This is a genomic window from Trinickia symbiotica (assembly GCF_003028655.1).
Taxonomy (GTDB): Bacteria; Pseudomonadota; Gammaproteobacteria; order Burkholderiales; family Burkholderiaceae; genus Trinickia; species Trinickia symbiotica_A.
This window is the reverse complement of sequence record NZ_PYUC01000010.1, coordinates 1-57,671: the sequence shown is the minus strand read 5'-3', so window position 1 is coordinate 57,671 and position 57,671 is coordinate 1. Positions and strand designations below refer to the sequence as shown.

General features: G+C 59.8%; 46 protein-coding genes and 5 pseudogenes (1 of these 51 running past the window's edge). 22 read left to right on the top strand and 29 right to left on the bottom strand.

Annotated elements, in window-relative coordinates:
* Both C9I57_RS20095 and C9I57_RS20090 read left to right on the top strand, forming a co-directional pair.
* Positions 1-745, top strand: partial view of an AAA family ATPase gene (locus tag C9I57_RS20095; RefSeq protein ID WP_107152395.1) — the 3' portion only. 461 nt of this gene lie to the left of the window's left edge; the window shows 745 of its 1,206 coding nt (coding positions 462-1,206); its start codon lies beyond the left edge, outside the window; the stop codon is at positions 743-745.
* Positions 738-2,492 (top strand): cobaltochelatase CobT-related protein, encoded by a 1,755-nt coding sequence (locus C9I57_RS20090; protein WP_258187738.1) that lies wholly within the window; start codon positions 738-740, stop codon positions 2,490-2,492. The genes C9I57_RS20095 and C9I57_RS20090 overlap by 8 nt, the downstream gene beginning before the upstream one ends.
* Positions 2,493-2,587: 95 nt before the next feature.
* On the opposite strand, the gene otnK is transcribed toward C9I57_RS20090, so the two are convergent.
* The 6 genes from otnK to C9I57_RS20060 all read right to left on the bottom strand — a co-directional run bounded on the left by otnK (position 2,588) and on the right by C9I57_RS20060 (position 9,935).
* The gene (otnK, locus tag C9I57_RS20085; RefSeq protein ID WP_107152393.1) at positions 2,588-3,868 is read right to left on the bottom strand and encodes a 3-oxo-tetronate kinase; all 1,281 of its coding nucleotides are present in this window, start codon (positions 3,866-3,868) and stop codon (positions 2,588-2,590) included.
* A 13-nt stretch (positions 3,869-3,881) separates the two neighbouring features.
* The gene (locus C9I57_RS20080; protein ID WP_181321892.1) at positions 3,882-4,871 is read right to left on the bottom strand and encodes an amidohydrolase family protein; all 990 of its coding nucleotides are present in this window, start codon (positions 4,869-4,871) and stop codon (positions 3,882-3,884) included.
* 76 nt (positions 4,872-4,947) lie between these two features.
* Entirely contained in the window at positions 4,948-6,018 is a 1,071-nt protein-coding gene (locus C9I57_RS20075; RefSeq protein ID WP_107152391.1) for an isocitrate/isopropylmalate dehydrogenase family protein, read from the bottom strand.
* Positions 6,019-6,221: 203 nt separating this feature from the next.
* Positions 6,222-7,487: an MFS transporter gene (locus C9I57_RS20070; protein WP_258187758.1), complete on the bottom strand. Its 1,266-nt coding sequence runs from the start codon at positions 7,485-7,487 to the stop codon at positions 6,222-6,224.
* A gap of 116 nt (positions 7,488-7,603) precedes the next feature.
* Positions 7,604-8,704: a porin gene (locus tag C9I57_RS20065; RefSeq protein ID WP_107152389.1), complete on the bottom strand. Its 1,101-nt coding sequence runs from the start codon at positions 8,702-8,704 to the stop codon at positions 7,604-7,606.
* Between the two features lie 295 nt (positions 8,705-8,999).
* Positions 9,000-9,935, bottom strand: coding sequence for a GntR family transcriptional regulator (locus tag C9I57_RS20060; RefSeq protein WP_107152592.1), 936 nt, complete (start codon positions 9,933-9,935; stop codon positions 9,000-9,002).
* Positions 9,936-10,120: 185 nt separating this feature from the next.
* On the opposite strand from C9I57_RS20060, the gene C9I57_RS20055 reads away from it, so the two are divergent.
* A complete protein-coding gene (locus C9I57_RS20055; RefSeq protein WP_107152388.1) occupies positions 10,121-10,783 on the top strand; it encodes an aspartate/glutamate racemase family protein in 663 nt (220 codons plus the stop codon).
* Positions 10,784-10,858: 75 nt separating this feature from the next.
* Positions 10,859-12,199, top strand: coding sequence for a C4-dicarboxylate transporter DctA (dctA, locus tag C9I57_RS20050; protein WP_107152387.1), 1,341 nt, complete (start codon positions 10,859-10,861; stop codon positions 12,197-12,199).
* Positions 12,200-12,368: 169 nt separating this feature from the next.
* Here dctA and C9I57_RS20045 read toward each other — a convergent pair whose 3' ends face one another.
* Positions 12,369-13,103: a transporter substrate-binding domain-containing protein gene (locus tag C9I57_RS20045; protein ID WP_107152386.1), complete on the bottom strand. Its 735-nt coding sequence runs from the start codon at positions 13,101-13,103 to the stop codon at positions 12,369-12,371.
* Between the two features lie 15 nt (positions 13,104-13,118).
* Entirely contained in the window at positions 13,119-15,749 is a 2,631-nt protein-coding gene (gene acnA / locus C9I57_RS20040; protein WP_107152385.1) for an aconitate hydratase AcnA, read from the bottom strand.
* Positions 15,750-15,873: 124 nt separating this feature from the next.
* Here acnA and C9I57_RS20035 point away from each other — a divergent pair, with 124 nt between their 5' ends.
* Positions 15,874-16,932 (top strand): lactonase family protein, encoded by a 1,059-nt coding sequence (locus C9I57_RS20035; protein WP_107152591.1) that lies wholly within the window; start codon positions 15,874-15,876, stop codon positions 16,930-16,932.
* A 211-nt stretch (positions 16,933-17,143) separates the two neighbouring features.
* On the opposite strand, the gene C9I57_RS20030 is transcribed toward C9I57_RS20035, so the two are convergent.
* Positions 17,144-17,803, bottom strand: a complete 660-nt coding sequence (locus C9I57_RS20030) for a GntR family transcriptional regulator (RefSeq protein ID WP_102607037.1) — start codon at positions 17,801-17,803, stop codon at positions 17,144-17,146.
* A gap of 653 nt (positions 17,804-18,456) precedes the next feature.
* Here C9I57_RS20030 and tsx point away from each other — a divergent pair.
* From tsx to C9I57_RS20005, 6 genes are all read left to right on the top strand, one after another.
* A complete protein-coding gene (gene tsx / locus C9I57_RS20025) occupies positions 18,457-19,398 on the top strand; it encodes a nucleoside-specific channel-forming protein Tsx (protein ID WP_107152384.1) in 942 nt (313 codons plus the stop codon).
* Between the two features lie 26 nt (positions 19,399-19,424).
* Entirely contained in the window at positions 19,425-20,705 is a 1,281-nt protein-coding gene (locus C9I57_RS20020) for a NupC/NupG family nucleoside CNT transporter (RefSeq protein ID WP_107152383.1), read from the top strand.
* Positions 20,706-20,843: 138 nt separating this feature from the next.
* Positions 20,844-21,641 (top strand): deoxyribose-phosphate aldolase, encoded by a 798-nt coding sequence (deoC, locus tag C9I57_RS20015; RefSeq protein ID WP_107152382.1) that lies wholly within the window; start codon positions 20,844-20,846, stop codon positions 21,639-21,641.
* Positions 21,642-21,656: 15 nt separating this feature from the next.
* Entirely contained in the window at positions 21,657-22,979 is a 1,323-nt protein-coding gene (gene deoA / locus C9I57_RS32810) for a thymidine phosphorylase (protein ID WP_181321891.1), read from the top strand.
* A gap of 21 nt (positions 22,980-23,000) precedes the next feature.
* Positions 23,001-24,230 carry a phosphopentomutase gene (locus tag C9I57_RS32805; RefSeq protein WP_181321890.1) on the top strand — a complete coding sequence of 410 codons (1,230 nt, stop codon included), beginning with the start codon at positions 23,001-23,003 and terminating at the stop codon, positions 24,228-24,230.
* A 126-nt stretch (positions 24,231-24,356) separates the two neighbouring features.
* Positions 24,357-25,124, top strand: a complete 768-nt coding sequence (locus C9I57_RS20005; protein WP_102607043.1) for a nucleoside phosphorylase — start codon at positions 24,357-24,359, stop codon at positions 25,122-25,124.
* A 209-nt stretch (positions 25,125-25,333) separates the two neighbouring features.
* On the opposite strand, the gene C9I57_RS20000 is transcribed toward C9I57_RS20005, so the two are convergent.
* From C9I57_RS20000 to C9I57_RS19940, 12 genes are all read right to left on the bottom strand, one after another.
* Positions 25,334-27,196, bottom strand: coding sequence for a methyl-accepting chemotaxis protein (locus C9I57_RS20000; protein ID WP_107152381.1), 1,863 nt, complete (start codon positions 27,194-27,196; stop codon positions 25,334-25,336).
* 124 nt (positions 27,197-27,320) lie between these two features.
* On the bottom strand, positions 27,321-28,742 hold the full coding sequence (locus C9I57_RS19995; RefSeq protein ID WP_107152380.1) for an NAD(P)(+) transhydrogenase (Re/Si-specific) subunit beta: 1,422 nt from the start codon (positions 28,740-28,742) through the stop codon (positions 27,321-27,323).
* Between the two features lie 3 nt (positions 28,743-28,745).
* A complete protein-coding gene (locus C9I57_RS19990) occupies positions 28,746-29,066 on the bottom strand; it encodes an NAD(P) transhydrogenase subunit alpha (protein ID WP_219909897.1) in 321 nt (106 codons plus the stop codon).
* Position 29,067: 1 nt separating this feature from the next.
* Entirely contained in the window at positions 29,068-30,201 is a 1,134-nt protein-coding gene (locus C9I57_RS19985) for a Re/Si-specific NAD(P)(+) transhydrogenase subunit alpha (RefSeq protein WP_107152378.1), read from the bottom strand.
* A 195-nt stretch (positions 30,202-30,396) separates the two neighbouring features.
* Entirely contained in the window at positions 30,397-31,647 is a 1,251-nt protein-coding gene (locus tag C9I57_RS19980; protein WP_107152377.1) for a M20 family metallo-hydrolase, read from the bottom strand.
* The gene (locus C9I57_RS19975; RefSeq protein WP_107152376.1) at positions 31,644-32,525 is read right to left on the bottom strand and encodes an alpha/beta fold hydrolase; all 882 of its coding nucleotides are present in this window, start codon (positions 32,523-32,525) and stop codon (positions 31,644-31,646) included. Before C9I57_RS19975 ends, C9I57_RS19980 begins: the two co-directional genes overlap by 4 nt.
* A 12-nt stretch (positions 32,526-32,537) precedes the next feature.
* Entirely contained in the window at positions 32,538-33,671 is a 1,134-nt protein-coding gene (locus tag C9I57_RS19970) for a pyridoxal phosphate-dependent aminotransferase (RefSeq protein ID WP_107152375.1), read from the bottom strand.
* A gap of 143 nt (positions 33,672-33,814) precedes the next feature.
* Positions 33,815-34,597 (bottom strand): SDR family oxidoreductase, encoded by a 783-nt coding sequence (locus C9I57_RS19965; RefSeq protein ID WP_102607051.1) that lies wholly within the window; start codon positions 34,595-34,597, stop codon positions 33,815-33,817.
* A gap of 67 nt (positions 34,598-34,664) precedes the next feature.
* Positions 34,665-35,549, bottom strand: a complete 885-nt coding sequence (locus tag C9I57_RS19960) for an NAD(P)-dependent oxidoreductase (protein WP_107152374.1) — start codon at positions 35,547-35,549, stop codon at positions 34,665-34,667.
* Between the two features lie 52 nt (positions 35,550-35,601).
* Positions 35,602-37,113, bottom strand: a complete 1,512-nt coding sequence (locus C9I57_RS19955; protein ID WP_107152373.1) for an aldehyde dehydrogenase family protein — start codon at positions 37,111-37,113, stop codon at positions 35,602-35,604.
* A gap of 1,047 nt (positions 37,114-38,160) precedes the next feature.
* A complete protein-coding gene (locus C9I57_RS19945; RefSeq protein WP_107152372.1) occupies positions 38,161-39,477 on the bottom strand; it encodes an MFS transporter in 1,317 nt (438 codons plus the stop codon).
* A gap of 957 nt (positions 39,478-40,434) precedes the next feature.
* Positions 40,435-41,922: an NCS1 family nucleobase:cation symporter-1 gene (locus C9I57_RS19940; RefSeq protein WP_107152589.1), complete on the bottom strand. Its 1,488-nt coding sequence runs from the start codon at positions 41,920-41,922 to the stop codon at positions 40,435-40,437.
* A gap of 449 nt (positions 41,923-42,371) precedes the next feature.
* On the opposite strand from C9I57_RS19940, the pseudogene C9I57_RS33680 reads away from it, so the two are divergent.
* Positions 42,372-42,428, top strand: a pseudogene (locus C9I57_RS33680) (hypothetical protein); the annotation flags it as partial.
* A pseudogene (locus C9I57_RS19930) lies at positions 42,428-42,766 on the top strand (ATP-binding cassette domain-containing protein). The pseudogenes C9I57_RS33680 and C9I57_RS19930, both read left to right, overlap by 1 nt.
* An 83-nt stretch (positions 42,767-42,849) precedes the next feature.
* Here the strand turns inward: C9I57_RS19930 and C9I57_RS19925 are convergent.
* The 3 genes from C9I57_RS19925 to C9I57_RS19915 form a co-directional block, all read right to left on the bottom strand.
* A complete protein-coding gene (locus C9I57_RS19925) occupies positions 42,850-44,382 on the bottom strand; it encodes a GMC family oxidoreductase (protein WP_219909896.1) in 1,533 nt (510 codons plus the stop codon).
* A 149-nt stretch (positions 44,383-44,531) separates the two neighbouring features.
* Positions 44,532-44,972 carry a Cu(I)-responsive transcriptional regulator gene (cueR, locus tag C9I57_RS19920; RefSeq protein WP_107152371.1) on the bottom strand — a complete coding sequence of 147 codons (441 nt, stop codon included), beginning with the start codon at positions 44,970-44,972 and terminating at the stop codon, positions 44,532-44,534.
* 2 nt (positions 44,973-44,974) lie between these two features.
* Positions 44,975-47,422, bottom strand: a complete 2,448-nt coding sequence (locus C9I57_RS19915; RefSeq protein ID WP_107152370.1) for a heavy metal translocating P-type ATPase — start codon at positions 47,420-47,422, stop codon at positions 44,975-44,977.
* A gap of 164 nt (positions 47,423-47,586) precedes the next feature.
* Here C9I57_RS19915 and C9I57_RS19910 point away from each other — a divergent pair, with 164 nt between their 5' ends.
* From C9I57_RS19910 to C9I57_RS19880, 7 genes are all read left to right on the top strand, one after another.
* The gene (locus C9I57_RS19910) at positions 47,587-47,838 is read left to right on the top strand and encodes a copper resistance protein B (protein WP_258187737.1); all 252 of its coding nucleotides are present in this window, start codon (positions 47,587-47,589) and stop codon (positions 47,836-47,838) included.
* Positions 47,839-48,018: 180 nt separating this feature from the next.
* Positions 48,019-48,276, top strand: a complete 258-nt coding sequence (locus tag C9I57_RS19905) for a heavy-metal-associated domain-containing protein (protein ID WP_107152369.1) — start codon at positions 48,019-48,021, stop codon at positions 48,274-48,276.
* A 76-nt stretch (positions 48,277-48,352) separates the two neighbouring features.
* Positions 48,353-49,309 carry a dicarboxylate transporter/tellurite-resistance protein TehA gene (gene tehA, locus C9I57_RS19900; protein ID WP_258187736.1) on the top strand — a complete coding sequence of 319 codons (957 nt, stop codon included), beginning with the start codon at positions 48,353-48,355 and terminating at the stop codon, positions 49,307-49,309.
* Positions 49,310-49,471: 162 nt separating this feature from the next.
* Positions 49,472-49,858, top strand: coding sequence for a DUF305 domain-containing protein (locus tag C9I57_RS19895; protein ID WP_440130231.1), 387 nt, complete (start codon positions 49,472-49,474; stop codon positions 49,856-49,858).
* Between the two features lie 8 nt (positions 49,859-49,866).
* Entirely contained in the window at positions 49,867-51,321 is a 1,455-nt protein-coding gene (locus C9I57_RS19890; RefSeq protein WP_107152367.1) for a YncE family protein, read from the top strand.
* Positions 51,322-51,335: 14 nt separating this feature from the next.
* Positions 51,336-51,869, top strand: coding sequence for a sigma-70 family RNA polymerase sigma factor (locus C9I57_RS19885; protein ID WP_107152585.1), 534 nt, complete (start codon positions 51,336-51,338; stop codon positions 51,867-51,869).
* A 30-nt stretch (positions 51,870-51,899) separates the two neighbouring features.
* Positions 51,900-52,646 (top strand): anti-sigma factor family protein, encoded by a 747-nt coding sequence (locus C9I57_RS19880; RefSeq protein WP_258187735.1) that lies wholly within the window; start codon positions 51,900-51,902, stop codon positions 52,644-52,646.
* 192 nt (positions 52,647-52,838) lie between these two features.
* On the opposite strand, the gene C9I57_RS19875 is transcribed toward C9I57_RS19880, so the two are convergent.
* The 3 genes and pseudogenes from C9I57_RS19875 to C9I57_RS19865 form a co-directional block, all read right to left on the bottom strand.
* Positions 52,839-53,264: a nuclear transport factor 2 family protein gene (locus C9I57_RS19875; protein ID WP_107152584.1), complete on the bottom strand. Its 426-nt coding sequence runs from the start codon at positions 53,262-53,264 to the stop codon at positions 52,839-52,841.
* A gap of 206 nt (positions 53,265-53,470) precedes the next feature.
* Positions 53,471-53,755: pseudogene (locus C9I57_RS33845) on the bottom strand (MFS transporter); the annotation flags it as partial.
* 38 nt (positions 53,756-53,793) lie between these two features.
* The gene (locus C9I57_RS19865; protein WP_107152365.1) at positions 53,794-54,840 is read right to left on the bottom strand and encodes an alcohol dehydrogenase; all 1,047 of its coding nucleotides are present in this window, start codon (positions 54,838-54,840) and stop codon (positions 53,794-53,796) included.
* 262 nt (positions 54,841-55,102) lie between these two features.
* Between C9I57_RS19865 and C9I57_RS19860 the strand changes: the two are divergent.
* A pseudogene (locus C9I57_RS19860) lies at positions 55,103-55,207 on the top strand (LysR family transcriptional regulator); the annotation flags it as partial.
* Positions 55,208-55,418: 211 nt separating this feature from the next.
* Positions 55,419-55,740, top strand: a pseudogene (locus C9I57_RS19855) (transposase domain-containing protein); the annotation flags it as partial.
* Positions 55,741-55,809: 69 nt separating this feature from the next.
* On the opposite strand, the gene tnpC reads toward C9I57_RS19855, so the two are convergent.
* Complete coding sequence (gene tnpC / locus C9I57_RS19850; RefSeq protein WP_107152364.1) at positions 55,810-57,366, bottom strand: IS66 family transposase; 1,557 nt, start codon at positions 57,364-57,366, stop codon at positions 55,810-55,812.
* A 33-nt stretch (positions 57,367-57,399) separates the two neighbouring features.
* Positions 57,400-57,555 carry an IS66 family insertion sequence element accessory protein TnpB gene (tnpB, locus tag C9I57_RS19845; protein WP_107152363.1) on the bottom strand — a complete coding sequence of 52 codons (156 nt, stop codon included), beginning with the start codon at positions 57,553-57,555 and terminating at the stop codon, positions 57,400-57,402.
* Positions 57,556-57,671 lie beyond the last annotated feature (116 nt).

Sequence of the window (57,671 nt, the reverse complement as noted above, 5' to 3'; positions counted from 1 at the left end):
CCGTATTCTGCTGATCGGTCACACCGGCAGCGGCAAGACCAGTCTCATCGAGCAGGTCGCCGCGCACACCAATCAGGGCGTTCTGCGCTCGAACATGAACGGGCAGACAACGGTCGGCGATTTCGTCGGGTTCTGGACCGTGAAAGGAGGCGAGACCCTCTGGGTCGACGGCGTATTGCCGACGGCCATGCGCGAAGGTCTTTGGCTGATCGTAGACGAAGTCGACTTTGCGGAGCCTGCGATCCTCGCGGTTCTGACTGCCGTGCTCGAGCCGGGCGGCCGCCTGCTGCTCAAGGAAAAAGGCAACGAAATCGTTGCGCCGCATCCGTCGTTCCGGCTCTTTGCAACAGCCAATGCCGTCGGGTCCATGGGGCAATATCGCCACCTCTATCAGGGCGCCAATGTCATGAACGAGGCGTTTTTGGACCGATGGCGCGTCTATCGCATCGACTATCTCTCGCGGGAAGAAGAGGCACAGGTGCTGTTGCGCACTTTTGGTCGGCGCGTGTCCGCGCAAATGGCGCAAACACTGGCCGCGATCGCGGCGGACTGCCGCGAGGCCTTCATGCGAGAAGACTTGGCCAGCGCGTTCTCGACCCGAAGGTTGCTCGATTGGACCGAGCTCATGCTGCGCACCGGAGATCCGGAGGTCGCCGCCGGTCCGACCATCTACTCGAAAGTCGGCGCGGAAGATGTCGCGCTGATCCGTAGCATCATCCAGCACCATATCGATCTGCATGGGTGAGCGAATGGACCACGGGCTGACGGAATCTGTCGACGATACGCTCGCCCATCTGTCTCGCCTTGCGCGGACGTTGACAGGACAGGACCGCCTGACGGTCGTGATCGCGGACGACGGCCCGTGTCTGCGCGACGAACAATTGGTGCTTCCGCCGGCCGTTGCTGGCATGGATGTCTCGCAGGAATTGATGACCGGCTATGTCGATCTGCTGGCCGCCCGCGCGCGTTTTGCAACTCAGGATGCGGTCGAGCGCGTTGGCTCGCCCGTTGCGCGCCGACTCGCGCAGGCAATCGACGACCGGCGCGCGTGCTGCGAGCTGGCGCACGCCTATCCCGGCGTGGCGCCTTTCCTCACCAGGCTGCGTGCCGAAACGGCACGCGTAGCGGCCGCACAATGGACAACGCTGAGTTGGGCTGAAAAGCTCGCCTGGCATGTCGAACGCTATGTGTGGAACGAGCAGTCCACAGCGATCGAGTCCAGTCCCTCGCTGAATGCGGCAGTCCATGCGAGTATCGATCTACTCGAGGAAGCGAGCCGGTCGGCCTCGACGGCCGACAGCATGCGTATCGCGCTGCGACTCATCGAACGGATTCGCGAGCTCTCAGCGGGCGACGTGAACAACATGATGTTCACCGCCGACGCACAGGACACGCTCGATTCCCCTGCCACCAGAAACGAGTTCGAGTCGGACGGCTCGGACACAGGGGATGCTCCACCTTCTTCGCAAACATCGGCGTTGACCACGGGTGGCGGCCTCACCCGATCCGCGTCCGATGCAGCTCAACAGCCATCGGGCGACGCCGGCAAGCAGCCACATCGTCCTGCGATGAGTCGGGCTGCGCTATCCGTCCCGATCACGACGCAATTCGACCGCGAGGCCGACTTCACAGGCAAAGGCGACGCTATCCGATGGAGAAAGCTGAGAAGTACCGCGCGCGCGCAAACGGAATCGCTCAAGGCAAGGCTCGAACGCGCGCTTAAGGCCGACGAGCAGACCCATTGGAGGCGCGAACAGGAGCGCGGTGAACTGGACCGCCCTTCCCTTGTCAGGCTCGCCGTCGCACCGGGCTACCGAACGCCGTTTCGCACGCGGCTCGTGAAACCGGGCCGCGACGCGGCCGTCACGCTCCTGATCGACCGCAGCGGCTCGATGGCCGGGCAGAAGATCGAACTCGCCACCCTGTGCGCCGCGGCGTTGAGCGACGCATTGAGCCAATTGAGCTTTCCGTTGGAGGTACTCGGCTACAGTTCGATCGAAGACGTTGAGATGCGCGAATACTACGAACGCTGGCTCGCGGCCGGCCACGCCTCATCCGGTTTCAACCGCTTCGTCGAACGGCTGGATTTACAGATCTACAAACGTTTCGATTCCGACAATCTGGTCGGTCTGACCTGCGTCGAATGCGGGCACGAGAACCCCGACGGCGAAGCGCTGAGTTGGGCCGCATCCAGGCTGCTCGCTCGCCGCGCACATCGTCACATTTTGATGGTGCTTTCCGATGGATATCCCGCAACCGGCGACGGCAATCCCGACGTCCTGCGTGCCGACCTGCAGGCACGAATAACCGAACTGCGCGAGCGAGGCGTCGAACTGGTCGGCGTGGGCATTCTCACTGACGCAGTCGAAACGTTCTATCCCACAAGCGCGGTCGTCGAACGATTGCAGGACTTGCCGAAGGCGGCATTCGACGTGCTCGGCCGGACGCTACTCAAGCACAGGGAGTGGATGCTGGAACGATCCGATGCGTGAGCACGGACGAGAACTGGCGAGTGGACACGCGCGAACTGCTCAGCGCGTCGCGAAAAATACCGAAGCGGAATAGCGCCGCTTCGGCGGGCGTTGCATCAAGGTGCTGTCGATAGCGCCTTCTCGAAGAAATCGACAGTGCCGAAATTGCCGGACTTCAGCGCGAGCGCTAGCGGCTCACTGCCGCTGCTTGTCGTCCAGGGCACGCCCGGGTCAATGGGTGCGCCGATGCGCAAGGCGCGGACGCCGAGCGCCTTGACGACGGAACCTGACGTCTCTCCACCGGCAACAACCAGCTTGCGCACGCCATGGTGTAGAACCAGCTCGCTCGCGAGCGTGGCCAATGCGCGTTCCATCAGCGCGCCGGCACGATCCGCACCGAGCTTCTGCTGTGCGGCTCTTACTACGTTGGGCGCCGCGCTTCCGTAGATGAGCACGGGCCCGCCGGAAAGCCGCTCGGCACACCAGGCGACAGCGTCTTCGATTTGCCTGTCCCCCTCGGCAAGCTGCAGCGCGTCGAGCCGAAATGCCGGGCGCGAACGCTTCCAGTGTTCCACCTGGGCATTTGTCGCCACTGAGCAGCTTCCCGAGAGAATCAGGCCCGCCCCGACGACGTTCGGAAGATCCGCCGCCGCCGACACGGCCGCCTTCAATTTGCCGGCTCGCCGGAAATTCTCCGGCAGGCCCATGGCGATGCCCGATCCTCCCGTCACGAGTCGATGGCCCGACAACGCGGCGCCGATACTAATCAGATCGCGGTCGGCTACCGCATCGACGATGGCATATCGCGCGCCTTCGCTGCGCAGCGAATCGAACGCCGCGGCGATCGCATCAGGGCCACGAGAAACGGCATCGAGCTTGACCGCCCCCACTTTGCGCCTGGTTTGCGATTGCAATACACGCACCAGATTGGAATCCGTCATTGGGGTCAGCGGGTGGTCCCGCATGCCGGATTCGCTGAGCAACACATCGCCGACGAAGAGGTGGCTCCTGTAAATCGTCCTGCCATTCTCGGGAAACGCCGGACAGGCAGCTGCGAGGTCGACGCCGAGCGCATCGGCCAGCGCATCGGCGACCGGGCCGATATTGCCCTTCGGCGTCGAGTCGAAGGTAGAGCAATACTTGAAGAAGAACTGCTTGCAGCCGGCTTTTCTGAGCCACTCCAGCGCCGCCAGCGACTCACGTACGGCCTGCTCCGGCTCGACTGTTCGCGTTTTCAATGCGATGACGATCGCGTCCGCATCGTGCAACTCGGCCTGCGCGGGGACACCGATCGTTTGGACCGTGCGCATGCCGCCGCGCACCAGCGTGCTGGCCAGATCCGTGCCGCCCGTGAAATCATCGGCAATACAGCCGAGGAGAGGTCTGCTCAATGCCATGCTCCCAATGCAATTACACCGCGCTGTCGACAAAGCCGAACAGGCGGCTGGCGTTGTCAGCGAGCAACTTGCGCCGCTCGATCGGCGCCGGTGCCCACGTCTTCACCAACGAGAAGTTACGCCCCTCGTCCTCATCACGGAAAGGCTCTATGTCAGTAGGCTTCGCGTCGGCCTTGCGCTCGCTGCCACCCGTGTGCGGCCAATCGCTTCCCCAGATGACCTGATCCGGTGCCGCCTCGACAAGCGCGCTGCCGATCTGCGCGGTATCGGCGTAGAGCGGCTTTTGCAACGAGATCTGGTACGGCCCGGATAGTTTCACGAAGACCTTCTTCGACTGCATCATGCCGATTAGCGCGGACATCCCGGGCTGTTCCGGTCCATCGGCGGCTTTTGCCAAGCCGAAATGATCGATCACAACCGGATGAGGCTGCGCCTGGATACGTGGCGCGAGGTCGGCGAGCACCGGCAAGGCCGCATAGATTTGAACGATGAACGGCTTGCCGCGCAGCGTCTCCACCGTTTGCTCCAGGCGCTCGACGGCAAGATTCGAATCGTGGTTCTTGCCAACTTCGAGATTGATACGCACGCCCACCACGCCCGCGCCTGCCAAATCGTCTAGCTGCTGGCTCGAAAAGCTCGGGTCGATCACGGCAATGCCGCGGGCGTCTCGGCCGAGTTGTCCCAGCGCGTCGATCAGACATGCGTTGTCCGTTCCATAGACGCTCGGCTGTACGAGCACAGTGCGGCGCACATGAATGGCGGAGTGAAATCGCCGTAGATCCTGCACCGTGGCAGGAGGCGGCGTGTACTTGCGCTTCGCCGAATAGGGGAACTTCTCGGGATTGAAGATATGACAATGCGAATCCACCACGCCCGTCGGCACAGAAAAGCCGATCGGAGACATGTGCCCCAACTCCTTGCCCATTACCTTTCCGAAACCAATGAGAGATGCACCTCCCAGCGCGGCGCCGGTTGCGACCAGCATCTGCCTGCGATTGACCATGTTGCTGTCTCCTTCGTTTTTATAAGCGCATCCGTGGGCGACGCGCGGGTGCGTCATGTGCCCGCGCGTCGATCCGTCAACCAGCCAGCACGCGCGCGACTTCGCTACCGAAGGCCTTGCAGCCGAACGTGCCGCCGAGATCCGGCGTACGCGTGGCCGGGTTCTCGAGCACCTTGTCGACAGCCACTTCCATCGCCTTGCCCGCCTCGATGTAGCTCGGATTGCCATGGTGTTCCCCCATCCATTGGATCAGCATGGCCACCGACAGGATCATCGAAACGGGATTGGCCTTGTCCTGACCGGCGATATCGGGTGCCGAACCATGCTGGGCCTGCGCACAGCAGTGGGTATCGCTTGCCATCATCGAGCCGGCGAGCCCGAGGCTGCCCGATAGCTCGCTCGCTAGATCGCTGATGATGTCGCCATAGAAGTTGGTCGCCACCAGCACGTCGAAACGCTCCGGCGAGCGAACGAGATGTGCCGTCGAAGCGTCGACGAGCAGATCGTCGAGCTGCACCTCCGGGAAGTCCTTCGCCACGTCGCGCACGCATTCGAGAAACAGTCCGTCCGTCATATGGAAGCTGTTCGCCTTGTGAATCGCGGTGACCTTCTTCTTGCGCGTCATTGCCAGCTCGAATGCACGACGGGCAATGCGCTCGCTGCAATGCCGTGTGATCTTGCGCAGCGAGATGGCCATATCCGGGCTCGGCATCAGCTCCGCCCACCCTTTCGTCATGTTGCGATCCGGATAGAAGCCTTCCGTCGCCTCACGCATGATCACGAGGTCCATCGTCTTGCCCTCGCGCATGTTGGACGTCAGGAACGGGCGCGTGCGCGCAGGCCGGACATTGGCATACAGGTCGAGCCCGATGCGAAACCCGGCCGACACGTTGCGTCCGCCCTTTTCCGGCGCGGGATAATCCGCATGCGATTGGGTCCCAAGAATGATCCCGTCGTAGGTCTTGGCCTTCTCCAGCACTTCATCGCGCAGCGTCGTGCCATGCTTCTCGAGGCTCACGAACCCGACGTCGTCGTAATCGAACGAGAGCTTCAGGCCGAACTTCTTGTCTGCCGCCTGCAGCACCGCCATCGAAGCAGCCGTGATTTCGGGGCCAATGCCGTCACACGGCAACACCAAGATACGCATCGCAAATCTCCATAAGGTGGCGCGCTGTGCGCCAAAAAGTCGCCAGTAATTGTACTTCATTAAACGTTAGTACAATGCTGGTTTGTTTGTTCCAGGAAGCACCACGATTCGACTGAGCCAAAGCGGCGCACCGCTGCGTCCCGCGGCCTAATGAGCGCACCCGTACCACGCTCGGCGCGCCCGCTCGGCCTGACCTATCAGCCTTACCCCTTGTCGACAGCGGGTTGTCGCGACGCCGAATTCTCGCGACTGTCCGGCCTCATTTCCGATCGGCCGACGATCAACACCATGATGCCGCTCAGGGCGAGGAACCCACCCAGCATGACGAGCGCCCACACGTATGAATGGGTCGCCTGCCGAATCCAGCCCGTCAGATACGGGCCCACGAAGCCGCCAAGATTGCCGAAGGCGTTGATAAATGCGATGCCTGCCGCAGCAGTCGTACCGGCGAGCATGCTCGCAGGCAGCGTCCAGAAAATGGTGTTGGACACCCAGAGGCCGGTAGCGGCCACGCATAGCGCAATCATCGCGCTCCAGGGGTTAGCCGCGAGGCTTGCCACGACGAAGCCGACTGCGCCCAAGAACGCCGGCAGCGCGATATGCCACTTCCTTTCCCCTGTCTTGTCCGAGTGACGGCCGATGAGCACGCTTGCAATAGCGGAGAACACGTAGGGAATCGCGGAGACTACGCCGACCTCGAAGGTGGTGAGATTACCGAGGCTTTTCACGATTTGCGGCAACCACAATGTGATGCCGAAAAACGCCAGCAGCACGCAGAACTTGCAAAAAGCAAAAGCAAGGGTCTTCCCATGCACGAAAACGTCGCGTACACGCGCGGGGCTATGGCCGCGGCTTTCTTTCGCGCGGGCCTCCTCTTGGGTCCTGGCGATCAGCCACTCACGTTCGTCGGGCTCTAGCCATTTGGCGTCTTCCGGCCTCTCCGTCAGCCAGACCAGGGTGATCGCGCCAATAATGATCGCCGGAACGCCCTCGATGATGAAGAGCCACTGCCAACCGGCCAATCCACCGAAATGGTGAGCAAAATGGAGGATGGCCGTCGACAGCGGACCACCGATGATCACGGAAATGGGATTGCCCAACATGAACACGGTAATCGCCTTCGCTCGCTCCTCGGCCGGGAACCAGCGCATCATGTAGAAGACCAGGCCTGGGAAGAAGCCCGCCTCCGCTACCCCAATGAGCGCGCGCAGCGTGAACAGCGAAGCCTCATTGAATACAAACGCCATGAGCGTAGCCAAGATGCCCCAGGTGATCATGATGCGGGCAAGCCAGATGCGTGCACCGACTCGTTGCAGTATCAGGTTGCTCGGCACTTCGAACGCGACGTATCCCACGAAGAGAATCCCGGCCGCGAATCCATATGTGCTCGGAGACAGGCCGAGATCCTTGTTCATCTCGAGCGCGGCAAATCCGATGTTGACCCGATCGAGAAAGTTGATCAGGAACATCACGATCATGAAGGGAATCAAGCGTCTCGAAACTTTCGCCATCGTTCGGGCGTGAATTACGGATTTCATAAGCCTAGCCTCCAGTGTTTTGTTTTATGCCCTGTCCCGGCCGCGGATTAAAAGAAGTGCTGCAAGCCGACGCCCACCATCGTTTGATGGTTGGTTTTGGCATCCGTAGGAGAAAGGGTGTAGATCTGTGCCGAATAGCCGTGCTTCGCGCGCTGGTAGTCGACCGTCGCGTAGACGTTCGTCGCCTTCGAGAGCGCATAGAGCGTCGTGAAGCCAACCTGATTGCGCGTGCCCTGCATGATCACGTTCTTCTTTTCGTTGTTCGGCTTCGAATAGAAGTACCCGGCTGCAACCGAAAACGCGGGCGTGATCAGGTATTGAGCGCCGAACTCGATCGTATCGACTCGATCGCCGGTCGCAGTCCATCGGGCGTTCGTGTACATGGTCGACACGCGAACCGGCCCGAACTGGTAGCGCGCGCCCGCGCCATACGTCCGATAGCTGCTGAGAGAGTTGGCTTCCTTGAGATTCGTCCAAACGGCGTTCGCGAGCAGTCCGCCGTTCTCGTACTTCAATCCGAAGCTTTCCGTGCTCCCGTTGGAAAACGCACCGGCCTGACCTCCGAAACCGTACAACGCGCCCAGTGTGAAGCCGGCAAGCGGCGCACTGGTGAGTTTTGCCGAATTGTCGACGCGGGCCCCGCCGATGCGATCGAAGTCCGTCGTGCTGCCATTGTTGCCGAGCAGTGCGTTCGCGGTGCCGGGACGGTGCATGAACGATCCCACGTAGTTGGAGACCGCGATGGAGGCAAAGTCGTACATGAAATCGTACTGACGCCCCATGCTCAGCGTCGCCCACGGCGATTTGACGCCGACCCACGCCATGCGGCCGAAGATGCGCGTGACGGCGGCAGTCGTCCCCGACGCATTCGTTCCTTGCCCGAACGTACCGTTGTTCCCGTTGAAACCGTTCTCGAGCTGAAACACGGCTTGCCAACCGCCGCCCAGGTCCTCATTGCCACGAAGACCAAAGCGATTGCCGTTGAACATGCCACTCGTTTCCTGCGTCTGAGCGTGTCCCCCGGCGTTACTGGCGCGCTGAATCCCGATATCGATGATGCCGTACAGCGTGACGCTGCTTTGTGCGTATGCGCCATTCGCAAACAGACATCCCGCGGTTGCGCCCAAACCGATCAGCAAGTGCCGCATCTCCAAATCTCCTGTGTCCTCTATTTTGTTCTACGTAGCAACTACGTACAATTCATGGCGTGCAAACGCCCGAACGATGCAGGCCCTCGCGACGCCTTCTGCGCGGCAAGCGTTTAGGGGTCACGTATCCGTCATATGTACTATATCGCATCGGGATACAATGTAATGCAAATGACATCTGCCTTTGCACCCACGTAAACCCCACCTGTGGGCGGACTCGAACGGTATCGGCATTCGCGCCGGACGGCGCGCGTGGAACATCGACCTTTGCCCCGATGCACAGGGGCAAGTCAAATCAGAGGTGCGCCTCGGGTACGATGCGCGCCGCCTGCTGTTCTTCTTTTTCTTCGGCCTGCGCCTTGATCTTGCTGACCACATCGAGATGCTTGCGCATGAACGCAGCCGCGTGTTCGCGGCCGCCGCTCTCGATCAGGTCGAGCATCTCGAGATGTTCCTTGCATTGACGGATGAGTCGGGTCCGGTCCGTCGCGGCCTTGTACTCCATGAACCGACGAAGCTGGTTTTGACGTTCGAGAGCCTCGATGAAAAAGCGGTTGCCGGAGCAGCGCACGAGCATTTCGTGAAACTCCGAGCCGTTCTTGAACAGCATCGAACGAGGCAGCTTGAAGATGTCGCCTTCGAGCATTTCGGTCTGAATCTTCCGGGCTTTCGCGAATGCAGCTTTGTCGATACGAAAGGTCGGCTCCAGCAAGGCGGCGGGCTCGATCGCCATGCGGAACCGGTAGCTCTGGATATGCGCCTCGCGATCGTGCAGAAAAGGATTGATGCGCCACCCCTGGCCGGGCTTGCGGGAAATCATGCCCTCGTTGGCGAGGCGGGTGAGCACCTTGAGCAGCTGACCGCGCGGCACATCGAAGCGCCGAAGCAGTTCGGCCTCGTAAAACTCCTCCGCGATTTCTCCGCTGAGGCAGTCATCGGCGATCCGAAGATAGAGATCCTCGAGCGGGTCGACACCGAACGGCAACTTGGCGATGTCGATGCCATGCGCATCGACGGCCAGAAAGATCCCGCGGTTGGGTTCCTTCACCACGAGGCCGTGCTCGGCAAGCAACGCCAATCCGCGCCGGATCGGCGATCGGGATAGGCCGAGCTCGGCAGCCAACGCTTCCTCGCGCAGATGTTCCCCTGCCGGCAGTGAACGCGTCCGTGCAATGTCGATGATCTTGGCCGCGACCTGGTCGGCCAGCGCCCCGGTTGTCTCAGTTTTCATAGTCAACGATCTGGTGATGCCTGTTGATACCACAAATTGTTGCGTGATGAAAGATAGGACACTGGGTGCATTCGGCGCCGGCACTTCGTTCGCCAACTGCATGGAGTCCGGTACGGGTCTTCCCGAACAGGCCTCTTCGTCAAACTGTACTATATTGCGCTTAAATACAATTTGAGCCGCAACCCATGACTCGCGCCCCTCGAATCAGCCTCGTCCATGCGACACCACTTGCCATTCAGCCGATCACTGAAAGCTTTACGCGTTGGTGGCCCGATGCGACGGTGTACAACCTCCTGGACGATTCGCTGGCGGCGGACCTGAAGCGCGCAGATGGCAACGTCGACGCAATGACCTCGCGTTTCTCGGCGCTCGTCGGTTATTCGCTGCGTACCGGCGCCGACGGGGTTTTGTTCACGTGCTCGGCCTTCGGCCCGGCCATCGAATCAGCCCGACGTGGGATCGACGTGCCTATCCTCAAGCCCAATGAAGCGATGATCGAAGAAGCCCTCGGATTGGGGCGCAAGATCGCGCTTGTTGCGACGTTCCAGCCCGCGCTCGCCCCAATTGCTCGGCAGTTCCACGACTTCGCCGCGGGAAACAAAACGGACCTTCAGGTCACGTCCTGTTTCGTCGAGGGCGCGTGGCCAGCCCTGCAATCCGGCGATAAGTCCACCCATGACCGGCTGATAGCGGAGGTGTGTGCCCGTCTGTCTGACCATGACGTGGTCTGCTTCGCCCAATTCTCGATGACGAGCGCGCATGCGGCAGCCGAGGCGGCGTCTCGACGTCCAACACTGACCACGACAGACAGCGCGGTGAAGAAGCTGAAAGCGCTCCTTTCCCGTTAGTCATTCCAACGATTGGCGACAAAAAGATCGCCATACCTTCGTTTGCGGGCACGCCGCATCATCAGGAGACACATTGTGCGATTTTCGATCGGCAAGGTTATCAAGCCGCTCTACGTCCAGGTTCTGATCGGCGTGGCACTGGGCATTGCATTCGGAGCGGCCGAGCCTGCGCTCGGCACGGACATGAAAACGCTTGGCGATGCCTTCATCAAACTCGTCAAGATGCTGGTGGCGCCTATCGTGTTCGCCACCGTGGTGACCGGAATTGCCAAGATGGGTGACATCAAGGCAGTCGGGCGCGTCGGCCTCAAGGCGCTCATCTACTTCGAGGTTGTCACCACGGGCGCGCTCGCCATCGGTCTCACCGTCGCGCATTTGCTGGCGCCTGGCAAAGGGATGAACGTCGATCCGGCTACACTCAATCTGGCGTCGGTCGCCGGCTACGCGAAGGTCGCGCAGGAATTGTCGCTCAAGGATTTCTTCATGCACATCATCCCCGAAAGCTTCGTGGGTGCATTCGTGCATGGTGACATCCTTCCGGTCGTCTTCATCGCCGTCCTATTTGGCCTTGCCCTCGCCCACGCCGGGCCACGCGCCGCCACGCTGATCAAAATCGTGGACGAGTTTCTCTATACGATGTTCGGCGTCGTGACGTTCGTCATGAAATTCGCGCCGATCGGTGCGTTTGGCGCAATTGCCTTCACTGTCGGCAAGTACGGCGTGTCGAGCCTGCTCGCGCTGGGTCAGCTGATGATGGCGTTCTATGCAACGTGCCTATTGTTCGTGCTGCTCGTGCTCGGCTTCATCCTCAAGCTTTGCGGCGTCAACCTGTTTCGATTCATTGCCTACCTCAAGACCGAAATTCTCATCACCCTAGGCACGGCGAGCGCGGAGCCCGCGCTGCCGCGACTTCTCGAAAAGCTCGAGCGGATGGGCTGCGAAAAGTCCGTTGTCGGTCTCGTCGTACCGACAGGCTATGCATTCAATCTCGACGGCGTCTGCATCTACCTGACCATGGCCGTGATCTTCATCGCCCAGGCGACGAATACCCATCTGACGCTAGGTCAGGAGTTGGTGATACTCGCGATGGGGCTCGTTACATCGAAGGGTATGAGTGGCGTACCTGGAGGGGGATTCGTCGCGCTCGCCGCAACGCTTTCCGCAGTCCATGTGCTTCCTCTGAGCGCGATAGCGCTTCTGGTCGGTATCGATCGATTCATGGGCGAGGCACGTGCGATCACGTCGATTATCGGTAACGCTGTCGCGGCCGTCGTAGTCGCGAAATGGGAAAAGGCGTTCGATCCACAGAAGATGCGCGACGCACTGTTTCACCGGGCCCAAGGTGCGGTCGACTCCGATGCAGAAAGCTCGACATCCGGCCTCGCCACTGCCCGCGAGAGCCGTCCCCCAGCGTGAGGTCGTGACCACATGCGCGTCCGCGAAACATGGGGAGTGGGGCGCGTGTTTCACGGGCCTCAGTGCGCGACCCACTTCGAACTCTGCGGCTTTGCCCGGCAAGATCTAGATGTGAGCCATCTCGATGACCATCACGCTCTCCTCTTCGCTCTCCAGTTGTGAGACTTGGTCAGGCAGGCGGCGCAACGGAGGCGCCAGCAACGCCATGGCGGGTCATAGCTTCGCCTATAAAACCGCTCGCCTTCATTTCTTCGATGAAGTCTCCAAGGAAGCGTGCTGCGACCGAACCCCGGTCCTTGGGGATGCCCATCGCCTGTTGAATCACCATAAACGGCTCATCCAGCAAGCGCAGACCGGTAACATTCCGGGTCTCCATCTCGAGCACCTGCTTCACGCCGGCCGCGACCTCGAGTCCGTTATCGAGAAAGGTCTTGACCACAACTTGTGACGACGCCGCGCGTACCAGCTTTGCAGCTTGAATTTCGCGGGTCAGGAACAGATCATAGGCAGTCCCCTGCCCCACTGCGATGCGATTCGACGCAACGTCAACCTGATCATTGCGCGTGATTGGCGATTCCTGACGAACGAGGTAGCGGCCCTCGATCAGGATATAGGGCGCCGTGAACGCGATCCCGGCGCCGCGAACCGGGTCGATCGCAAAAAAACCAATGTCGGCCCGCCCCTCGGTCACTGCCTCTACGGACTTTCTCGCCGTTTCGAATATCGCGAATTCGAGCTCGAGTTGCAGCCGTCGGGCAAGTTCGTGTGCAAGATCGACAGATATGCCGGTCGGCGGGGCGTCGGCCGATTGCCGGCTTGCAAGAACCGGGTTGCCGAGATTGATGGACGCACGCAATCTTCCGGTCGGAGCAAACGCACGAATGATAGATGGGTCGATATTCATAGAAGAGTCGTCGCGTCACCGGTGCGCCAGCGTGCCGGCGATCGCCTTTTGGAGAATAAGTGGAATTACGCCGCCTGCGCGCAACAAATCGACTTCGAGCGACGTCTCGACGGCGGCTATCGCCGTTATCGTGTCACCGCGACCATTCGCGCGAGCGATCTTCACGCCGACCGAGCATCTAGGAAACAGTGCGTCCGGCTCTACATCGACCTCGATCATGTCGCCAGGAGCGATGTGCAGTGTTGAAGGACTGACGCCAGCGGGCAGGCGTAACGGCAGGATGCCCATGCCGATCAGGTTGGATCGGTGAATGCGTTCGAAGCTGACAGCGAGCACGGCCCGTACCCCGAGCAGGCGCTGCCCCTTAGCCGCCCAGTCCCTCGATGAGCCCATTCCGTACCGCTCGCCCGCGACGAGCACGACCGAGTGCCCAGCCTCTCGGTAGCGTTGCGCCGCTTCGAAAATCGGCATCACGGCCCCGCTCGGAATGTGAAGCGTATGGGCTACAGGTGCGTCGGGCTTCAGGAGATTCACGAGCGTCTTGTTGTAGAACGCTCCGCGCACCATCACCTCCCAATTGCCGCGTCGGGAAGCGAATACGTTCAAGTCATCGCGATCGTCGCCTCGTTCCACCAAAAAATCGGCGACGAAACTATCCTTCGGAATCGCGCTTGCCGGTGAAATATGATCGGTCGTGACGTCGTCCCCCACCACCAGCAACGGATACGCGCGGTAGCTGCCAAGCTGCCCCGCTTCATCCAGCGAGGCAAACGGAGGACGCCGCAATATCGTCGAATCGGGGTCCCACGGATAGCGCGCGCTATCCGGCGACTCCAGCTCGCGCCATGCCGGGTTGTCGGCCGCTGCAGCGAAGGACTTTCGATAGTCGCTTGGATCGGCCGCGAGACGCAAGGCAGCGTCCACCTCTTCTTTCGAAGGCCAAAGATCGGCCAGCCGGACCGCCCTGCCGTCCGGCGCCGTCTGCAATGCATCATGGCTCAAATCCAATGCCGCATCGCCGGCCAACGCAAACGCCACCACCAGGGGCGGCGACATGATGAAGGCGAGATCCAAGTCAGGGTGGACGCGGCCCGGGAAATTCCGGTTCCCCGACAGAATGGCCACCGGCCGGATGGCGTTGGCTGAAATTCCTTCCTCAATCACGTCTGTCAAAGGGCCGGAGTTTCCGATGCACGTGGTACAGCCATAGCCGACGATGTCGAACCCGACTGCAGCCAGCTCCGACAAGAGTCCGGCTCGCCCGAGGTAGGCACTCGCGGCAGGAGAGCCGGGGGCCAATGAAGTCTTTACCCATCGTGGAACTTTCAGCCCCAGGCGCCGCGCCTTGCTTGCAATCAATCCGGCGGCAATCAGGAGTGCAGGATCCGTGGTGTTCGTACAGCTCGTGATGGCAGCGATGGCAACCGGATGAGTCGGCATACCACGGAGAGCTGTCTGCGAAGTGCAAGGGAATTGCGCGAGCGCCCTGCCGGTGTGCGCATAGCTCAAAAGATCCTGAGGCCGACGCGGACCCGCCACATGCATGCCGACTGCATCCAGGTCGATCTCGATCACGCGCGTATAGATGGGCTCGGCCTGAGGATCGAACCAGAAGCCCGCACGGGTACAAAGCGCCTCGACCAGCTCGACATTCTCGACGCTGCGGCCAGTGCCCCGCAGGTATTCGACGGTATTCGCATCGACAGTGAAAAACGCAGTCGACGCGCCGTATTCGGGCGCCATGTTGGCGACCACGGCGCGTTGTCCGGCCGTGAGCGTCGAAACGCCAGGGCCGTAAAATTCGACAAACTCACCCGAGACGCCGATATCGCGCAGTCGCTTAGTAACGGTCAACGCAACATCCGTGGCGAGCACGCCGGGGCGAACCGCGCCCGAGAGCTTCACGCCGATCACATCCGGAATGCGTTGCATGACCGGCATGCCGAACATTACCGTTTGCGCCTCGAGCCCACCGACGCCCCATCCCAGCACGCCAATGCCGTTGATCATGGGGGTATGGCTGTCCGTGCCGATCATCATGTCGGGGACCGCCCATATCTCACCTGCGCGCTCCTCCGTAGTGACCACGGTGGCGAGCTGCTCGAGGTTGATCGTATGCATGATGCCGGTACCGGGCGGATGAATACGCACGCCGTTCAAGGCCTTCGATGCCCAGCGCAGGAACCGATATCGTTCGCCGTTTCGCCGAAACTCCAGTTGAAGATTGCCGCGTGCAGCGTCAGGCTGCGCGAAGTACTCCACTGCAAGCGAATGATCGACCGATGAGTCAACAGGCATGACCGGATTGAGCACCGCCGGATCGGCTCCCGCCTCGGCGAGCGCATCGCGCATGGCAGCGATATCCACGAGGGCCGGCGTGCTCGTCGTGTCATGCATGAGGACACGCCCCGGTTGAAACGCGATCTCATATTCGCTGCTGCCACTGTCGCACCACCCTAAGATGGCCTCGACCGCTCGCCGGCGTTCGTCGCCCGCGGTATTGCGCACGACGTTCTCGAGCAGCAGCCGCAGCACGACAGGCAGCCGGAATAGGCCCTGTCCGAACATGGCGGGCAGATCGACGAAGCGATACGACTTGCCGTTCACGACCAGCACGGCCGGCGAAGGAGCGTAGGTGTTTTCCATGGGCTATATTTTGTATTTTTTGACAATGAAATACAATGCCGTATAAACCCGCGAGGGGCGTGCAGATCGCGATCGCATGGAACCGTGCAATCTGCCGCAGCTCGACCGCAAGAGGAAGCCAGGAATGTTTGCATACGTGGGCTCACGTACGACCGTCGAGCGCAACGCACGAGGCGAAGGGATTAGCGTCTATCGAGTGCATCCCGACAGCGCGCTCGAACTCGTTCAACTCGTCACCGATCTGATCAACCCGTCCTTCCTCGCACGGAGCGTCGACGGGCGCAGGCTTTACGCGGTGCACGGTGACATGGCGGACATCACCTCATTTGCGATCGATCCGCACTCTGGAAAGCTGACGTCGATGAACACGCAGAGCACGCGGGGTAAAAACCCTGTGCATCTGGCACTCGACCCGACCGGGAAATACGTGATCGTGTCCAATCACATCGGAGCCAGCCTCGCGGTGTTGCCGATCGCGCCGGACGGCTCACTCGAGGCTGTCTCGCAACTCTTGCCACTCGAAGGGCCGATCGGTCCGCATCGAATTGAGCAGACGCAAGCCAAACCGCACTTCAATCTGCTCGACCCCACGGGTCGCTTCGTCGTGGTGCCGGACAAGGGATTGGACCGTATCTTCGTTTTTCGGTTCGAGGGTGGAAAGCTCACGCCGACGGAACACGCGTTTATCGTCACGCGCGAAACGGCCGGCCCGCGACATGTCGCCTTTCATCCCCAAAACGCATATATGTACTGCGTCAACGAACTGGATTCCACGGTTACCAGTTACCGATACGCAGCAGACAGCGGCGCACTTATCCCGTTGCAGATATTGTCGACGCTTCCCGATACCTATACGGGCAATAGCCGCGCGTCGGAGATAGAGGTCGCGAGAAACGGGCGTTACGTATATGCGTCGAATCGCGGGCACGACAGCATTGCGATTTTCGCGATCGACCAAGCATCCGGTCGTCTGAGCTTCGTCGATGCGGAATCGACGCGGGGACACACGCCGCGCTATATAACGAGCACGCCCGACGGCCGCGTGATGTATGCGCTCAACGAAGACAGCGACAGCATCGTTGCCTTTGCGATTGACGACGCGACAGGCCGCCTCGCATACACCGGATGCACGACTAATTGCGGCAGTCCTGTGTGCATGGTGTTTTCGGGCCGAGACGGGTGATTGCGAATGCCCGGATATGCCCTTCAGGCAACCGCGCGATGCACCAGCGCCAAGCGTCCGATCTTCTGCCCGCTCGCTGGCGCAAGCGGCGGCTCAGCAGGCGTATTCGTCACCTAAGTCAAACATCGACACAGCTTCGAGAAGATGCGCCGCCTATCGGATGTTTGGTTGGGCCAGCGATGCGAACGAACGCACCTCACAGGGTGACACATTAGACGTTGGCTCCGGCTTCTTCCGGGAAGAGTGCAATGAAGTCAAGCATCTGCTCGCCAAGCAAATTCACATGCGCTGACATGGCCTTGTCCGCAGCGTCTCCGTCTCCGCGCTCTATCGCCGCAATGACCTCCTCATGTTCGTCGATAGTATCGATCCGTCGACGCGTTTTCTGCGTGACGAGCTTGCGATAGGTCGAGACCCTGTTGCGCAAGCTTCGAGTCTGTTCGGCCAGAAACTCGTTCTGGCTGGCTTCATAGATGACCTCGTGGAAGCGTCGATTAACCTCGTAGAACCTATCGATTTCGTCGGAATGGACGATTGGTTTCAACTCCAGTTGCGTCGCCCTCATCCGTTCGATCTGCTCACGCGTAGCTCTCCGTGCTGCGAGGCGGGCGCACAAACCTTCGAGCTCGGCCATCACTTGAAACATCTCGAGGAGCTTACGAGCCGACAGCGCGGCAACCATTGCCGGTTGGCGGGGCCTCATCGTAATCAGCCCCTCTGAAGCGAGTTGCCGCAGCGCTTCCCGAATGGGCGTGCGCGAACAGTCAAAACGTTCCGACAGTTCAGTCTCTTCCAGACGTGATCCAGGAGGCAGCGCCCCCGACAGAATCTCGCCCTCCAAGGTTGTCAGGATTTCATCAGCGCGGGTCATTGTGTTCTCTCAGCGCAAGTCTGTATGCGGTTAGGCAGCCTTCATTGTCGCACGATTTGAGAGGACGCCTCAAAACCTATGCGGCCGCAACGATTCATGGCGAATAACTTGGCCAAAGCTGGTGCCTCCCCTGGACAACCTTTTCGCTGCCCGATCTCACTTCATGGTTTTCACCTACCCCCTCTCCTTCCTGCACATCCGTGTGACGCCCTGACATTGAGCGCTGGAAGGCTGATGCCCCTGGGGACTGTAAGGAAACGTCCTTGCCTGACAAGGAACTCGGGACCTTTTCGCGGCGAACCTTACGAATTCTTGGGACCGGCGAGGACCTTGCCGTGACGCGCTGACCCTCGGTTAGAATTCACCGATGCCTCTTGTTGTATTTTTATCAGTGGACTCTGTCGACACATGTGGGTAATGTTAGATACGTTGCATCGACATGTGAATGCACTAACGTCACTGTGGCGACGCAGCTTCGGCCAGCGATCGGCATTCACGGGGCGCCCCCGGCGAGACCGAAGCAGGCACGCCGTGAAGTCAGATGACACGCACGGCAATGCGGCCGCGATGGGTCGGCGTTCGTCGCCGCCCACATTCGCGGTATGAGGAGATAAGCCGCTCAAGCGCGGCGCAGAAGACAAGGTTTGGACCAGATGAACAATGTTTTTCCCTACACGAAAAGAATGGCCGCGCGCCGCACGAAGCTCGCTTTGTCAGCGAGCGCCATTTGCATCGCCGGACTGACGGGGATACCGTCCACGACTCGGGCTGACGAGGGAGCAGAGCCTACGACAAGTGCGCCCGCTGCCAGTCCCTACCTGTCCGACTGGATTCATCAGAGCATCGGCGTGGTCGGCTCGAAGGACATCCGCTTCGGCCCATACAAGGTTAATGATGTCTATGCCGAGTACGAGTACTGGGGCCGAAAGGGACCTTTTGATCTGTACGGTTACGTTGATGTTCCGCGCACTTTCGGTGTGGGCAACTCGCACGACGGTGGCTACACGAACAAGGGCTCGCCTCTCTTCACGGAGCAGGAACCACGCATCTCAATCGACCATCTTGTCGGCCGTAGCCTCGCTATCGGCCCGGTGAAGGAATGGTACGTCGCCTTTGACTGGATTTACGATCAAGGTCACAACACGGCTGGCCGGCAGAACACGCTATATGCAGGTCTTGGCACCGATCTGGCGGCACCTGGAAAGATGTTTCTTTCAGCGAACTTCTACGCACGCCGGCAATTCGAAAACTACGGCGCGCCGAACGCAAACTCCTTCGACGGATTCCGCTTCCAGATGAAATACGGCTATCCCCTCGGGACCTACTGGGGAGGCAATCTGTCCTATTTCGGTTTCTTCAACTACGACTTCGGTTCACGCCTCGCCGAGCAAACACAGGGCGTTCGGAGCGACAACGCTTTTGTCGCTACGAACGTGCTGAACTACGAGTTCAAACACCTGCGCTTCTGGACCGCAGCCCGCTACTTTCATAACGGCGGACAGTGGGCTGGCAAGACACTCGACTTTGGCGACGGTCCGTTCGCGAATGCCTCCACGGGCTGGGGCTGGTATGCCTACGTTGGATACCGATTCTAAATTCACTCATCTTTGAAGGACGCATTGTGGAAGCTTTGCGCAGTGTATTCGGCATCATTGCTTTGCTCGTGATCGCTTTCGCGATCTCCAACAATCGCAGGGCAATCAACCCTCGTACGGTGCTAGCAGCGCTCGCGCTGCAGCTCGCGATCGGCGCGTTCGCGCTGTTCGTCCCGCTCGGGCGCGACGCGCTCGGCGCTATAGCCCGCGGCGTGGGCAACGTACTTCAGAACGGCGAGAGCGGGATCGCGTTCATGTTTGGCGGTCTGGTCGGTCCAAAAATGTTCGAGGTATTCGGCAGGGACGGCTTTTCCTACGCCCTCCGCGTCCTGCCGCTGATCATTTTCGTGACCGCATTGATCGCCGTGTTGTATTACCTGCACGTGATGAAATGGATAATCAAGGTCATTGGTAGCCTGCTCGCGAAGATCATGGGCATCAGCTCGATCGAAGCCTACTCGGCGGTTGCCACCATCTTTCTCGGCCAACAAGAAATCCCCGCGCTGGTGAAGCCATTTATCAAGAAGCTCTCGGGACCGCAAATCTTTGCGGTCATGAGCAGCGGCATGGCGTCAGTTGCTGGGGCCGCGTTGGCAGGCTATGCCATGCTCGGAGTAAAGATGGAATACCTGATCGCGGCGTCGTTCATGGCCGTGCCTGGTGGCATTCTCTTCGGCAAAATCATCTGTCCGGTTACCGAGCCGAATCAGATCGAGGTCGACTCTCTTGAGTTCGACGAAAAGCGGGCCGCCAACGTGATCGAAGCGGCTGCAGCGGGCGGAGCCGTGGGAATGAAGATCGCAGTGTACGTGGCCGCGATGTTGATTACTTTCATCGGCCTGATCGCGCTGCTCAATAACATGGTATCGGGCATTACGGGATACTTCGGATTCCACGACGTGACTTTGCAGTACTTGCTCGGCATAATCTTTTCGCCCATTGCGTGGTTGATCGGCGTGCCGTGGCACGACGCATCCATTGCCGGCAACTTCATCGGTGTGAAGCTCATCTTGAACGAGTACGTCGCCTACACCGGCCTGGCGCCATACCTACAAGCCACCACGCAGGTCATCGCAAGCGGTCTCCAGGTGCTCTCGCCGAAAACTTTGACGATTGTCTCATTCGCTCTTTGTGGCTTCGCCAACTTTTCGTCGATCGCAATTTTGACCGGCAGCTTCGGTGCGATTGACCCAGAGGTGCGGGGACGCGTCGCCAAATATGGGCTTCGAGCACTCGCGTCGGCCACTTTGTCGAATTTGATGAGCGCGACAATCGCCGGTCTATTCGTCTCGCTCGCTGCAATGTAAGTAAACAAAGGCCTGCACCAATTGGACGCGTGAGTGCCGCGTCCAATTGTCATTTGGCTGCCGTCACGAAGGTTGATTTTCGTGCCCCGGCTCGCTCTTTAATGTCTCCCCTCCACATCGAACGTAGACCTTACCCGGATGACCTCAGAACTCGCCCAAGCTCCTGCACGCAATGAATTGACGGAATTGGCCCTCAAGGCGTTGCATTTGATCGACCTCACGTCGCTGAACTCGGACGACACCGACCAGCGGATCGAGGCCCTGGTCGCATCGGCAGATACTCCCGTGGGCACGCCCGCAGCCCTATGCATTTACCCACGCTTCATCGGCACCGCGCGTAAGGCATTGCTCGCGCGCGGTCTGAAGATGCCGATTGCAACCGTCATCAATTTTCCGCAAGGTAATCCGGTACCGGGCGTTGCCGCGCGGGAGATCGCTGAGGCGGTGGCCTTGGGCGCAGACGAGATCGACGTTGTCTTTCCCTACCGAGCGCTGATCGATGGAGATGCCCAAGTTGGCCGCGAATTGATCGGCCAAAGCCGTGCGGCGGCAGGCGGAAAGTGTCTGAAGGTCATCATCGAATCGGGCGAACTCAAGGATCCGCAACTGATCCGGCTGGCGAGCGAGATTTGCATCGAGGGCGGCGCCGATTTCCTTAAGACCTCGACGGGCAAAGTCCCTGTGAATGCAACCCTGGAGGCTGCACAAATCATGCTCGGGGCGATCCGCGGATCGGGCCGGATCGTTGGATTCAAGGCGGCAGGCGGCGTGCGAACCGCCGATGAAGCCGCGGCCTATCTCAAGCTCGCCGAGAGGATTCTCGGCCCGACATGGGTTACGCCGGCAAGGTTCCGCTTTGGCGCCTCAAGTCTGCTCGCGAACCTGCTGGCGACTCTTGGTCATGGCAACGCGCCGACTCAAAACAACGTGTACTAAAGGAGGGAGTATCAGATGTTCCTTGCTCAAGAATTCATTCGGAAAAAGCGAGATGGTCTGACGGTGAGTCCGGAAGACGTCACCGCTTTCATCCAAGGGATCACCGACGGAAGCATTTCGGAAGGACAGATCGCGGCTTTCGCGATGACGGTGTTCTTCAATGAACTTAATGTCAACGAGCGGGTAGCATTGACGTTGGCACAGCGCGATTCCGGTACCGTACTCGATTGGTCTTCGTTCGATCTCAACGGACCGATCGTCGACAAGCACTCGACCGGTGGCGTCGGCGACGTGGTCTCGCTGATGCTGGGACCGATGGTGGCTGCGTGCGGCGGCTACGTACCGATGATCTCTGGTCGCGGTCTTGGTCACACTGGAGGGACGCTCGACAAACTCCAATCGATTCCGGGATACAACATCACCCCCGATACCCAGACTTTCCAACGTATCGTGCGCGAAATTGGTGTCGCGATTATCGGCCAGACTCTTCAACTCGCGCCTGCGGACCAGCGCATCTATTCGGTACGTGACGTAACGGCGACCGTCGAATCGATTTCGCTGATCACCGCATCGATCTTGTCGAAAAAGCTCTCGGCCGGCCTCACAGGTTTGGTCATGGACGTGAAAGTCGGTTCCGGTGCAGTAATGCCTACGTTCGAAAAGTCCGTAGAACTTGCAGCGAGCATCGTCGACGTAGGTAATGGCGCCGGAATGAAAACGACGGCGGTCCTGAGCGACATGAACCAGCCTCTCGCGCCGGTTGCCGGCAACGCGACCGAGGTGCGATGCGCTATTGACTATCTCACCGGGAAAACCCGCCCAAAGCGCCTGCACGACGTCACTATGACGCTTGCATCTCAGATGCTCCAGGTTAGCGGCCTCGCTCCTGACGAGCCGGCTGCGAGCGCAATGCTGAACCGCGCGCTTGACTCCGGTGCCGCTGCAGAGCGGTTCGAAAAAATGGTCAACGCTCTCGGTGGTCCCACAGACTTCATTAACGCCGTCGATCGGCATCTTCCGGATGCGCCGGTAAAAGTACCGGTTCCCGCACCGAGAACCGGTTGGGTTCAACGTGTCGATTGCCGGGCCGTAGGGATGGCTGTGGTCGCTTTGGGCGGCGGGCGCATGCGAGCGGAAGATGTGATCGACCCGACCGTTGGTCTTTCGGGACTTGCAGAGTTGGGGCAATTGGTTGAGGCCGGATATCCGCTCGGTTACGTCCATGCGCGCGATGAGGCTGCCGCGGCACGTGCCGTTGCAGACTTGCAGAGCGCGTATAGGCTCGGCGACGAACGCGAGCTGGAGCCGCCAACCATTCATGGGCTTATGTGCCAATAGATGCTTGAGGAGTGAGCAGCCATGCGAGCAATCGTTCTAGTTTTGGATTCACTAGGTATTGGCGCAACACCAGATGCCGATCGCTTCGGTGACCTCGGTGCCAATACTCTCGGCCATATTGCAGAGCGTTGTGCCGGTGGTCATTGTGACGTCACCGGCGGCCGAAAAGGTCCATTGCACCTCCCTAACCTCGAAGCACTGGGTCTGGGCCTTGCGACCCAACTTGCTTCCGGCCGTATCCCCGATGGTTTCCAGGTCGCCCCCGCTCTATCTGGTGCCTATGGCGCTGCATGCGAACGCTCTACTGGCAAGGACACGCCATCAGGTCACTGGGAAATGGCAGGCGTCCCGGTGACGTTCGACTGGGGATATTTCAGTGCCCCGACGAACACCTTTCCGCATGAGTTGCTTGAGAAGATCGTGAGCCGAGCGCAGCTTCCGGGCTACCTCGGCAACTGCCACGCATCGGGTACGGAAATCATCTTTGCCCTCGGCGAGGAACACTTACGAACGGGAAAGCCGATTTTCTACGCCTCTGCAGACTCTGTTTTTCAGATCGCTTGCCACGAAGACCGTTTCGGCTTGGAGCAGCTATATCGCTTATGTGAGATCGCCCGCGAGGAAGTCGACCCGTACAACATTTGCCGGGTCATCGCACGACCTTTCAACGGCGAGACGGCAGAAAATTTCCGCCGAACGGGTAACCGAAAGGATCTGGCAGTGCCGCCCCCGGCACCCACGGTGCTTGAAAAGCTCCATTTCGCTGGCGGCCAGGTCATTGCTATCGGCAAGATCTCCGACATTTTCGCAGGCGTCGGGGTGACGCAGAAACTGTTCGCGCATGGGATCGACGAACTCTGGGAAGTCACGTTGAATGCCGTCCGCGACGCACCCGAATTCAGCATCGTGATGACAAACTTCGTCGACTTCGATCAAAGTTTTGGTCACCGCCGTGATGTGGTCGGGTATGCAACTGCCCTCGAGCAATTCGACCGGCGGTTGCCTGATCTTAGAGCGCTGCTGCGAGATGACGATGTCCTGATACTCACCGCCGATCATGGCTGTGACCCGACCTGGCCCGGCAGCGATCACACGCGAGAACATGTTCCCGTGCTGGTCTCCGGCCCGAGAGTCCCTTGTCAAAACCTCGGCGTGCGGGAGTCCTTCGCTGATATCGGGCAGAGTCTCGCGGTGTGGTTCGGTCTGCCCGCCTTTCCCGACCGCCGCTCGTTTTTAACCGGTAGGGCGTGAGTGGGGACATCGGGGCCTAGGTACCCAACTTCTCCTCGCCCCTAACGTTGAGCGGCCGCACGCCGGCTCGTGTTCGCTCGCGCGTCAGTTCCTGCGAGGTACTCCAATCGTCAAACAGAGGCATATATGAACGAAACCGAATCTGTTATCGGTCGCAAGAAGCGACACGTCGAGATCGGTGCGACAGCACTACCGCGCTGCGTATTACTACCAGGCGATCCAGCGCGAGTTCCAGTAATCGGCAGTACATGGGATAGGTACGAGGACGTCTCTTTCGTTCGCGAATATCGACTCGGCGTTGGTGCCATCGGCGGCATATCCGTCGCCGCGTGTTCGACCGGCATCGGTGGCCCCTCCACGGAAATTGCGGTGCTAGAGCTTGCTGAGGCTGGTCCAGATACGTTCATCAGGGTCGGCACCTGCGCGGCCCTCCAAGAACATATCAGGCCGGGGGACTTAGTCATTCAGCACTCCGCAGTCAGACTTACCGGTACAGTCGACGCGTACGTCAACCGCGATTTTCCTTCGGTTGCCGATCTCCAGGTTACGAACGCGCTCATCGCAGCGTGCAATGAGCTTGGCATCAAATACCACGTGGGCATGACGGCTAGCGTGGATTCCTTTTATGGCGGGCAAGGCAATCCCCTGCCAGGTGGACATTCGATGACTGACCTCACAGGCCCTGCAGAGTATCTACGGTCCCGAAAGGTTGCGACGTTTGAAATGGAAGCGGCGACGCTCTTCGTACTCGGCTCGCTCTTCGGACTTCGAACCGGAAGCGTCTGCGTGGTCGGTTCTAACCGGGTTACTAATGAACGGCTCGAAGTCGACACCGCAGTCCTTCCTGCCTGCACTGTCGCGTCGATGGCCGCGGCATCCCTCTCGCTCCGGTAGTTACTCGCTGCGAATCATTGATACGGCTCTCTACAATACGCCGTAGGCCGGCCAGGCTACCTCGCAATTAAGGAAAGTATGAGAAGTGCCGGGCACACGTGTGCCCGGCACTCCTTCAATCGCGAACACTGCAGTCGGCCCAATTCGTTTTCGCTGGCGAATGAGGTTATGCTGCCGATGAAGCCGTAGGCATCCGCACAAAACGTTGCCTAAACGCGATCGTCGACTTTGAACGCCGAAACCAGTCTCGTCAGTTCCGCCGCCTGCTGTTTCAAACTATCCGCAGCCGCCGCGCTTTCTTCCACCAAAGCTGCATTTTGCTGGGTTGTCTGATCCAGCGACTGCACGGCATATTGGATTTGATCGATGCCCGCGCTCTGCTCTAGGCTCGCCTCGGCAATCTCGCGCATCATCGCACTCACGCCTTGCACTTGCGCAACAACGTCACCCATCACCTTGCCGGCCTCGCTGACGAGCACCGATCCGTCGCTCACTGTTCCCGCGCTGTGCTCGATTAGTGTCTTGATCTCCTTGGCCGCCTGTGCACTTCGTTGCGCCAGATTTCGCACCTCCGCCGCAACGACAGCGAACCCCCGCCCCTGCTCCCCGGCCCTGGCCGCTTCCACCGCCGCATTCAATGCGAGAATGTTTGTCTGAAACGAAATACTGTCCATCATGGCGATGATCTCAGAGATCCGCTGCGACGCCGCGCTGATCTGCTCCATCGTGCTAACGACATCGCCGACAATCTGTCCACCACGCTCCGCAGCATCCGACGCGCCGCTGATCGACTCGGCGGCGGTCGTAGCCCTCTCGGTATTGTTTCGCACGACCGCCGTGATCTGCTCCATCGACGACGCGGTCCGCTCGAGATTGCTTGACTGCTCTTCCGTCCGTTGGCTGAGGTCCGCATTGCCCGACGCGATCTGCGTCGCCCCTGTCGCGATCGCCGCAGAAGACGCGCGAATCCGGTGCACGAGCCTGGACAACGACGATACGAATCGGTTGAATGCTTCGGACAACTGCCCGATCTCGTCCTGGCTATCAACTGTCATGCGGCGCGTCAAGTCGCCCTGCCCGCTGGCGATCTCCGACAGCAGCATCGCCGCGCGCCGGATCGGCGCGGCCACCGCGCGCCCGACCAGCCAGATCACGATCAGCGAGACACTCACTCCCGCCACCGCCGCTACCAACGTCGCACTCAGGATCGCCCGCGTCACCGGCCCGAGCAATTCAGCCTGCGGCACCTCAACCACCACATACGAATCCAGCTCAGGAACGAACGACGTCGCGATGAAGCGGGATCCGCGGTCGCCCACATAGCTCAGGTACGCATAGGGCTTGCCGGCCAGAAGCACCGACGACACATCGTGGGGCAGCCCTCGCTCATCCTTCAGGAAATGCTTGCCGTCCATTAGCGAAGTTTCACGGTGCATGATAATCGTCCCGTCTGAACGCACGAGATACGCCAATCCGGTTTCGCCGATTCCATAGCCCTTGATCGCCTTCGCCAGCTCCTCCGCGGAAAAGGCAATACTGGCGGCGCCGATGGGCGTGCCGTTAAGCTCGACGCGACTGTTGATGAACATGAGGTCGACAGTCCCCTCGTGATCCATGTTCACTTCGAATGGCTTGCGGGACGATAGGAAGCGCGGCAGCCACTGATCTTTATCGGTAAGCTTCTGCTGCAGGCCGGCCTCGTTGTAGTAGTTGCCGCTCTTCACCGACGCCCAGCCCACGGATGTCGCCTTCTGCTCGTCCTTCACATTCCGCGCGAGTTCGATCCAGTTGCGTGCGCCGGCGTTGGGTTCCCCGTCGGCTTCCCATTGAAGCAGGAACGCATCGCGCGCCAAAGTACGCACTGCCGCGATCGGCCCGGCCATCTGACGCTGTACGTCAGAGCGAATGCCATTGACGGCACTGGGCAATTCCTCGCGAATTACGCGATCGCGTACCGCACCGCTGATCAAACAGACGCTCAGGCCGCTCGAAATAGCGACGAATACGAGCAGACAACTCGCCATGCTGACAACCAGCTTGTTCTGAATAGAAAGTTTGCGCCAGAATTGCATGCTTAGAGTTGCTCTTGATAACAGTTGGGTATGAGCCTGCCTGATTGATCGGCATGCCGTCGCAAAACCGCATTACTGAATGGGAATTCGGGATCTGGTCGCTCCGCGCAGCCGGTTCGCCACTTCAATCGAGCGTCTTACCCATGTCCTCGACAACCTTCTTGGCATCCCCAAAGACCATCATCGTCTTTTCCATGTAGAAGAGCTCGTTGTCGAGGCCGGCATAACCCGACGCGAGCGAGCGCTTGTTGACGATCACAGTTTTCGCCTTGAACGCCTCGAGGATCGGCATCCCGAAGATCGGGCTTCCTTTGGTATATGCCGCGGGGTTCACGACATCATTCGCGCCAAGAACGATCGCGACATCTGCTTGGGCGAACTCGCTGTTGATGTCTTCCATCTCGAAGACCTGATCGTATGGCACTTCTGCTTCTGCAAGCAGCACGTTCATATGCCCAGGCATCCGCCCTGCAACCGGGTGAATGGCGTACTTGACCTGAACGCCCATCGAGACAAGCTTTTGCGCTAGTTCCTTGACGGCATGCTGCGCCCGTGCAACCGCCAGACCGTAGCCTGGAACAATGATCACCGATTCAGCGTTGCTCAGCACGAATGCCGCATCGTCTGCGCTCCCGGTCTTGACGTTGCGTTGAGCTTTCGCGCCAGCAACATCGCTACCCCCGCCACCGCCTAGGCCACCAAGAATCACACTAACAAACGAACGATTCATGGCCCTACACATAATGTAGGAGAGGATCGCACCGGAGCTTCCCACAAGCGAGCCGGCAATGATGAGCATGCTATTGTTGAGCGAGAAGCCAATGCCGACGGCCGCCCAGCCCGAATAGCTATTCAACATTGACACAACAACGGGCATATCTGCCCCGCCGATGGGGATGATCAACATTACGCCCATCAGCAAGCCAAGACTGATCACAAGAAAAATATCCGCCCAACTTTGCGTGTCCCAAAAACTGACGACAAAAGCTATCGAGATGAGGCCAAGGAGTAGATTGAGCGTATGCTGCCCGTTAAATTGCACCGGCGCACCTTGAAAAAGCCGAGATCTAAATTTTCCGGAGAGTTTTCCAAATGCGATGATCGAACCGGTGAACGTGGCAGCACCGATGAATGCCCCGATCGCCAACTCCACTCGGTTTCCGCCAGGAATCGGTGCCCCGTGTGCAGTGATCTGAAACGCCCAAGGCTCTTCGGTCGCGGCCACAGCAATGAATACCGCTACAAGTCCGATCATGCTGTGCATGAATGCAACGAGTTCCGGCATTTTCGTCATCTCGACACGATATGCAATAACGGAGCCGATCCCGCCCCCGACAAGCATGCCGATCATTACCCACCCTAGTCCCAGTGCTGAGCCAGCGATCGACGTTATCAGGGCAGCCGTCGTGACGACTGCGATTGCCATGCCTGCCATGCCGAAGAGATTCCCGCGTACCGATGTTCTGGGATGCGACAGACCTTTGAGGGCATGGATGAGGCAAACGCTGGCCAAAAGGTAGAGCAATGTGACAAGGTTCATTGACATCTCTTAGTTCTCCTCTTCTCTCGTTACCGTCTTTCGCTCTTTCTTCTTAAACATCTCGAGCATGCGCCGAGTTACGAGGAATCCACCGAACATGTTCACCGATGCCAAAGCCACTGCGAGCACGCCCATCGTTTTGCCAAGCGGAGTGACGGTCAGAGCTGCCGCGAACATTGCACCCACGATGACGATTGCTGATACAGCGTTTGTTACCGCCATCAGCGGCGTGTGGAGTGCCGGGGTGACATTCCACACGACGTGGTAGCCGACGTAGATTGCCAGCACCAGGATAATCATGTTGATGATCAGATGCGATACCAGTTCCACTTCAAATCTCCTCCGTTTCACGCTGTGGCGCGATCAGGCAAGCCGCAACAATTTCGTCATCGTCGGGGATACTGATTGCATCGGCATCCTTCGGCAAAACCAGCTTGACGAAGTCCAGAACGTTCCTTGCGTACAGGGCCGATGCATCGGCAGCAACCAGCGCAGGAAGGTTTGTTTCGCCGACAAGTGTTACGCCATGCTTCACCACCGTGCGGTCCGCTTCGGTGAGCGGGCAGTTGCCACCGGCGCCATCTGGTCCCTTTCCAGCAGCGAGGTCGACGATCACCGAACCTGGCTTCATGGAACGAACCATTTCCTCAGTGATGAGCGTGGGCGCCGCGCGTCCCGGAATTAGCGCAGTAGTAATCGCGATATCTGCCTGAGCGACGCGTTTGGCAACAGCCGCCTTTTGACGATCAAGCCAGCTCTGCGGCATCGGACGCGCATAGCCGCCGACGCCCTCCGCAATTTCCCGCTCTTCATCCGTTTCGTAGGGAACATCGATGAACTTCGCGCCCAGCGATTCCGCTTGCTCCTTCACCGAAGGCCGAACGTCGGAAGCCTCGATCGACGCGCCAAGTCGCTTCGCCGTTGCAATCGCCTGCAGGCCAGCAACACCAACACCGAGAATGACCACACGCGCCGCCTTCACCGTTCCGGCGGCAGTCATCAGCATCGGAAAGAACCGCTGGTATCTGTCGGCAGCGATCATGACTGCCTTGTAGCCTGCAATGTTCGCCTGGCTCGAGAGAACGTCCATGCTCTGGGCGCGCGTCGTCCGTGGCACAGCCTCCAGCGCGAATGCGGTAATACCGGCAGCCGCGAGCTTCCCGACTCCCGCGGAGTCAAAGGGATTGAGCATGCCTACGAGCGCAGAGCCCGGCCTCATCATTTCCAGTTCCCGAGCTGAAGGGGCGCGCACTTTCAAAATCAGGCCGCAGCCGAAGACACCAGCAACGTCAGTGATCTGCGCTCCCGCGGCCTCGTAGGCCGCATCATCTGCAGCGGCAGCCAATCCTGCCCCGCTCTGCACAAGAACAGAGTGTCCAAGCGCAACGAGTTTCTTCGCAGTTTCCGGTGTGACGGCAACGCGCGACTCGCCCGCTACCGTCTCGGCGGGTACGCCAATTTGCATGAGCTCCTCCTAAGAAAATCGTCCGGATATTCATGAGTTTCCAGACCGTATGAAGGGATCAACTCTTCAAGAACAATTCATTTTCTTTTTTTGTGGTTGCAACGCAGGTTCGAGATAGACGACACCCTCGCCGTCTCCGCGCTCGGGCAACACCCAAAAGCACCGACGATGTATGACATCCGGCAGCACACGATGTCAGCTCTCGAGCTGTGCCAGTTCACTCAGCACTTCTGCCAACACCCGTGCCCCAGCGAACGCATCGTCGGGAGTAATCGACTCTGCCTCGTTGTGCGTAATGCCAAGATGGCACGGTATAAAGACCATCCCTGATGGACAGACACCGTGGAGGTATCTCGCGTCATGCCCCGCTGCGGAGTAGAGCTCGAATTTGCTGATTCCGATGCGGGCCGCAGCTGAGTCGATGCGCTGCCGCATGTGATCGGGAAAGTCGAGCGACATGGCCGTCGACAGCTCCTTCACGTCGACGCGGCAGGGAGCCGCATTCTGCTGGCAGATACCGTCAATGGCGTCCCCCAGTTTCCTTAGCACGTCCGAGTCAGGGTGACGGAGATCGATGGAGAATGTCACGCCACTCGGAACCACCGAGGGTGCGTTCGGCGTTACAGTAAACTGCCCGATGGTGAACTTCACGACATCTTCGTCGTCGTGAATATGCTCGATCAGTGCACCGACCATAGCCGTAGCCGCAAGCAGCGCATCTTTTCTTTCGCTTCGCAAGGAGGTGCCAGCATGGGCCGCTTCGCCTTCTACGACGACGCGAAACGTACGCTTGCCCTGGATGCCGCTGACCACGCCAATAGTCTTTCCGAGACGTTCCAGCACAGGCCCCTGCTCGATATGCGCCTCCACATAGGCGAACGGCACGCCGCCCAGTGCGCGCAGGGGTACGTCAGCGAGCGCGGTGGCGGCCTTATCGAGCGCCTCCGCGACTGAGACGCCCGTGGCGTCCTTCACCGCCTTGACCTCGGCCAGGCTACGGGCGCCAGCGAACACCGCCGAACCCATCATGCCAGGCGCAAAACGGGAGCCTTCCTCGTTCATCCACGCGACGACGTCGATGGAGCGCCTCAGGGGAACACGCGACGCCGCAATCGATTCGCATGCTTCGAGTGCTGCCAGGACGCCATACACACCATCATACTTTCCGCCGGTCGGCTGGCTGTCCAGGTGAGAGCCCGAGACGACCGGAGCAGCAGATGAGTCAGTGCCGCAGAGCCGCAAAAACAAGTTACCAACCTCGTCTCGCGACTCGAGCATTCCGAATGATCTTCCCCATTCGATCAAACGTCGACACGCGGCAAAGTCTTCGTCGGACAACGCTAGACGATTGACACCGCCGGTGACTGTGGCGCCAATACGCGCAAGCGCTTGATGGCGCTCCCACAGTCGCTCCTTCGAAACGTTGTCGGAAAATGGGTTGCTCATGATGTCTTCATGATCTGAGTTGGCACGGCTCGCGGATCCCGCGGCAGCCACCGCCCTTGCCCAACCGTCGCGTGGAACTCTGCGACCAGTTGATTGAAGAGGGCCGGCTCTTCCAGGTTCAACGTATGCCCAGCCTTAGGCAGGACGGCGAGGCCCGAAGCAGGAATCGTCCGTTTCAGAAAGATTCCCGGCTGCAGGCAGTGGTCATCCTCATCGCCCACAATCACCAAGGTCGGAACCTGCATGTCCTTCAGCCGGTCTTCGAGGTCATAGAGCGACGGTCGACGCGCCTGCACCCCACGCATCGTCATCGCTGCGCCCACAGCGGAGTGCTCGCCAAGGTGGGCTTGAAACTCCGCCCAGCCACGCGGATCCTTCACCAGAAAAGCGATGCGTGACGCCGCCAGACCGTACGTTTTCGAGTACTGCTCAGAGCCCTGTGCCAAAAACTGGTTCGCCACCTCGTTTGAGACGCCCCGAAAGTACGCCTCGTGCTGCTTTTCCGCGCCATAACCGGCTCCCGCGACAACGAGCGACAGCGCGCGCGAAGGACGCAGCAGACCGAAGTGCAGTGTGGCGAAGCCTCCCATCGACAAACCGACGATATGCGCTTTCTGCACACCGAGTTCATCGAGCACGCATCCGATGTCGAGTGCTGCGCGCTCCTGGCTGTATGCATCGAGCGATTCAGGTACATCGGATGGAGGATAGCCTCTTGCGTTGAAGGCGATGCACCGATTGCGTCGTGAGAAGTAGCGCATCTGCGGCTCCCAGCCGCGCATATCCCCACCGAACTCATGCACGAAGACGATGGGATCGCCTTCGCCTGCTTCCTCGTAGTAGAGGTTGATCCCGTCGGATGTCTTGATGTACGGCATCGCTTCCCCCGATCAGAACAAGCTCGGCGGAACTTCGATCTTGCGAGCGCGTTCCACCATGACCGGCAGCAGGTCGCAAAACCGATCAGCCCATAGCTCCGGGACCGTCAAGCTCACCTTCACGAAGCGCTCACCGAAGCGTTTCGTGTGATATGTGCCCTGACGGATCATCACACCCTTTTCCTGATAGGCTGCCACCAGCGCTTCCGGATTGACGCCCGCATCGATGGTCTCGATCACGAGCAGGTTAGCGTTTGATGGAAAGACCGGTATTGCGAGCCCTTCGATCGCCTTTGCAGTTTCTGCGACCACCGACTGATTACGACGCTGACGTCCCCAGATTTCCGGAAACCATTGCGACTTCGTCTTGAGGCCAGCGATCGCAGCGCGCTGCGACAGCACATTACTGCCGAGGTTGTTTGGCGATGCCGTCGCGAGCTTCTCGATGATGTCGGGGCTAGCCAGAACGGCTCCAAGACGCATGCCGGCAAGGCCGAGCCACTTCGAGAAGCTGTAGGTGACGATCGTCTTTTCAGGGTAGAACTTGTATGCCGGTGTGAATTTTTCGGCGAAGTGGCAGTAAGTCGCGTCGTGGATCAGGTATGCGCCGACCGACCGTGCGATATCTGCGATCGCGCGAATCTCGTCTTCGGTATGGCACGTGCCGAGCGGGTTGTTCGGATCGACAAGATAGATCACCCGCGTCTTGTCCGACACCGCCTTTCGCAGTTGCTCGACAGTCAGCTTGTAACCCTGCTCGGCATTGTAGATAGGCAGTTCCACCACGTTCGAACCCGCCCTGCGGGCGAACGCCATCGGCCATGCCCAACTCGGGTCCGTCGTAACGAAGTCCGTACCAGATTCGCAGATGTTCGCGCACACGTTATAGAGCGCCTCGACGGCCCCGTCCGTCACCAACACCGATGCATCGGGAATACCCATGTCTTCGCGGATCAGTTTGCGCAGCTCTTCGAAGCCGGCGGGGGGGGCGTAAGCGTGATATTCGCCGCTCTCCATCGCCTTGATTACGGCTTCGCGGACCGACTCGTGCGGCTCATAGTGGTTAGTGTTCTGGCCGAGCCACATAAGCCCCGGCGTATTGCATAGCTTGTCGAAATAGAGGTTGCGAATTTCAAAGTTCTTCATGATTGATCCTTCAGAGACTCCGGCCGCGGGGCGACCAGGGCCCAGCCACTGCTGGGGCGATATATCGACCTACACGTTGTCCAGCAGAAAAATAATTCGTTCTTAACGAACTACAAATTTTGGTTTCAGTGGATGCGGTTCGGTTACACCACCGTGCGGCGCGACGCAATGCCGCCGTCGACTGTGAACACGGTACCCGACGTATAGCCTGATCGAAACGACGCGAGAAACAAGAAGAGGTCGGTAATTTCGTGGACCTTCGCCGGTCGCTTTAGCGGGTACTTTTCGAGCAGCTCGTCATAACGCTCGGCGCTGCCGAGCTTGTTCTCGGCGAATTTTTTCAGCATGTTGTAGATGCGCGTCGTGTCGACCGGACCGGGGTTCACACCGACAACGCGAATGTTGTCATCGAGGCTGCGGCCGCCGATTGCACGCGTCATCGCCATGATCGATGCGTTGCCCGCAGCACCTTCGATGTAGTTCGGGTCGCAGATTTCGCCGCCATTGCCGATGTTGTTAAGAATCACGCCGCCACCGCGCTGCTTCATCTTCGGGTAGATGAGGCGGATCATGTCAGCATAGCCGAAGCCCTTCAGTGCCCAGCCGTCACGCCATTTCTGCGCGTCGATGTCAAAGAGGGTACCGCTAGGAATCACGCCGGCATTGTTGACAAGAATGTCGATATCGCCCGCTTCCTCCGCGATGCGCTCGCAAGCGCCCGTTTGCGTCATGTCGACCGCCGTGACGCTTACCTCGACCTTGAAGTCTTCGCGTATGTTTAACGCGATTTCGTTTAGCTTTTCCTGCGAACGGGCCGTCAGATGAAGGTCGCAGCCTTCCTGCGCGAACGAGTAGGCCAAGCCCTCACCGATACCCTGCGAGGCGCCGGTGATAAGAACTTTTTTTCCCGATAGTTGCAAATCCATGATTTCTTCCAGCGATAGTGATGAGGTTGAGGTATCGGAAGACAGCGTGGTCCTCCGTTTAGGAATTTCATTTGTTCGGGCGCAGTCCAGCTCGCATATACGACGCTTCAGCTAGCGACGACCAGTCGCTCTGCTCATAGCCGTTGGCGAGGGCCTGAAGCAAGCTGTCCCGAACGACACCTGCTAAGGGAAGCGGCACGCGCGCTGACTCGCCCGCCTCCAGGGCGAGACGAATATCCTTGGAACCGAGCGGCAGCTTGAAGCCCACCGGTTCGTATTCGCGCTTGCGGATGAACGAGCCGTAGCCGCGGTAGACGGCGCAAGGGAAAAGCGCCTCGAGGTAAACGTCGAGCATGACGTTGCGATCCACGCCATGCGCAGTACCGAGGGCCGTTGCTTCGGCCATGGCTTCGATCGCCGAGGCGATCATCATGTTGCCCGCCAGCTTCACCAGGTTCGCCTGAAAGGGTTCCTCGCCCACATGCCATGCCTTACTGCTGATTGCGTCGAACAATGGCGTGAGTCGCTCGACCGCTGACTTTGTCCCGCCCACGATGAGATTGAGGGTACGCGCCGCCGCCGCATCTGGCCGTCCGAAGACGGGCGAACCCACATACTCGATACCGGCGGCAGCGTGTAGTTCTGTGAGCTTCCTCGCGTAGCGGACCGAGATCGTTGCCATGTTGACGTGCAACAGCGGCTTGTTGACGCCCCCGAGCCACCCCCTATCGATCAGGGTGTCTTGGATCGCGTCATCGTGTGCCAGCATCGAAAAGACGATAGCGTCCTGCGCTGCCTCGACGGGACTCGCCGCGACATGTGCGCCGAGCTCAGCAAGTTCGTTCATCGGCTCCTGAAAGCGATCCCAAATGGCGACCTGGTGCCCTGCCTTCAAGAAATTCCGGACGATTCCTGCGCCCATCGCACCGATACCAATAAAACCGATGTTCATGAAAGTGCTCGCTGAAAAATGGTTGCGACCAACCGAGTACAATTCAAACTGATCAGCCGTAGCGACCGCCGCCCGCGAACCAATCGTCGAACCTCGTGTTCGTCGAAACGATCACGTTGCGTTTGATCAGGTATGACTTCAACGCGTCCCAGCCATTCTCATAACCGTAGCCGCTATCGCCATAGCCGCCCCATATTGATCGAGGATCGTTCTTGTGGTGGTCGTTAATCCAGATCATTCCCGCCTTAATCTTGCCGGCAACCCGATTCGCGCGCGAAACATCCCGGGTCCAGATTGAAGCACCCAACGCGTACGGTGAATCATTGGCGAGTCGCAACGCATCGGCTTCGTCTTCGAAGGGAGTGACAGCCACCACCGGACCGAAAACTTCCTCACGAAAGAGTTCCATCGAAGGACTGACATCCGCAAAAATCGTGGGTGCAACGAAGTTGCCAGCGTTCAATGGAGCATCTAGCAGAAGCGGCTCGCCACCAATCACGAGCCGTGCACCCTCCGCCTTAGCCAATGCGATAAATCGTTGACTTTGCCGAAATGACGTCTGCGAAATTACAGGACCAACGTCGGTGCCGAGGTCGGCCGGATCACCAATGCGCAGCGCGCGGACTCGCTGAGCGAACGCGGCGATAAATTTGTTATAGATGCTACGCTGAACGAGGAAACGGCTCGCGGAGACACACGTTTGCCCGGCTGCGATGAACGCTGCGAAAACCGCGCCAGCCGCTGCTTCTTCGATATCGGAGTCTTCAAAGACCACCACCGGCGTCTTCCCGCCCAACTCCAGGGTGCAGGGAACCAGACGCTCAGCCGCCGCGGCAGCAACACGACGGCCTGTGGCCGTTCCGCCCGTGAGGTCAATCCGTCTTACCTCTGACGCCGCACACAGCGCTGCGCCAGTTGCGCCCTCGCCTGTCACAACATTGACGACGCCGGGAGGAATGCCAGCTTCCGTACACCATGCCGCGAGGACAAGAGCCGTGCAGGGTGCGAGTTCCGATGGTTTGATCACGACGGTGTTGCCCACAGCCAGCGCCGCCGCCATTTTCTTAACGAGGATCAGAACGGGATGATTCCACGGAGTCAGCAGTGCACAAACGCCGTACGGTTGCCAACTCGTCGTGGAGGCAAATCCACCGCGCAACCGATTTGACTCGCCTTCGAGGCCGGGTGCAATACCGGCAAAGTACTCGATCCACTCGGGAATCCGTGACATCTGCGCCTGCATTTCGCGCAGTGGACGACCCGTGATCGCAGATTCCCAACTTGCCAGATCCTTGATTCTGCGGCGAACCAGTTCGGCGAGACTTCGAAGGAGGCGAGCGCGATCCAGCGCGTCGAGGGTGGCCCACCCCTCCTGCGCCGCAGCGGCGGCACGGGTCGCTTTCGCAACATCATCCACTTCGGCAATCGCCATATAGGCGATTACCTCGTTGCTCGCGGGGCTGCGCACAGGCAATCGCCCCGATCCGATGATCTCTTGGAAGCGGCCATCGTAAAACACATGGTGACCGTTTTTGGCCTCGGGAAGAATATTCTCAAGCGGCATGATTTTCGTCTTCGTCTGTCTACTGAACCAATTTCTGAAAGTTGGGTAAGCGTGCAATCAAGCCGACAATGTCACTGCCTAAAAGCTCGTGTGCGCCGATGGAGCAGCGCTGCGCGCTTGTGAACCTGCCACTGGATCGCTGCGATGATGTGGCCATGTTCCCCCATAGTCGAAACCGTCTGCTCTGGGAGGAAAGTGACATGCCGACACCTTGCAACGCGTCGTCTGAGCATGCTCATTTGTTCCCTGGATCCAGTTGACCGCACGAGGAGGCCTCCGCCTCGGCAACAGAAATCGGCCCGTCGCCACCACTCTGTGACAAGTTGGAAGTTCGTCGATATTTAAACCGCTAGCATTGCAAGTCGCTCCGGAGCCGGCGGGAAAACGTGCCATGCTCCGTCTTGGTGACGAAAAAAGAAGATGGCAACGGGACCGTCCGTCCGTAGTGTCTCAACGCATACATAGCATTCACGTTTGGATCGCCTGTTTATGAACTTCGTGACCCAAACGCCCATCGCGGGATCGGGAGCGAGCCAGTGCTCGACCATCAAACGCAACGAGTTTTGCCCACTCGCCATCGACTTCCCCTTCATCGCACTGAGGCCGCGGTCCTGTCGACACAGATCTCTGGCACCTCGGCCCATCCTGGCTGAGTCCACCATGGCCCGCCAGACATCGGTACGCCACCTCCAGCTCGAACAGCAGCGCACCGTACGAATGCAAATATACTCTTCTTGTATTTACTAGGCCAGCCGTTTGAATACATCGAGGCCTATGGTCTTCCCTAAGTGCCCATTCACACGTTGCTCTTCTGCAAGTCGGCGCGTGCGTGCGCCGCCATGCAATGACTGCGGCGCGGCGCACAAGAGATGGGATGCTCGCGCGCGATATGGTCCGCGTCTCATGTTCGACGAGACAGCGCTCCGCGCCAGTTAGCAAGCCCGACCACACGGTCGGGGGCTCTTGGGGCGGATTTATGGAGGCGCTCGTGCCCCCTGTCGGAACAGCAGAGAGTTGATAACGTCGCGGCTCAGGTAGCGCGACCAATTAACGGTTCACGAGCTTCGCCGGAACCAGCAGGATCATCGCGGCGCCTAAGGTCACGACGCCGGCGGACACGTACATCGCGATCGTCGCGGAATGCGTGAGATCGCGAAGCCAGCCAATCAGGTAAGGGCTCACGAAGCCAGCCAACCCCGCGAACGCGTTGATGGCTGCGATACCGGTGGCAGCTCCCGTTCCGCTCGAAATTGCCGTTGGCAGGGCCCAGAAAAGCGGCCCCGGTGTTAGTACTCCTGCGGCTGCCAACGACAACCCGAGCATCGACAGTGGCACGTTGGACCCTGCCCACACTGTGATCAGATAACCGATCGCGCCCATCGACATCGGAATGATGAGGTGCCATCGGCGCTCACCCGTGCGGTCAGAGTTCTTGCCGAACGAAATCATGCTCACTGCGCCGACGACAAACGGAATTGCGGAAAGCAGGCCAATCATGATCGGGTCCCGTACGCCCGATCCGCGAATCAACGTTGGCATCCAGAAGGTCAGCCCGTACTGCCCCATGATCACGCAGAAGTAAATCAATGCCATCAGCAAGATGCGGGCGTCGCAAAATACCTGTCCAACCGTACTTGCAACACGCGTCTGGTGCGCGCTCGTACCATCCAGCGCGTTCGTCAGAAGCTCGGCCTCCTCAACTGTGAGCCATTTCGCGTCTCCAGGGCGATTGGCCAGATAGAAGAATGCGGCCACACCAAGAACGAGAGATGGAGCAGCTTCGATCAAAAACAGCCAGCGCCAACCCGCATATCCGTGCACGCCTTTGAAAGCTTCCAGCAGGAAACCTGAGAGCGGGCCCCCAACGATACCGGCCAACGGAATACCGACCATGAAAATGGCCAGGACGTGCGAGCGCCGATGCGCCGGGTACCACTGCATCAGATACAACACGATTCCAGGATAAAAGCCAGCTTCCGCAGCGCCGAGAAAGAACCGCAACACGTAGTACTCGGTTGTCGTCTGCACGAAGAAGAAGGCCCCGGAGACGAGTGCCCATGTCACCATAATGCGGGCTATCCACGCCCGGGCACCCACACGCTGCAACATGAGGTTGCTCGGCACTTCGAATAGGAAATATCCGATGAAGAATACGCCTGCCCCCAGCCCGTACGCGGTTTCGCTGAAATGAAGATCACCTAACATTTGCAGCTTGGCGAAACCGACGTTTACCCGGTCGAGATATGCCGCCACATAGCACAACACCAGGAAGGGGATGAGCCGAAGCGTCACCTTCCGATACGTCTGCTCTTCGAACCCTGCTCCGCGCCGGACGCCTGCATCGATGTCTACAGCCCCGCTCATAGTTTCCTCCCTCATTTCGCCCAAGCGATGGAAAAGATAGTACGTTTGTATTCGGATGGAATGCTGTTGTGTACTAATGATATGCGTTCAAAATACAAAGCAAGGGTTTTTTTAACGATCTTCCGGTTGGGCTGGCAACTGAAGGTTGCTGCAATGCAAGGTGAGGCCAAAGGATCGCGCGGGACGGCCCTCACGGCAGCACACTCTGATGCTCTAGAATCGCGGATCGTCGAGCGGCTCGATACGCTTGGCGATGCGCAAGGAAACATCCCTGACGGCGCTAGAAGCACGAGAAGCACGACCGCCTCGTCGCATCAAGGGACGTCCGTCGGAGGCGGCCGAAATGGAACGGCATCCATGCTCGGTAAGAGGCAAGTGAAAAATCGCCGCGTTGATACGTTGCAGTCCGATTGGAGTCGCGCGAAACGGCGTAACGCATCGCCTCACGGCAGTGTCGGTCGGGTCGCGGCACTGTAACCGGTGCAGTTTTGCGCGCACCTGGTCGCCGACTCGTTGAACCGGAAACGGGTCAATGGTCGGCGAAGCATCAAGGATGGCCGACAACGGCGGAAGCGCCGGAAAGTCTTCTTGATAACAACGATGGCGCCGTGCGGGGCACAACTTTCAGCGACCACCAACGCAACGAACCCCGCAGGCAACGCGTGCCTGAATGGCCGACATGCTACGGCTAGTACGCACGATGCTGTGGTTCCGTCCGCGGGTGCGCAGCTGTTTCAACGCCCGTTTCAGGAAGATGCAACATCACGAAACAGCTTGGGTGGCAGACACTCCAGATCCGCGACGTTGTCGTGTTGGCCTGATGCCGTCCACACAAGTCATTCGCTTAGCAAAATAAGACCTTCTGCGTATCGGTTTCCGCTGAGAGAACAGCAAGATCCAGGTGACCATTCGCGAGCAGCGGCTGGAGTTCCGCCGTGGGGGCGCATTGCACCTCTCTTACGCTCGCTGACGCCCTACTCCCATGCCGACGGAGTACACAACCGAGGCGATAATAAGACCGACAAACCACGCATACGTATAGATTTGCATGAATACGTCCGGTACCGACGGGAACGCCGACGGAAAGGCAGTCTTCAGAAAACCCGGAAGATTGGGAATCGCCCCGCACGCAAAAGCGACGACCGCAATCGGATTCCATCCGTTCTTGTATGCATAGATGCCGTCCGGCTCGAAGAGCTGCGCCGAATCTAGCTTCGTACGCCGCACAAGAAAGTAATCAACGATCATTACCCCCGCTACCGGCCCAAGCAATGCCGAATAGCCGACCAGCCAAGTGAAAATATAGCCCTGCGTGCTCGAAAGAATCTTCCACGGCATCATCGCGATAGCAATGGTGGCCGTGATCATACCTCCCATGCGGTAGGAGATACGACTTGGAGACAGACTTGCAAAATCATAAGCAGGCCCAACTAGATTGGCGGCCAAATTGCAGCACATCGTGTCCAGCGTCAGGATTACCAGTGCTATCCCAACGCCGACGCCCGTCATCCGGCCGGTTAGGTCGATCGGGTCCCAGACGGCCTTACCATAGATCACGACGGTCGCAGAAGTGACGACAACAGACATCAGGGAGAGCAAGGCCATCGGTATCGGTAAGCCAACTGTCTGGCCCAGGACCTGATCCCGCTGTGATTTCGCAAAGCGCGTGAAGTCAGGGATGTTGAGCGCAAGGGTCGCCCAGAAACCGACCATAGCGGTGAGATTCGGCCAAAACGTCACCCAGAACAAACCCTCTTTCGCCCCACCCTTCACAAAGGCAGACGGCGCCGAGAGCATCGCACCGACACCACCTGCCTTTGAAGTTGCCCACCAGACGAGGGCAACACACATTGCAATCTTGACTGGGGCCGACAAACTCTCGAGTCGGCGGATCGACTCGGTACCGTGGAGAATGAAGTAGAGCTGCAAGGACCAGAAGGCGAGAAAACAACCAAGTTGACCCGCCGAAATGCCGAGCAACGGCAATACCGCCCCGGTCAACGCATTTCCAGTGAGAATATTCGCCAGCGAGTACATCGCACTTCCGCCAAGCCAGGTGTGGATGCCGTACCAACCGCAAGCGATTACCGCGCGCAAAACCGCCGGCAATTTGGCCCCCTGCGTGCCGAACGACGAGCGCACCAGCACGGCGAACGGGATGCCGTATTTTGCGCCGGCATGACCAATGAGCAACATCGGCAGAAGCACAATCATGTTGCCGAGCAGGACAGTGAATACCGCCTGCCACGGTGACATGCCCTGCCCGGTCAGACCGGATGCGAGCATGTATGACGCAACGTTCATCACCATCCCGACCCACAGTGCGGCGAAGTGCTGCCATTTCCAGGTGCGCTGACCGGCACCTGTCGGTGCGAGATCTTCGTTGTACAGTTCGTCCCCTAAACGCTGCTCGCCTGCACTACCTACAGCAGTAACCTGACTCATGACGCCCGCTCCTTCCCGTGTCGTCGACCTAATATCCAGTAACCGCTGCATCGGCGAGCGGCAGATGACTTCACTGCATGTCGGTTCCTAAAAATCGCCTCCAGCCCTGCTCGCCTTCAATCTTCGCCCTAAGCGATGGATGCGATCGAGAACATCACTCGAAACTGATCTTGCGATCGCGATTCCGTTGACGAACGAGATCGCGAAGCGGGTCGTCTTGCATTTCCACGGAGCACTTCTGAATACAAAAAGACGCCATTTAAGATCCGTCGGACGCATCTTCCGGATACAAAAATATCCAAACATCCCGGCTTACCCTAGGCTGCTCAGACACGACAGGCCTACGCCTCATGCCGTCCCCCTGGAACTGATTCGCAGCATATCCACTCCACGAATCAACGCGCCCATCCACTACTCAGAGGGACGGCGATAATGGAGCGCTTACGCACGACGTGCAGCGCAACCCGAAGGTGATCGAGGCTTATCTGGGTGCGGCGGTCCACTGATGGCTACGGCAATGTTGAAAATCAAGGGCCTGCAGGTCAATTGCGGCGGCATCCAGGCAGTCAAGGGCGTCGATATGGAAGTCCAGCAGGGCGAGCTCGTCACGCTGATCGGCGCCAACGGCGCGGGAAAGACCACGACCATTCGAGAAGATCTTCAAGGTGGTACGCGAGATCGCGAGGGAGGGTATCACGATGCTGCTCGTCGAGCAGAACGCACGGCTCGCGCTGCAGGCCGCCAACCGGGGTTACGTCATGGACTCCGGGTCCATCACCATTTCGGCAACGCCAAAGAGATGCTCGACGATCCGAAGGTGCGTGCCGCGTATCTTGGGGAGTAAGTCGCGCCAGCACAACGCCGCCGACCATCGCGCCTGCCTGCAGGGCGGCCGGCATCGCCATCACCGCGTCGAAACAGCCCCGTTCAAGGCTGCGCTCCGCGGCATTCCAGCGATTCCAGCAGCCTGTCGGCGACATGAGCAGACCATGCCGCTATCGACAGACTCGGCGGCGCTCCGGGAGACTCCGGGAGGGCCGAGGCATCTACCACATAGAGTCCGGGATGATCGAAAATCTCGCCATTCGCGCCTATGACGCCGTTCGAATTTGACGTGCCCAGACAAGCGCCCCCAATCGGCTGAACAGTGACAGGCGCAGAAGGCGCATACACCTTTGTATTGGTCTTGCGCTCTATAGTCGTGACTTCCCAGTCAATTTCCTGATAAATACTGTTCTCGCTCTTTCTGTACCTTATCTTGAACTTACCGCGGACAATTTCCATCGACCCATTGCTGTCATCGCGACCAAAAGCAACCATGAATGAATTCTTGCACAGCCACCGCCTCACCGGCGCGGGCATCGGTATGCGGTCGAATCCCTGAACACTCGCACGAAGCATCTTGACGGATTTATTCGTCGAGTCTCTCGATCGGAATGGAGCTGAAAGCGGCATGCCATCAGCAATGTCTTGCTTGCTGTTCTCTTTCCAAAACCCAAAGAAGCCTCCATTGGTGCCGAATTGGTAACCCAGCCGCGGCATCCCGTCCAATCCATGCTCGACATCACGACTTCTCAATAACAATCGAACGGTATTCAAGCCACCCGCAGCCAGGACAACGTGTCTCGCGAGCACCGTTTCGTCCTGCCCGCTTCGCTGATTACGATAGCGAACTTCATATCGCATGCCGACCGCATCCCGTGTGTTCAGCTTGCGAATCGACTTTACCTCGCATAGGTCGCGCACAACCAGGCCATGCTGCATCGCCGGCCAAACGAAAGAAAAATCCAAAGTCGTCTTGCCGCCAGACGGGGACCCGAGAAAACTATTGTTTCGCATGTCGCATTCCCATCTCTCGACCCCGTACCGATCGACTACCTTTGCAGCCAGGCCCGGTTTCTTCGGCAACAAAAACCCAACGGGCGGACTCATCATCCCAGCGCTCGATAGCTCGCCGTTGTAGTTGGTTTGATCGATGCCATTCGGGACCCTATCGTCAGGCGATATGGATCTTGCAGCGAGCAACGTGAGAATTTCATCGTAATACTTATCCATATGCTCTCGCGAAATGCCCGGATGACGATCATCCCAGTAATTCGGATCGGACGGCCTGCCCAGCATCCCCGCATATATGTGACTGCCACCTCCCACATTCGAAGAGCAGATCACATTGATGCCGTCGCCCAAATACACTTCGACGAATCCCTTTTTATTGAGGAGGAACTCGTCTTTTATGAAATGTGCCCTGATCGATCTCAAGCTGTAAGTGAAGGCTTGAGATCCTTGCGGGAGCGGCGCCAAATCCTCGATGCCCGTCGATCGAATTGGAACCGTATTTCTCCACGGACCACGCTCGAGCATCAGAACATTTCGCCCAGCTTCAGCAAGGCGACGCGCCGCAACCGCCCCACCAAAACCACTCCCTATCACCAATATTTCCACTTGTTTATCGATAGCCATATCCATTTCCCATGATTCCGGATGTACGGTCGTACCGTTCCGACTCGCCCGTCGAGAGAAATATTCGCTCTGGAAATCTGCCGCACAGCCATTGCCCACCGCACCGATTCATGAAGGACCTGGGCTGACCGGTGAGCTGCCAGCGCTTGTCAGGCAGCTTTCTTTCGGGCCTGTGCGGTGGTGGCGCAGCTTCGCACGGCTGCTTCGGACGCGAGCGTCTCGATGATGGGGCAGTCGGGCCGGTCGTCACCATTGCAGCACTGCACCAGAGATTCAAGCGCACCCCTCATCTCCTGGAGCTCCTTCAGTTTTTCGTCTAGCTCCGCGATGTGCGCCTGGGCCAGTGTCTTAACCTGCCGGCTGGAGCGCTCGCGGTTCTGCCATAGGTCGAGCAGTTCACCGATCCGGTCCAGTGAAAAACCGAGGTCCCGACAGTGGCGGATAAACCGCAGCCGGCTCACATCCTTGTCGCTGTACTGTCGATAGCCGCTGCTCGTGCGGCTCGCCTGCGGCAACAGCCCGAGGCTCTCATAGTGCCGAATCATTTTCGTTGAGACCCCGGAGACGGAGGCTGCTTCGCCGATGTTCATGGTCAAGCTCCTTGAATCGGGCCGGCCGCGCTGACAGCGGTCGCCGCACCTTTCCAGCGGCGCAGCATCAGTGCATTGGTGACAACGCTCACGCTACTGAAGGCCATGGCAGCACCGGCAATGACCGGATTCAACAGGCCCAAAGCCGCCAACGGAATGCCCAGCACGTTATACGCGAACGCCCAGAACAAGCCCTGTTTGATTTTCGAGTAAGTACGACGCGAGACATCGAATGAATCCGCCACCAGGCGCGGATCGCCACGCATCAGCGTAATGCCCGCCGCTTCCATCGCCACGTCGGTGCCCGTCGACATCGACAAGCCAACGTCCGCAGCCACCAGCGACGGGGCATCGTTCAATCCGTCGCCGACCATCGCCACGATGTGCCTTTGCTTACGCAGTCCCTCAACGAAGGACGCCTTGTCACCAGGCAATAGTTCCGCACGAACTTCATCGATGCGCAACTCCCGCGCCACAGCATTGGCACTGCCCTGGTTGTCACCCGTCAGCATCACCGTCCGAATGCCAAGTTCGCGCAGGCGCGCGACGGCGGAGTACGACGCGGGCTTGACCGTGTCGCCGAAGGCCAACAACCCCAGCACGCGAGTCCGATTGCCCTCCTGCGCCAGCAGCCAGGAGATAGTGCGTCCCTCGCCTTCAAGGCGCTCGGCCGTAGCCAGCAGCACGCCCGGATCAGCGCCAGCCTCGTTCATCAACCGCGTGCTGCCCAACAGCAGCTGCCGGCCTCGCACGACGGCCTGCACGCCTCGGCCTGGCAGGGCCTGAGCGTCCTGCGCCGGCGGCACGGCGATACGATCGTCGCGCACCTTCTCCATCACCGCATGCGCGAGCGGATGGTCACTGGTCTTTTGCAGCGCGGCCGCGAGCTGAAGCACCTCATTCGAACCGCGGGAGTCGGCTGCCTCGATTGCAACCAAAGACGGCTTGCCTTCAGTCAGCGTGCCCGTCTTGTCGAACGCCACGACGGTCACCGAGTGCGCCACTTCGAGTGCTTCCGCATCCTTGATCAGGATCCCCTGGCGGGCGGCAACACCGGTGCCTGCCATGATGGCCGTCGGTGTGGCGAGCCCGAGCGCACAGGGGCAAGCGATCACGAGCACCGCCACCGCGCTGATCAAAGCGTGCTCCGCATTGCCGCTGTACATGAACCAGCCGAGGAAGGTCAACAGTGCAAGCCCGAGGACGACTGGGACGAAGACCGCACTCACTCGGTCGACGATGCGCTGAATCGGCGCCTTGGCCGCCTGCGCCGACTCCACCATGCGGATGATTCTGGCAAGCGTCGTCTCGGTGCCAATGGCCAGCGTGCGGACCTGTAATACGCCCTCCTCGTTGACCGAACCGCCGGTCACCTTGTCGCCGACAGCCTTCGCTACCGGCAGGCTCTCGCCGGTGATGAGCGACTCGTTGATGTGGCTGCGGCCGTCGATGACTTCCCCATCCACCGGCACGCGCTCTCCGGGACGAATGACGACGATGTCGCCCACGGCGACCTGCTCGACCGGCGTGGAAACTTCAACGTTACCCACCAGGACCCGCGCAACAGTCGGCCGCAAAGCATTGAGCGAGCGGATTGCATCAGCGGTCTGCCGCTTGGCACGAGATTCGAGCCATTTGCCAAGCAGCACCAGCGTGATGACTGCGGCCGACGCCTCGAAATACAGATCTGGCGTATCGCCGTTGCGGTGCTGCCACAACAGGAAAACCGAAAGCCCGTACGCCGCGCTCGTGCCCAGCGCGACCAGCAGGTCCATGTTGCCGCTGCCCGCCTTCACGGCCTTCCAGCCGGCGCGGTAGAAACGCGTACCAAGCCAGAACTGCACCGGCGTCGCCAGCGCCAATTGCGCCCAGCCCCCCAGCTCCCACTCCATGCCGAACAACTGCAGCACCATCGGCAGCAGCAGCGGAAGCGTCAGCAGCGTACCGGCGAGCACCGGCCCCCACTGCGGAAGACCTCCTGCAGCCGGTGCGGTGGATGCCGCTGATGCGGCCACGACCGGCTTAGCCACGTAGCCCGCCTTGTCGACAGCCGCGGCCAGCGTCGCGAACGACACGTCGGCATGCACCGTAACTGTCGCCTTTTCGGTCGCCAGGTTCGCCGATGCGGCCGAGACGCCGGGGACTTTCAGCAACGTCTTTTCCACCCGGCCCACGCACGATGCACAGGTCATGCCTTCGATCCCGATCTCGATCGGGCGGGAGCGCACGTCGTAACCGGCCTTGCGGACGGCGTCGGCGAGCGTCCCCGCATCCACTTCCGCAGAGGCCCGAACGGTGGCTTCCTCGGTCGCGAGGTTAACTGCGGTGCTTTCGACGCCCGGCAGTGCCTGGAGCGCCTTCTCTATGCGCGAGACGCAGCTCGCGCAAGTCATGCCTTCGATAGGCAGCTTGAATTGCAGGGATTCGGACGGTGAAGCGATCGTACTCATGAGGGTGATCTCCAATTCGTTGCTCGTTCGATGGAGAGCAGCTTGATCCTTTCCATCATTGGAAGGTCAATCGGGGCATGCAAAAAAATTCTCGGTTACGTCGATCGCGTTTACAGCAGCTCTATTGACATTCCAACGATAGGAAGCACGACAGTCTCGTCATCGTGCCGTACAACTTCGATCTCGAAGCCACCGGCTACGTCGCCCCTTCCGGCCGAACCGCGGCCCGCGTGCGCGCGGAGTACGACATGCGCTTCACGCAGCGGCTGATCTTGCAACCGGATCTCGAGATCAACGCGTATGGCCGCTCGGATCCCGCTCGGCGCGTCGGCAGGGGAATCTCCGACGCCCAGCTGGGCCTGCGTTCGCGTTATGAGATTAGTCGGCGTGTCGCCCCTTACATCGGCGTGGAGTGAAAGCGCCGCTTCGGCGGCACCGCCGGTTTCGCCCGCAACGATCATCAAGCCGTCTTCGACCAGCAATGGGTTGCCGGTATTCGCACTTGGTATTAACTGCAGCAAGCCTCTTGACATTCCGACGATGGGAAGCTGGATAGTTCCAACGTCTCATCGACAAACCCCTTTAGGAGAAACCTCATGATTGCCTTTGAAGTGAATGACATGACTTGCGGCCACTGCGTCCGCTCCATTACCGAAGCGCTGAATGCAGTCGACAGCCACGCGAAGTTCACCGTCGACTCGGCCAATCATCTTGTAACAATCGAGTCGACCGATGCCGATCCGGATAAATTGCGCGACGCCATTGTGGATGCCGGTTACACGCCCGTGCGAGTCGAGGACGGTACTGCCAACGTATCTGCTCAAGCGACGAGCTGCTGTGGACAACAGCACTAAGGCTTGCTCGCCCGCGGCGGCGCCGGCTCGCGATGAACACCGTCACTGCTCCACTGCGGCGCCGTCGGGAACGCGCATGATGCGCACGACACAAGCTACGATTCCGGCATCGTACTTCGGAATCGTCCTAGGCCTCGTCGGTCTAGGGCAGGCGTGGCGCGCGGCGGCGCCTCTATGGCAGCTGCCGCCGGCGGCGGGTGAATCTGTCTTGGCGATCGCCGTGCTGGTCTGGGCGATACTCATCGTCGGTTACTCGTGGCAAGCCATCCGTCACTTGGAGTTGGTAAGAGCTGAGTTTCTGCATCCCGTGCAGGGCGGTACGCCTGCATTGGTGGCGGTTTCCACTTTGCTCGTCGCCATGGCAGTCCTTCCGTATTCGATGACCGCGGCGTGGTTTCTAGCCATTAGCGGCATCATGTGGCACGTCGCCTTCAGCCTATGGCACACGGGCACGCTGTGGCAAGGCGGGAAGAGCTCGATGGATATGGTGCCAACGCTGTACCTGCCGACCGTTGGCGGCAACTTCCTCAGCGCGGCGACACTCGCCACGTTAGGCCGCCCAGATTGGGGCTGGCCGTTCCTCGGGGTGGGGCTGTTTTCGTGGTTGGCCCTCGAATCGCTAATCATTCAGCGGCTATGTCATTCGACGGCGCTACCCGCGCATCAGCGCCCCTTGCTCGGCATTCAGTTCTCCCCGGCGGTCGTTTGCGCCATGGCTTGGTTGGCATTGTCTCCAGGCAGCACTGACCACTGGCCGCTCATGCTATGGGGCTACGGTCTGTTCCAGTTGGCGCTTGGCCTACGCCTCGGACCCTGGCTGGGCGCCCAGCGCTTCAGCCCTGCCTACTGGGCCTACACGTTCGGCGTCGGGGCCGCGACGGTCTGCAGTCTGAAGCTCGCTCAGTCAGGCGTGCGCTCGGCGCAAGTATTGGCGCTACCGGTATTCGTCGGCGCCAACCTATTTATCGGATACCTCGCAATACGCACGGCGCATCTGTTGGTCACAAGTTGGGCCTCATCACAGCGGCAATGACTGAATATCGAGCAAGTTCCATCGGATCGCATTGAAGGGAATAAATCCGGTCCTGCAGCGTCCACCGGAAGACGGGGATGTGCCCCGTTACACGGAGTAAGGATGAGCTGGATCAAAACCAAGACCACCGCAGCCAATCGATGGCGCGCGCTTCGTTGGCCCATGCTTCTGGTTGCCACAGCAATGGCAACGGCAGCTGGAGCATTGACGCCTAAAGAGGCGTTCCGCGCGGAAAACGACGCAGCGATGGACAAGATGATGACCGCGATGGCTGTCAAGCCCTCTGGCGACATCGATCGAGATTTTGCGGCCATGATGATTCCGCATCACCAAGGTGCTATCGATATGGCTTTGGCGGAGTTGCGCTACGGAAGCAACGAGCAGTTGCGGCGCATTGCCCAGGAAATCATTGTGGAACAGCAGCAAGAGATCGCTGCAATGCGATTCGCTTTGGGCGAACCACTTCCACCTTCCGTACCGTCGCCGACCCAAGTCGGTGTACCCGCGCCTCGGGCCTCTACGCCCGAACACCACGATCACACGCACTAGGAGCCCAAATGCTCAAGAAACTCTTGCTCTCGTCGCTCGTTTCATCCGCACTTTTCTCGACCCTTACCGTTGCTGGCCAGGTGCCAGGCCGAGAGAGCGATGCGGATATCGCCGTCAGTCACGGAGACCGTATCTACGCGGCCGAGCAATTTTCGAATACCGTATCGGTGACAGACCCGGCCGACAATCGGCTGCTTGGCGTCATCCGTCTGGGCGACCCCGCGCCCAGCAGCTTTAGCCCGCTCTATCATGGCCAGGTGCTGGTCCACGGCCTCGGCTTTTCGCCCGACCATCGAACGCTCGCGGTGGTATCGATTGGCTCGAACTCGGTGACGTTCATCGACTCGGCCACCAACACCGTGAAGCACACGACCTACCTTGGCCGCTCTCCCCATGAGGCGTTTTTCACACCAGATGGCAAGGAAGTCTGGGTGACTGTTCGAGGCGAAAACTATGTCTCGGTGATCGACGCTGCAACCTTCGAAGAAAAAACACGTATCACGACGGCTGCCGGCCCAGGGATGCAGATCTTCTCGCCCGATGGAAAATACGCATATGTTTGTTCATCCTTCAATCCCGAGACCGCCATCGTAGAGGTCGCGTCTCACAAGATCATCGCGAAGGTGAAACAGGACAGTCCATTCTGCCCGAACATCGCAGCGTCGCCAGACGGCAAGCAGGTTTGGTTCACACTCAAGGACATTGGCACGACGACAGTCTTCGATGCGCGCCCCCCATTTGGTGTCATCAAGTCGTTCGAGACCGGCCCGATTACGAACCATGTTAACTTCGCCAAAACAAGTAACGGAACGTTCGCATATGTGACTGTGGGCGGGCTGAACCAAGTGAAGGTCTTCCGCACGGATGATTTCTCCCAAGTTGCGACCATCCCTGTCGGCAACCTCCCGCATGGAGTGTGGCCTTCCGGGGACGGTAGCCGCATCTACGTCGGCCTCGAAAACGCCGACGCTCTCGCCGTCATCGACACGGCGTCGAACACGGTTATCGGCAACGTACCGATTGGTCAGGCGCCGCAAGCCGTCATCTACGTTCCTAATGCAGTGCCTAGCGGCGACGACGGTATGCACAACCTTCAGGAGCTAGGCGTGGCGGGCAAAGCGGCCTCACTGTCGCTGGCCGACGTGGGCAGTGGCGCGACTCGCACCAGCGTTGCGCTGTTCGATCAGGGGTTGTCCCAGGTCATGCAAGCATCCGTCACGGGGTTGAAACGAAAGCAGCCCTATGTCATCGCGTTGGCCAAGAAGGCTGACGGCTCCGGCGCACTGGAACCCCTGGCGAACTTCGTGACCAACCCAGCAGGTTCCGCCGTCGTCAACGCAGTCGGTCCGATCCGCCAGATCGTCCAGGCTCAGGCAGCCGACACCCGACGGTATCTGGTGGTTGCGCCCATCGTTGACGGTAAACCGGGCGCGCCAGTTCAATTGCAGGTCGCCACGCAATGATCGGCAGCGCTGGCATGGCTCTCATCGCGGAACTCGAGCCGCTGATTCCAGCGTTGCGTCGCTATGCCAGTGCAATGGTGCGTGACCGCGATCTCGCTGACGATCTCGTTCAAGACTGCTTGGAGCGGGCCATAAGCAATTGGGATACGCGGCGGCGAGCGGAGAACACTCGGCAGTGGGTTTTCGCTATCGCGCACAATCTCATCGTCAACAAGTTGCGGCAGCGCGCGCGGCGTGGGCTCCATCTCGACATCTCGGACGTCGATGAAGAAGCCCTCGCCACCCCTGCACCCCAGGAGCACCGAGTCCGCCATCGCGAACTGATGAAGGCATTGGCCGCCCTACCCGAGGATCAGCGCAACGTGCTATTGCTGGTATCGGTGGAGGACCTTACCTATGCGGAGGCTGCCAAGACACTAAACATCCCGATCGGAACCGTGATGTCCCGTCTCGCCCGAGGAAGGGAGCGCCTTCAACGCGCACTCGACGGCGACCAGACGCGGGAAGCAAGCCCTCGAGGCGAACCGCTCTTGCGGAGGATGAAGTAAGTGGACAAACCTCGGACCCCAGCTCCTATCGTGGAGGAAGATCTCCATGCTTTCATTGACCAAGCGCTTGATGCCGGTCGTCGCAAGGAAGTTCAGGACTATCTAGATCGTAATCCGGAGGCCGCGGCCACCGTCGCAATGTTCGCTGCTCAGCGGCAACTCTTGAGGTCCGCGCTTACACCCATTGCGGACGAACCTATTCCGGAACGGTTGCGAGTGCACTCGCTACTCAAGCATCGGCGCAGCGCAAGCCCTGCTCCTTGGCGAACGGCCGCTACAGTCGTGCTTGCACTCGCGACCGGGACCGTCGGCGGCTGGCATATGCGCGGGGCACTGGTACCCAACGGCGGTGTTGCGGTGCTTGCAGGCGAGGCGCGAAGCAGCTACATGGCGTATGCAACCGATCCCTCCGAGGACACCGATAAGGCGGAATTGCTCAAGTTGGTGTCGGACAAACTGCGGCGGCCGGTCGAGATTCCGGACCTCAGTCGAGCGGGCTACCGGTATGTGGGCGGTAGGTTGGTCGCAACAGGTCACGGTTCAGCCGGTTTGTTCTTCTACGATAGCGCTGATGGGACACGCATGGCCGTCATGATCAGGCCGATGATCCATGAGAAGGAGGCGCCCATGATGGAGCAGACCACGGGGAACGTCGGAGGTGTCACCTGGGCGGCTCGGGGACTTGGCTACAGCGTGGTTGGCACCGAAGCGCCTAGTCTGCTGCACCCCATCGCCGACGAGGTACGCCGGCAGGTCAGCTCCAAGTCCCCAACCTAGAGCACGCACTCAGAACAGCTGCCGTGCACTGAATCGTCGCCAACCAAGCTGGCTCGCGGCAGCGTATCCGGCAATCCTTCTGTCGATGCCACGAACCTATCCTGTAGGCTCGTGGCTCTGGCATACGGATGCGAATCGCGCTTACTATCGCTCGGAAACTCTACCGCGGTTTGTGCTCGATTCCGCTGAGATTCAATAGCCGCTCTTCGCGGGTTTTGCATCGATCTGCCATGTTTCGCTGACGATCCGCGCGTCGCGATACGTCAGGACATAACGCACGCGGATCGGCTGCTTGCCCTCGAACACGACATTGGCCGTCACGCTGGTGCCCTTAGGATTTGCTGCCTCCTCGATCCCATCGACCGACACCTTCATCGGCCCCTGAGCCTTCGTGAATTTCTCCCAGACGCTGCGAATGGCGTCGATTCCCGCGTACGTACCGTCCAGCGGGCCACCAACCCAATTGAATTGCGCATTGTCGGCATAGCCGCGCATCAGTTGCGCGACGTCGCCCGACGCGATGGCCTGAAAGTGCTGGTTCGCCTCAGTTGAGGCCAGGTCGGCCAGAGCGGCCGTTGATGCGATCGCGAGAGCAGCGGCGAGGACGAGCTTTTTCATTATTAAATCTCCGAAAAGAAAATGCGTGGAGTGGACTGCGCGAATTTTCGTTGAAGAGGTGAGAGTCACGCCGAGGGGCGAACCCGAGGTTCTATGAAAGTTCATGGGCAAGTAAGAGACTACCGCGCAAATCACCGCGGTCACGAACCGAGGCTGGCGGACGACGATGGCGATCGTGCGGCCGACGGCAAGCTCCGCCCAGCCCAGGCCGCAAGCAGACCAGCCAGCACACCGCATCCGGTTCCGGTCAAGAAGGCGGTGCGGCGGCCCCGGCGTAGGGTAATTGCCCCGGCCGGCAGGGATGACGCCGCCATCCCGACGACAAAGGTCGAGATCGGCAAGGTCGCCGGCGCAGGGCTCGGCGCTAGCGCGTTTCCGACAATCGCGCCCGTCGCGTATATGACGGTCGAGTTCCCGCCCGCCAGCGCCTGAGCGATGGTGAGCCTGGCGACGTTGCCCTTCGCATGAGCGTAAAGGGACGACGATGGCACCTCACTCAAAGTGCCGGCATTGACCTCTGACATGGGATTCAACCTGATAAGCGCGCGCTGTCCGCCTTCCCCATGACGAGGACCATCCGGAACCGGACGTCGCCGGACTTTACTTTCTGGTAGGCCGCGAGCGCGTTTTCCAGCGGCATGGTCTCGATCATCGGGCGCACGCTGGTCAGCACGCTGAAGTCCAGCGTTCTTTCGCTCTCGTAGGGCGTGCCGGTCATCGATCCCGCGACACTCTTTTCGCCGACGACGAGCTGGCCAGTCGAGATCGACAGCGGGTCCTTGGCCACGCCCAGCACGATTAGCCGGCCTTGCGGCGCCAGGCCGCCCATCAGCGCTGATACTGTCTCGGCATTGCCGATCGTGGTCACGAGCGCTTGCGCGCCCCCCATGGCCTTGAGCCTCGCGGCAGCGTCCTCGAGATGGGTGTCAATGTAGACATGCGCGCCCAGTGCCAGCGCGTCTTCCGCAATGTCCTGCCCCCTGCCGACCGCCGCGATCTTGAAGCCCATCTTACGTGCGTACTGCAACGCCATATGGCCCAAGCCGCCGATCCCTAAAACGGCCACGAGATCTCCGGGCTCGGCGCCCGACTTTTTCAGCGCATTGAAGGTGGCGATGCCGGCGCACAGGATCGGCGCGGCCTCCTCGGAACTCAACTCGTCGGGGATGGAGACGAGGCCCGTGCTGCGCGCCACCATCATTTCCGCGTAGCCGCCGTCGCAACTGGAGCCTACGATGGGCTGGTTCGTGCACAACTGAAATTGCCCGCGCCGACATTGCTCACATGCGTTGCAATGGCCGCCGAGCCGACCCACACCAACTCGTTGCCCGACCGTCCAGCGCGCCGGAGTTCCCGGACCGACTGCAGCGATTCGGCCGACCACCTCGTGGCCAGGCACCCGGGGAGGCAGCACTGCCGGATCAACATTTTCAATCGTGCCGGCATCGGCACCGCAAATGCCGCAGGCTTCGACCTCGATCAACACTTCGCCCGCGCCCGGCGACGGGGTCGCGCGCTCAACCAGTTCCAACATGCCAGGTTTCGTCGCCTGCATGGCTCGATACGTTTTTCTCATGCTCATCGGTCACAAAGTCAGTCATAGGGATAAAGATCGCATGCTGCCTTCCGGCAGCGTTCCGGCTTCCAGTGGTTTCCCGGCACCGCTGCGCAACTATCGTCCTTACCCCCTGCTGGCAGCATCGATGGCGCCCACCCCCCATCTGATGTCACGAGGAAGAGCTATCGTCGACCTTCGGATTCGACGGGATTCTTCTCCGATTTTGTCTCACTGCCAAACGAGATAAAGTGTTGCTCATTGAAAGAAAAACTTTCTTCCCGTGAAAACACCCGTTCATCTAAACGCATTGCGTGCATTCGAGGCCAGCGCGCGCCACCAGGGCTTTTCGGCGGCCGCGGTGGAACTGCACGTCACTCCTGCGGCAGGCGACTACGATCGGTCGGATTGGTGCCGGTCACGTTGGAAGCACCGACGCAAGAGATCGCGCGGCCTACCCCGGCCCGGCCGCTACGCCGGCCGTCAGAGCTGCGGCGGTGGGCGCCATCGAGATTAACGTGGGCAACACTCGAGCAGCGCCAAGCCGACCAATCGAACGCGGCCTGGCGGGCCCGGGGTTGCTCTCGCACGCGAATCAGGCGATTCTCTATGCGCTGAACCGATGGTTGGCGCTCACGCGCTATTGCGACGATGGCCGGCTGGAGATCGATAACCTGCCGGTCGAGCGCGCGTTGCGAGGAGTGGCCATCGGAAGGCGGAATTACCTCTTTGCCGGCCCGGACTCCGGCGGCGAACGTGCTGCCGCGATTTACAGCCTCATAGGGACGGCAAAGTTCAACGACATCGATCCCGAAAGCCTATCCGCGCTTCGTATTTGCCCGCATCGCGGATCACCCGATCAACCGCGTCGACCAGCTCATGCCGTGGGCCGTCACGGATCAACTCCGCAACGCCAACTGAACATCACGACGCCGTCGTCAGTAAGCGCGCAATAAACCACGTGGCTTGCGCGAGGAGGCCGGCAGTGCGTCAGGCGGCCGGCGGGCTGAGCCGCCATGGAAGCAGCGCCTCGTAATCGTCCGCGCTCTGAGCAGTTGGCAGCGCCTTGAACAACCCGAGCAGGTAGCCATACGGCTCCACGCTGTTTGCCTTGCAGGTTTCGATCAGCGAATACAGGTTGGCTGCCGCATTCGCGCCGGCGACTGTGTCGTAGAAGAGCCAGTTTTTGCGGCCGACTGTAAATGGCCGAATCGCGTTCTCGCAGGCGTTGTTCGAGATCGGCCATGCGCCGTTTTCGACGTAGCGAATCAGCTTCGGCCACTGGCCCTTCAGGTAGCTCAACGCTTTGCCAAACGCGCTTTGCGGCAACACGACGTTCAACTGTCTAAGAAGCAGTGCCTCGATTTGCTCCAGCACCGAGCGACTCTCGCGTTGACGATCGAGCAGCCGATCCGCCGGCGCCATGCCTTCGCAACGCGATTCGATAGCAAACAGCGTCCCGATCAATCGAATGAATTCGCTGACGGGATGGTCGCGTCCACGTTGTGCCTTCGGCAGATTCTCTTCGGCCTCGATCATGTAACGACGCGCGTGCGCCCAACAGCCCAAATGAACGAGCTGGTTCTTGTCGGCGACATCGTTGTACGGCTCATAGCCGTCAGTCATCAATGCCGCGCCTGGCTTGATGCCAGCATAGAGCGCCGCGGCTTGCGCCGCGCTGCGCGTCGGGCTGTAGCTGAACAATCGAACCGGCGGACCGGTGCCGCTCATCTGCGCCCACATGTAGCTCTTGCGCTGCGCCGCGCGCCCGGGCTCCTTCAGCACCTGCACGGTGGTTTCATCGCCATAGACGATGTCGGCGTCGAGCAGATGATCGCGCATCAAGTTGATCAGCGGCTGCACCGCCGTACCGACGCGCACCACGCTGGCAGCGAGCGTGCCACGCGAGAGATCCCCGCCGAAACGATGCAGCAGCGCAGCGATGCGATACAACGGCAGCGCGTCGGCGAACTTGCTGACGACCACCCATGCAAGCGCCGATTCCGTGAATAAGCCCTTCGGGATGATGCGCGCCGGTGCCGGCGTGACCTTGATGCCGAGATCGCAACAAGGGCACGCGTATTTGACGCGCTGATGCTGAATGACGCGAACCTGCTGCGGCACGATATCGAGCTGCTCACTGATCTCGGCGCCGATCTCGACGAGCGTATGTCCGTCATGCGCGCAAACGCGTTCGGATTCTGGCAACTCGTGACGCACGATCTCTCGAGGGAGCATCGGGTCCAACGGCTTGCGTCCACGCTTCTTGCGTTCATGCGCGCCAACCTCGATGCTCTGTTCTGCTTCCGTCTCCTGCGCCGGTTCAGATCCCGTTGCGGCCGCCTCCGCTTCGTTTAAGAAGAGGTCGCGTTGCTCGCTCCCGCGCGCTTCGCTCTTGGCTGCAAAGAGCTGTCGCTGGAAGGCCTTGAGCTTCTCGCGTAGCAAATCACGCTCGACCGTCACCACGCGCAACTCGCTCTTCATGGCAGCGAGTTCGGTGCGTAGCGCTTGCAGCTCGTCGGTGGGAGATGAGGGTGGTGGCGGCATCGCCGGATTAGACCAGCGATGCTGGTTCGCGTTTCAGGTCACGCGCTGATAATAGCGTGTCGGGTGTGCGCGCATCGCTTCGATGTCGATACCGTCGAGCAACCAGTGCAGTTGTTCGGTTCGCAGCTTGAGCACGGCTTCTTTACGCGGCCACACGAAGCGATCCTGTTCGAGCCGCTTGTAACTCACCTCGGAATGCAGGCCTTTCCGCGGCCTCGACGCAGCTTGTCCGCATAACCCATCCCTTCCATCCGTTTAGCGGCCGGCAGCTCGTTTGCGTCGGTGAACGCTATAACCGCTCTGGC

Excerpts from the sequence above, each read along its gene's own strand:
- C9I57_RS19945 (WP_107152372.1), bottom strand. The coding sequence starts at position 39,477 with ATGAGCGGGGCTGTAGACATCGATGCAGGCGTCCGGCGCGGAGCAGGG.
- C9I57_RS32805 (WP_181321890.1), top strand. The coding sequence starts at position 23,001 with ATGCGAGCAATCGTTCTAGTTTTGGATTCACTAGGTATTGGCGCAACA.
- tehA (WP_258187736.1), top strand. The coding sequence starts at position 48,353 with ATGATGCGCACGACACAAGCTACGATTCCGGCATCGTACTTCGGAATC.
- C9I57_RS19875 (WP_107152584.1), bottom strand. The coding sequence starts at position 53,264 with ATGAAAAAGCTCGTCCTCGCCGCTGCTCTCGCGATCGCATCAACGGCC.
- C9I57_RS19960 (WP_107152374.1), bottom strand. The coding sequence starts at position 35,549 with ATGAACATCGGTTTTATTGGTATCGGTGCGATGGGCGCAGGAATCGTC.
- deoC (WP_107152382.1), top strand. The coding sequence starts at position 20,844 with ATGACCTCAGAACTCGCCCAAGCTCCTGCACGCAATGAATTGACGGAA.
- cueR (WP_107152371.1), bottom strand. The coding sequence starts at position 44,972 with ATGAACATCGGCGAAGCAGCCTCCGTCTCCGGGGTCTCAACGAAAATG.
- C9I57_RS20070 (WP_258187758.1), bottom strand. The coding sequence starts at position 7,487 with ATGTTCCTGATCAACTTTCTCGATCGGGTCAACATCGGATTTGCCGCG.
- deoA (WP_181321891.1), top strand. The coding sequence starts at position 21,657 with ATGTTCCTTGCTCAAGAATTCATTCGGAAAAAGCGAGATGGTCTGACG.
- C9I57_RS20060 (WP_107152592.1), bottom strand. The coding sequence starts at position 9,935 with ATGAAAACTGAGACAACCGGGGCGCTGGCCGACCAGGTCGCGGCCAAG.
- C9I57_RS20030 (WP_102607037.1), bottom strand. The coding sequence starts at position 17,803 with ATGACCCGCGCTGATGAAATCCTGACAACCTTGGAGGGCGAGATTCTG.
- C9I57_RS19995 (WP_107152380.1), bottom strand. The coding sequence starts at position 28,742 with ATGTCAATGAACCTTGTCACATTGCTCTACCTTTTGGCCAGCGTTTGC.
- C9I57_RS20055 (WP_107152388.1), top strand. The coding sequence starts at position 10,121 with ATGACTCGCGCCCCTCGAATCAGCCTCGTCCATGCGACACCACTTGCC.
- C9I57_RS19970 (WP_107152375.1), bottom strand. The coding sequence starts at position 33,671 with ATGAAGAACTTTGAAATTCGCAACCTCTATTTCGACAAGCTATGCAAT.
- C9I57_RS20065 (WP_107152389.1), bottom strand. The coding sequence starts at position 8,704 with ATGCGGCACTTGCTGATCGGTTTGGGCGCAACCGCGGGATGTCTGTTT.
- C9I57_RS19980 (WP_107152377.1), bottom strand. The coding sequence starts at position 31,647 with ATGAGCAACCCATTTTCCGACAACGTTTCGAAGGAGCGACTGTGGGAG.
- C9I57_RS19925 (WP_219909896.1), bottom strand. The coding sequence starts at position 44,382 with ATGGCTATCGATAAACAAGTGGAAATATTGGTGATAGGGAGTGGTTTT.
- C9I57_RS19895 (WP_440130231.1), top strand. The coding sequence starts at position 49,472 with ATGCTTCTGGTTGCCACAGCAATGGCAACGGCAGCTGGAGCATTGACG.
- C9I57_RS19890 (WP_107152367.1), top strand. The coding sequence starts at position 49,867 with ATGCTCAAGAAACTCTTGCTCTCGTCGCTCGTTTCATCCGCACTTTTC.
- otnK (WP_107152393.1), bottom strand. The coding sequence starts at position 3,868 with ATGGCATTGAGCAGACCTCTCCTCGGCTGTATTGCCGATGATTTCACG.
- C9I57_RS20080 (WP_181321892.1), bottom strand. The coding sequence starts at position 4,871 with ATGGTCAATCGCAGGCAGATGCTGGTCGCAACCGGCGCCGCGCTGGGA.
- C9I57_RS19865 (WP_107152365.1), bottom strand. The coding sequence starts at position 54,840 with ATGAGAAAAACGTATCGAGCCATGCAGGCGACGAAACCTGGCATGTTG.
- C9I57_RS19940 (WP_107152589.1), bottom strand. The coding sequence starts at position 41,922 with ATGAGTCAGGTTACTGCTGTAGGTAGTGCAGGCGAGCAGCGTTTAGGG.
- tnpC (WP_107152364.1), bottom strand. The coding sequence starts at position 57,366 with ATGCCGCCACCACCCTCATCTCCCACCGACGAGCTGCAAGCGCTACGC.
- C9I57_RS20075 (WP_107152391.1), bottom strand. The coding sequence starts at position 6,018 with ATGCGTATCTTGGTGTTGCCGTGTGACGGCATTGGCCCCGAAATCACG.
- C9I57_RS20090 (WP_258187738.1), top strand. The coding sequence starts at position 738 with ATGGGTGAGCGAATGGACCACGGGCTGACGGAATCTGTCGACGATACG.
- acnA (WP_107152385.1), bottom strand. The coding sequence starts at position 15,749 with ATGGAAAACACCTACGCTCCTTCGCCGGCCGTGCTGGTCGTGAACGGC.
- C9I57_RS20000 (WP_107152381.1), bottom strand. The coding sequence starts at position 27,196 with ATGCAATTCTGGCGCAAACTTTCTATTCAGAACAAGCTGGTTGTCAGC.
- C9I57_RS19915 (WP_107152370.1), bottom strand. The coding sequence starts at position 47,422 with ATGAGTACGATCGCTTCACCGTCCGAATCCCTGCAATTCAAGCTGCCT.
- C9I57_RS19975 (WP_107152376.1), bottom strand. The coding sequence starts at position 32,525 with ATGCCGTACATCAAGACATCCGACGGGATCAACCTCTACTACGAGGAA.
- C9I57_RS20005 (WP_102607043.1), top strand. The coding sequence starts at position 24,357 with ATGAACGAAACCGAATCTGTTATCGGTCGCAAGAAGCGACACGTCGAG.
- tsx (WP_107152384.1), top strand. The coding sequence starts at position 18,457 with ATGAACAATGTTTTTCCCTACACGAAAAGAATGGCCGCGCGCCGCACG.
- C9I57_RS19965 (WP_102607051.1), bottom strand. The coding sequence starts at position 34,597 with ATGGATTTGCAACTATCGGGAAAAAAAGTTCTTATCACCGGCGCCTCG.
- C9I57_RS19985 (WP_107152378.1), bottom strand. The coding sequence starts at position 30,201 with ATGCAAATTGGCGTACCCGCCGAGACGGTAGCGGGCGAGTCGCGCGTT.
- C9I57_RS20035 (WP_107152591.1), top strand. The coding sequence starts at position 15,874 with ATGTTTGCATACGTGGGCTCACGTACGACCGTCGAGCGCAACGCACGA.
- C9I57_RS19885 (WP_107152585.1), top strand. The coding sequence starts at position 51,336 with ATGGCTCTCATCGCGGAACTCGAGCCGCTGATTCCAGCGTTGCGTCGC.
- C9I57_RS20045 (WP_107152386.1), bottom strand. The coding sequence starts at position 13,103 with ATGAATATCGACCCATCTATCATTCGTGCGTTTGCTCCGACCGGAAGA.
- C9I57_RS19955 (WP_107152373.1), bottom strand. The coding sequence starts at position 37,113 with ATGCCGCTTGAGAATATTCTTCCCGAGGCCAAAAACGGTCACCATGTG.
- C9I57_RS19905 (WP_107152369.1), top strand. The coding sequence starts at position 48,019 with ATGATTGCCTTTGAAGTGAATGACATGACTTGCGGCCACTGCGTCCGC.